The 40,899-nt window shown below is 68.9% G+C and carries 41 protein-coding genes; 27 read left to right on the forward strand and 14 right to left on the reverse strand.

From position 1 onward, the window contains the following. Positions 1-126: 126 nt before the first annotated feature. On the reverse strand, positions 127-801 hold the full coding sequence (locus ACWGID_RS07165; RefSeq protein WP_452195293.1) for a fasciclin domain-containing protein: 675 nt from the start codon (positions 799-801) through the stop codon (positions 127-129). A 166-nt stretch (positions 802-967) separates the two neighbouring features. Here ACWGID_RS07165 and aroQ point away from each other — a divergent pair, with 166 nt between their 5' ends. Beyond that, positions 968-1,567 carry a gamma subclass chorismate mutase AroQ gene (gene aroQ / locus ACWGID_RS07170; protein WP_452195295.1) on the forward strand — a complete coding sequence of 200 codons (600 nt, stop codon included), beginning with the start codon at positions 968-970 and terminating at the stop codon, positions 1,565-1,567. On the opposite strand, the gene ACWGID_RS07175 is transcribed toward aroQ, so the two are convergent. The 3 genes from ACWGID_RS07175 to ACWGID_RS07185 all read right to left on the reverse strand — a co-directional run bounded on the left by ACWGID_RS07175 (position 1,568) and on the right by ACWGID_RS07185 (position 5,680). Continuing rightward, entirely contained in the window at positions 1,568-2,563 is a 996-nt protein-coding gene (locus ACWGID_RS07175; protein WP_452195297.1) for a hydroxyacid dehydrogenase, read from the reverse strand. 9 nt (positions 2,564-2,572) lie between these two features. Beyond that, positions 2,573-3,790: an MFS transporter gene (locus ACWGID_RS07180; RefSeq protein WP_452195299.1), complete on the reverse strand. Its 1,218-nt coding sequence runs from the start codon at positions 3,788-3,790 to the stop codon at positions 2,573-2,575. A gap of 93 nt (positions 3,791-3,883) precedes the next feature. Continuing rightward, entirely contained in the window at positions 3,884-5,680 is a 1,797-nt protein-coding gene (locus ACWGID_RS07185) for a sigma-54-dependent Fis family transcriptional regulator (RefSeq protein WP_452195300.1), read from the reverse strand. Between the two features lie 148 nt (positions 5,681-5,828). On the opposite strand from ACWGID_RS07185, the gene ACWGID_RS07190 reads away from it, so the two are divergent. The 9 genes from ACWGID_RS07190 to groL all read left to right on the forward strand — a co-directional run bounded on the left by ACWGID_RS07190 (position 5,829) and on the right by groL (position 14,991). Continuing rightward, positions 5,829-6,071 carry a hypothetical protein gene (locus tag ACWGID_RS07190; RefSeq protein ID WP_452195302.1) on the forward strand — a complete coding sequence of 81 codons (243 nt, stop codon included), beginning with the start codon at positions 5,829-5,831 and terminating at the stop codon, positions 6,069-6,071. Between the two features lie 86 nt (positions 6,072-6,157). Beyond that, positions 6,158-7,810 carry a hypothetical protein gene (locus tag ACWGID_RS07195; protein WP_452195304.1) on the forward strand — a complete coding sequence of 551 codons (1,653 nt, stop codon included), beginning with the start codon at positions 6,158-6,160 and terminating at the stop codon, positions 7,808-7,810. Between the two features lie 22 nt (positions 7,811-7,832). Continuing rightward, positions 7,833-8,897 carry an FAD-binding oxidoreductase gene (locus ACWGID_RS07200; RefSeq protein WP_452195306.1) on the forward strand — a complete coding sequence of 355 codons (1,065 nt, stop codon included), beginning with the start codon at positions 7,833-7,835 and terminating at the stop codon, positions 8,895-8,897. Further along, on the forward strand, positions 8,894-10,084 hold the full coding sequence (locus tag ACWGID_RS07205) for a hypothetical protein (RefSeq protein WP_452195308.1): 1,191 nt from the start codon (positions 8,894-8,896) through the stop codon (positions 10,082-10,084). The genes ACWGID_RS07200 and ACWGID_RS07205 overlap by 4 nt, the downstream gene beginning before the upstream one ends. Continuing rightward, on the forward strand, positions 10,081-10,455 hold the full coding sequence (mimD, locus tag ACWGID_RS07210) for a propane 2-monooxygenase effector subunit MimD (protein WP_452195310.1): 375 nt from the start codon (positions 10,081-10,083) through the stop codon (positions 10,453-10,455). The genes ACWGID_RS07205 and mimD overlap by 4 nt, the downstream gene beginning before the upstream one ends. Before the next feature lie 44 nt (positions 10,456-10,499). Continuing rightward, positions 10,500-11,543, forward strand: coding sequence for an amidohydrolase family protein (locus ACWGID_RS07215; RefSeq protein ID WP_452195311.1), 1,044 nt, complete (start codon positions 10,500-10,502; stop codon positions 11,541-11,543). Then, positions 11,543-12,256 carry an iron-sulfur cluster assembly protein gene (locus ACWGID_RS07220; protein ID WP_452195313.1) on the forward strand — a complete coding sequence of 238 codons (714 nt, stop codon included), beginning with the start codon at positions 11,543-11,545 and terminating at the stop codon, positions 12,254-12,256. The genes ACWGID_RS07215 and ACWGID_RS07220 overlap by 1 nt, the downstream gene beginning before the upstream one ends. Then, positions 12,253-13,278 (forward strand): NAD(P)-dependent alcohol dehydrogenase, encoded by a 1,026-nt coding sequence (locus ACWGID_RS07225; protein WP_452195314.1) that lies wholly within the window; start codon positions 12,253-12,255, stop codon positions 13,276-13,278. The genes ACWGID_RS07220 and ACWGID_RS07225 overlap by 4 nt, the downstream gene beginning before the upstream one ends. Positions 13,279-13,296: 18 nt before the next feature. Continuing rightward, positions 13,297-14,991 carry a chaperonin GroEL gene (gene groL / locus ACWGID_RS07230; protein WP_452195315.1) on the forward strand — a complete coding sequence of 565 codons (1,695 nt, stop codon included), beginning with the start codon at positions 13,297-13,299 and terminating at the stop codon, positions 14,989-14,991. A gap of 186 nt (positions 14,992-15,177) precedes the next feature. On the opposite strand, the gene ACWGID_RS07235 is transcribed toward groL, so the two are convergent. Then, a complete protein-coding gene (locus ACWGID_RS07235; RefSeq protein ID WP_452195317.1) occupies positions 15,178-17,016 on the reverse strand; it encodes a heparinase II/III domain-containing protein in 1,839 nt (612 codons plus the stop codon). 58 nt (positions 17,017-17,074) lie between these two features. Beyond that, positions 17,075-18,046 carry a pyridoxal-phosphate dependent enzyme gene (locus ACWGID_RS07240; RefSeq protein ID WP_452195319.1) on the reverse strand — a complete coding sequence of 324 codons (972 nt, stop codon included), beginning with the start codon at positions 18,044-18,046 and terminating at the stop codon, positions 17,075-17,077. A 146-nt stretch (positions 18,047-18,192) separates the two neighbouring features. Here ACWGID_RS07240 and ACWGID_RS07245 point away from each other — a divergent pair, with 146 nt between their 5' ends. The 5 genes from ACWGID_RS07245 to ACWGID_RS07265 all read left to right on the forward strand — a co-directional run bounded on the left by ACWGID_RS07245 (position 18,193) and on the right by ACWGID_RS07265 (position 22,398). Then, on the forward strand, positions 18,193-18,513 hold the full coding sequence (locus tag ACWGID_RS07245) for an antibiotic biosynthesis monooxygenase family protein (RefSeq protein ID WP_452195321.1): 321 nt from the start codon (positions 18,193-18,195) through the stop codon (positions 18,511-18,513). 56 nt (positions 18,514-18,569) lie between these two features. Further along, a complete protein-coding gene (locus ACWGID_RS07250) occupies positions 18,570-19,703 on the forward strand; it encodes a VanZ family protein (RefSeq protein ID WP_452195322.1) in 1,134 nt (377 codons plus the stop codon). Positions 19,704-19,824: 121 nt separating this feature from the next. Further along, positions 19,825-20,844, forward strand: coding sequence for a solute carrier family 23 protein (locus tag ACWGID_RS07255; RefSeq protein WP_452195324.1), 1,020 nt, complete (start codon positions 19,825-19,827; stop codon positions 20,842-20,844). 20 nt (positions 20,845-20,864) lie between these two features. Then, on the forward strand, positions 20,865-21,032 hold the full coding sequence (locus ACWGID_RS07260; RefSeq protein WP_452195325.1) for a hypothetical protein: 168 nt from the start codon (positions 20,865-20,867) through the stop codon (positions 21,030-21,032). Positions 21,033-21,171: 139 nt separating this feature from the next. Then, a complete protein-coding gene (locus tag ACWGID_RS07265; RefSeq protein WP_452195326.1) occupies positions 21,172-22,398 on the forward strand; it encodes an SGNH/GDSL hydrolase family protein in 1,227 nt (408 codons plus the stop codon). 51 nt (positions 22,399-22,449) lie between these two features. Here the strand turns inward: ACWGID_RS07265 and ACWGID_RS07270 are convergent, their stop codons facing one another. Then, a complete protein-coding gene (locus ACWGID_RS07270; RefSeq protein ID WP_452195328.1) occupies positions 22,450-23,022 on the reverse strand; it encodes a GNAT family N-acetyltransferase in 573 nt (190 codons plus the stop codon). Positions 23,023-23,132: 110 nt separating this feature from the next. Here ACWGID_RS07270 and ACWGID_RS07275 point away from each other — a divergent pair, with 110 nt between their 5' ends. Next, positions 23,133-24,302, forward strand: a complete 1,170-nt coding sequence (locus tag ACWGID_RS07275) for a hypothetical protein (RefSeq protein WP_452195330.1) — start codon at positions 23,133-23,135, stop codon at positions 24,300-24,302. 3 nt (positions 24,303-24,305) lie between these two features. Here ACWGID_RS07275 and ACWGID_RS07280 read toward each other — a convergent pair whose 3' ends face one another. Further along, a complete protein-coding gene (locus tag ACWGID_RS07280; protein ID WP_452195332.1) occupies positions 24,306-25,559 on the reverse strand; it encodes an amidohydrolase in 1,254 nt (417 codons plus the stop codon). A gap of 156 nt (positions 25,560-25,715) precedes the next feature. Between ACWGID_RS07280 and ACWGID_RS07285 the strand changes: the two genes are divergently transcribed. The 3 genes from ACWGID_RS07285 to ACWGID_RS07295 all read left to right on the forward strand — a co-directional run bounded on the left by ACWGID_RS07285 (position 25,716) and on the right by ACWGID_RS07295 (position 27,772). Then, positions 25,716-26,246: a hypothetical protein gene (locus ACWGID_RS07285; RefSeq protein ID WP_452195334.1), complete on the forward strand. Its 531-nt coding sequence runs from the start codon at positions 25,716-25,718 to the stop codon at positions 26,244-26,246. A 76-nt stretch (positions 26,247-26,322) separates the two neighbouring features. Next, entirely contained in the window at positions 26,323-27,201 is an 879-nt protein-coding gene (gene qcrC / locus ACWGID_RS07290; RefSeq protein WP_452195336.1) for a cytochrome bc1 complex diheme cytochrome c subunit, read from the forward strand. Positions 27,202-27,289: 88 nt separating this feature from the next. Beyond that, entirely contained in the window at positions 27,290-27,772 is a 483-nt protein-coding gene (locus ACWGID_RS07295; protein ID WP_452195338.1) for a DUF1269 domain-containing protein, read from the forward strand. 16 nt (positions 27,773-27,788) lie between these two features. On the opposite strand, the gene ACWGID_RS07300 is transcribed toward ACWGID_RS07295, so the two are convergent. Continuing rightward, on the reverse strand, positions 27,789-28,910 hold the full coding sequence (locus ACWGID_RS07300) for a S1C family serine protease (protein ID WP_452195339.1): 1,122 nt from the start codon (positions 28,908-28,910) through the stop codon (positions 27,789-27,791). Positions 28,911-29,055: 145 nt separating this feature from the next. Between ACWGID_RS07300 and ACWGID_RS07305 the strand changes: the two genes are divergently transcribed. The 5 genes from ACWGID_RS07305 to ACWGID_RS07325 all read left to right on the forward strand — a co-directional run bounded on the left by ACWGID_RS07305 (position 29,056) and on the right by ACWGID_RS07325 (position 36,392). Beyond that, the gene (locus tag ACWGID_RS07305; protein WP_452195341.1) at positions 29,056-30,708 is read left to right on the forward strand and encodes a DUF4091 domain-containing protein; all 1,653 of its coding nucleotides are present in this window, start codon (positions 29,056-29,058) and stop codon (positions 30,706-30,708) included. 311 nt (positions 30,709-31,019) lie between these two features. Continuing rightward, complete coding sequence (locus ACWGID_RS07310) at positions 31,020-31,430, forward strand: DUF7144 family membrane protein (protein WP_452195343.1); 411 nt, start codon at positions 31,020-31,022, stop codon at positions 31,428-31,430. A 134-nt stretch (positions 31,431-31,564) separates the two neighbouring features. After that, entirely contained in the window at positions 31,565-34,180 is a 2,616-nt protein-coding gene (locus ACWGID_RS07315; RefSeq protein ID WP_452195345.1) for a LuxR C-terminal-related transcriptional regulator, read from the forward strand. A gap of 93 nt (positions 34,181-34,273) precedes the next feature. Beyond that, a complete protein-coding gene (locus ACWGID_RS07320; RefSeq protein WP_452195346.1) occupies positions 34,274-35,368 on the forward strand; it encodes an AI-2E family transporter in 1,095 nt (364 codons plus the stop codon). Between the two features lie 88 nt (positions 35,369-35,456). After that, a complete protein-coding gene (locus ACWGID_RS07325; RefSeq protein WP_452195348.1) occupies positions 35,457-36,392 on the forward strand; it encodes a formylglycine-generating enzyme family protein in 936 nt (311 codons plus the stop codon). Positions 36,393-36,402: 10 nt separating this feature from the next. Here the strand turns inward: ACWGID_RS07325 and ACWGID_RS07330 are convergent, their stop codons facing one another. Next, positions 36,403-36,714, reverse strand: coding sequence for an EthD family reductase (locus tag ACWGID_RS07330; RefSeq protein ID WP_452195350.1), 312 nt, complete (start codon positions 36,712-36,714; stop codon positions 36,403-36,405). A 93-nt stretch (positions 36,715-36,807) separates the two neighbouring features. Between ACWGID_RS07330 and ACWGID_RS07335 the strand changes: the two genes are divergently transcribed. Further along, positions 36,808-37,161, forward strand: a complete 354-nt coding sequence (locus ACWGID_RS07335) for a winged helix-turn-helix transcriptional regulator (RefSeq protein WP_452195352.1) — start codon at positions 36,808-36,810, stop codon at positions 37,159-37,161. On the opposite strand, the gene ACWGID_RS07340 is transcribed toward ACWGID_RS07335, so the two are convergent. After that, complete coding sequence (locus tag ACWGID_RS07340; protein WP_452195354.1) at positions 37,158-38,039, reverse strand: YhjD/YihY/BrkB family envelope integrity protein; 882 nt, start codon at positions 38,037-38,039, stop codon at positions 37,158-37,160. The genes ACWGID_RS07335 and ACWGID_RS07340 overlap by 4 nt on opposite strands. Positions 38,040-38,163: 124 nt before the next feature. On the opposite strand from ACWGID_RS07340, the gene ACWGID_RS07345 reads away from it, so the two are divergent. Next, on the forward strand, positions 38,164-38,688 hold the full coding sequence (locus ACWGID_RS07345) for a potassium channel family protein (RefSeq protein WP_452195356.1): 525 nt from the start codon (positions 38,164-38,166) through the stop codon (positions 38,686-38,688). Here ACWGID_RS07345 and ACWGID_RS07350 read toward each other — a convergent pair whose 3' ends face one another. Then, positions 38,689-39,192 carry a hypothetical protein gene (locus tag ACWGID_RS07350; protein ID WP_452195358.1) on the reverse strand — a complete coding sequence of 168 codons (504 nt, stop codon included), beginning with the start codon at positions 39,190-39,192 and terminating at the stop codon, positions 38,689-38,691. A gap of 164 nt (positions 39,193-39,356) precedes the next feature. Between ACWGID_RS07350 and ACWGID_RS07355 the strand changes: the two genes are divergently transcribed. Continuing rightward, the gene (locus ACWGID_RS07355; protein WP_452195359.1) at positions 39,357-39,575 is read left to right on the forward strand and encodes a hypothetical protein; all 219 of its coding nucleotides are present in this window, start codon (positions 39,357-39,359) and stop codon (positions 39,573-39,575) included. A gap of 27 nt (positions 39,576-39,602) precedes the next feature. Here ACWGID_RS07355 and ACWGID_RS07360 read toward each other — a convergent pair whose 3' ends face one another. Continuing rightward, positions 39,603-40,067, reverse strand: a complete 465-nt coding sequence (locus tag ACWGID_RS07360; protein WP_452195361.1) for an RDD family protein — start codon at positions 40,065-40,067, stop codon at positions 39,603-39,605. 23 nt (positions 40,068-40,090) lie between these two features. Beyond that, positions 40,091-40,732: a hypothetical protein gene (locus ACWGID_RS07365; RefSeq protein WP_452195363.1), complete on the reverse strand. Its 642-nt coding sequence runs from the start codon at positions 40,730-40,732 to the stop codon at positions 40,091-40,093. Positions 40,733-40,899: the final 167 nt, after the last annotated feature.

A 40,899-nucleotide genomic window follows, 5' to 3' on the forward strand; every position in this document is an offset into this window, starting at 1 on the left:
GATCGGGCTCCCTGCGGCGGGCCCCACCCCCGGCCCCACCCCCCCCCCCTCGCGCGCCCCCCCCGCCGGGGCGCTCCGGGTGCGCCCCCCCCCCGGGCCAGGGAAGCGCAGTGGGTTCGTTCACGGTCAGCTTGCCGGAGGCATCAGAACGGAGTCGATGAGGTACACCGTAGCGTTCGCCGTCTTCACGCCGCCGCAGATCACGTTGGCGCCGTTGACCTTGAGAGCGTCGCCGGAACCGGTGACGGTGACCTGCTGCTTCTCGACTGTTGCGTGCTTGCCGACCACGGCGGTCGGGTCGAGCTGGCCGGCGACCACGTGGTAGGTGAGGACCTTGGTCAGCAGGGCGTCGTTGGTCTTCAGCGTGGCGACGGTGGCCGCGGGGACCTTCGCGAACGCGGCGTCGACGGGCGCGAAGACGGTGAATTCGCCGCCGTTCAGGGTGGGGACCAGGTTGACCTTCGGGTTGAGCTTGCCGGACACGGCCGCGACGAGCGTCTTCAGTAGCGGGTTGCCGGAGGCGGCGGTGGCGACCGGGGCAGCGGCCATGCCGTCGATGGAGCCGGCGCCGGACGGGTTCGCCTTCGCGTAGTCGGCGCAGCCCGGTCCGACCATCCCCGAGGCGGCCGGGTCCATCGAGGACTCGCTCGCGGACGGTGAACTCATCGACGGGGAGCTGCTGGCCGACGTACTGGAGGATCCGCTCGAGCTGTTGTTGTCGCTGCCACCACAGGCGGATGCGGTCAGTGCGAGAGCCAGTGCGGTGGCGGCGAGACCGGCGCGGGTGAGGTGCTTGGACATGACGTGATCTCTTTCCCGGAGGAGGTGCGGACACGGGTACTTCGGCGCGGGCCGGCGACCGGATGGGTCCGGAACGGGATTGATTTCTGGGAGTGAGCGTTCGTGCACCCGTTGCGGCGTACAGTCGCGTGCCGTCCAGGAGTTGTCAGGGGAGAGGGTGGACCACGTGCTTCGGAAGTTGATCACCGCAACCATCGCGGCCGGGACTGTCGGCGCGTCCGCGCTGTTCGTCCTACCGGCCGAGGCCGCGCCGGTTCCCGTGGAGGTCGCGGCGCCGGCGGCGCGAGTGTCCACGTTCGACGGGCTGACCGAGTTGATGATCCAGCGGATCGTGATCGGTGACGACGTGGCGGCCTCGAAGTACTTCAGTGGGAAGCCGGTCGACGATCCGGTGCGCGAGCAGCAGATCCTGGAGTCGGTGCGCCAGTCCGCCGTACAGCTCGGGATCGATCCGGAGTCGACCGCGCAGTTCTTCCAGGCCCAGATCGACGCCAGCAAGGTCGTCCAGCGCGGTCTGCTCGCCTACTGGGCCGCTCACCCGGACAAGGCGCCGACCACCGGTCCCGACCTCACTGTGATCCGCGAGAAGCTCGACGCTCTCACCGCGCAGCTCCTCGCCGAGCTGGTCCGTGTCGACCACCTCCGCCAGACGGGTCCGCGGTGCACGATCAGCCTGTTCGTCTCGACCACGTCGGCGGACATCCGGCACCACCTCGACCAGTTGCACCGCCAGGCCGTCCGTACGGCGTCGACGACCGTCTGCTGATCAGCCCATGCGGGCGAGCGCGGCCTCGGTCAGCTCGTGCTCGAGGGGCCGTCCGGCCGCGTAGTGCTCGATCTCGGCGGCGGTGATGGTGCCCATCTCGAGGTAGCACTCGACGGTCGCGGCGGCCTGGTGGGGCATCAGCAGGACGTTCGGCAGCGAACGGAACGGGCTGTCGGCCGGCAGCGGCTCCTCGTCGAAGACATCCAGCGCGGCGTCAAGCCGGCCGGACTTCAGCTCGGCCAGTAGGGCAGCGGTGTCGACGAGCCAGGACCGCGCGGTGTTGACGAGCGACGTACCGTCGGCCATCAGCGCGAGCTCCCGGGCACCGATCAGGTGATGGGTCTCCGGGAGAGTGGGTGCGTGCAGCGCGACGACCCGGCTGGTGCGGAGCAGGTCGTCCAGGGGGAGCCGGTCGACGCCGAGTTCGGCGGCGCGTTCATCGGTGAGGTAGGGGTCGTGGACGACGACCTCCGCTCCCAGCGCGACCAGCATCTTGATGTACTCGAGCCCGGTCCGGGACGCCCCGACCACCCCGATCCGCGACGCCGGGAGACCGTGCTGCGGCGGTTCCTCCTCGCGCCAGGCGCCACGGTGCATCGCGTGGTCGAACCGGTGGATGCGGTGCAGCATGCTCAGCGTGAACGCCAGCGACACCTCGGCCACCGGGCGCGCCATCGCCTGCCCCGCCTGCGTGATCCGGATATCGCGCCGGAACATCTCGTCGGTCACGAAGTGCTTCACCGACGACGCGCTGTGGGCGATCAGCCGCAGCCGGTCCGCGTGATCCAGCACCGCGGCCGTCAGCGGGGCCGCACCCCACGACGTGATCAGTACGTCGGTCCCGGGCAGTGCCGCCGTCAACGCCTCGGCGTCCCGCGGATCGTCCAGAACGACGACCTCCCCGAGCGCCTCCAGGCGCGCCACACTCGACGGCGCGAACACCATCTCACGGAAGACGGGCGTCGCGGCGAGCACAATGCGCAGCTTTTCGGTCATGACCGAATCCTAACGAACGAGCCGATCGGCGGGCCGGGACGCGCGGACGACGAGTAGGTGCAGCCCGACGGTGATCGCCAGGACGGTGGCCGAGACGCCGAGCAGTCCGTTGGCCGATGAGCCCGCGGTCAGGGCGACACCGCCGAGCCCGCTGCCGAGCGCCGATCCGAGCGAGATCGCGCTGCCGTTCAGCGCCATCACGATCGCCGCCGAGTCCGGTGCGAGCGACGCCAGCCGCGCCTGCTGCGGTACGGCGGCACCGCCGTTCCCGACCCCGGCGCTGAAGAACCAGACCAGGCCCCACACGGCAGCCACCACGGCCGGGGCGAGCATCAACGCGATCATGCCGAGCACCGCGTTCAGCAGCAGCCCGATCAGGACGATCGTCAGCACCCGGATCGCGCTGAACTTGTCGACCAGCCGTCCGGTCACCGCATTGCCGGCCATACTCGCGACGCCGTACCCGAACATGATCACGATGATCGCCCAGTCGGCGTGGAAGTGCGGCCCGAGGATCAGCGTCGCGTAGGTGAAGCAGGCGTAGCTGCTGCACAGGATGCCGGTGGTGACGAACAGCCCGGCGACGAGCCGCGGCTGGCCGAGTGGCCGGAGCCGTTCGACGAGCGTCCCGCCGGCCAGGTGCAGCCGGGGTAGTCCGAGCAGGATGCCGATCAGCGCGATCGTGCCGACCACCGCGACCAGGATCATCGGGAACCGCCAGCTCGACTGTCCGAGCAGCAGACCGACCGGTACGCCGAGCGCGGTCGCCGTCATCCAGCCACCGAGCACGAACGACAGCGCCTTCCCGTGGTGCTCGACCGGCGTCAGTGCGATCACGTACCCGGTGACGGCCGCGTTCAACAGGCTGCCGCCAAGCGCGGCGATGACCCGGCCGCTGAGCGCGATCGGGTAGTTGGTGGCGATCCCCACCACCAGGTTGCCGAGCACGAACACGCTCAGTGCGAGCGCGATCGTCGTCCGGCGCTCCCACCGGGAGGTCAGGGTGCCGAGCACGGGGCCGGCCAGCGCCGCGGTGAACGCGAACACCGACATCAGTTGCCCGGCGGCGGCCGCGGTGACGTCGAGGTCGCCGGCGATCTGGGGAAGCAGCCCGGCCAGTACGTAGCCGTCGATCCCCATCGAGAACGTCGCGACGGCCAGCCAGATCAACGGGCGATAGGAGAAACTCCCGCCCTCCACCGCCCCAGCGGCGTGCGTCTGCGTCATTCGCCCATCTCACCCCGAGCGACGCGCCCGCGGCAAGGGCAAATTGATCAAATATGTCGAAAGTAGCGAACCGAGGTGCAGCTCCGATCAGCTTTACGGAGGCTGGATTCCGTAGTCGTGGATCTTGCGGTAGATGGTTGCGCGGGACATCCCGAGTGACTTGGCGGCGCGGCCCTTGTGGCCGTCGTTGGCGACCAGGCTGCGGATGATCGCGTCCCGTTCGAGCGCCTCCAGCTGGCTCAGGCTGCGCCGGCTGATCGCCTGCGCCCGGGCCGGCAGGTCCGCGGGGGTCATCACCCCGGTACGCCGGCGGCGTGCGACGACCTGCTTCAGGACCTGGCGCAACTCCGCGGTGTTTCCCGGCCACGCGGACCGGAGCAACTGCTGCATGGTGTCCGGCGCGCAGGCCAGGTCGCCGTGGCTCAACTGGTTCAGGAACTGCGGCACCAGCTCACGGACGTCCTCGATGTGGTGGCGCAGCGGCGGTACCTCGATCGTCAGCGGGAAGAGCGAGAGCAGCTCACCGAGATCCGGCGGTTCGGTGTCGTCGGCGGTGAGGGTGACAGCGATCCACGGCGGGTCGGCGGGGCGGTGCTCGAGGACGTCGTACAAGGCCTCGAGTGTGGCCACGACGCCGCCCTTGTCGAGGCACTCGACGTGCCGGATCACCAGCGCCTGCACAGAGTCGTCGGCCAGCTCTGCCACGAGTTCGGCGGCGAAACCGGCGCCCAGCCGTGCGGCGTCGACGATGTGGAACAGCCCTGCTGGGTTGTTCTGCTGGTGTGCGGCGCGTGCGAGCGCGACCTTGCCGACGCCCCGCTCGCCGGTCAGCACCACCCATTGGCCGGCACGGCAGGCGTTGTCGACCTCACGGCCGCTGACCAGCCACGGCGCGCTTCGGCCGACCAGACCCGGCAGGACCGGACGCGGTGGCGGACGATGCCCCGAGGCCGGCGTACTGAGGCCGGTGGCGGATGAATGCGGGCTGACCTGGATGATCCCGGCGCCCGGGCCACCGGTGACCGGCCGGCACATGATGCGCACCCGCGCGCCGGTGGGCAGCTCGGTCGTCACCGACTCGGTCGTCCCGCGGGCGAGAATCACGGCCGCCTGATCGAGCACAGCGCGCTGGTCCGCGGCATCGAGCAACTGCCGCGCCTGCGCGTTCATCAACAGCAGGTCGTCGTCGATCGCGAGCACCATGTCACCGAGGCGGCGCGAGCTCTGCAGGTACGCCTCCAGCAGCGAGAGCTCGCGCGCGGAGCTGTCCTTCAGCAACGCGGCGCGGATATTCGCGGCCGTCGTCTTCGCCAGCGCCATCAGCAGCGAGCCCGCGTCCTTGCGCCAGCACGTCAGGTCGATCGCGCCGACCGTCTTGCCGTTCACCGGATGCTTGATCGGTACGCCGGCACACGCCAGGTCCTCGAGATCCTCGGCGTAGTGCTCGTGACCGAACACGTGCATCGGCCCGCCACCCTCGAGCGCGGTCCCGATGCCGTTGGTGCCGGCGAACTGCTCGGCATAGCTGAATCCCGGCGCCAGGAAGACCTTGTCGAGGTGCCGGGCCAGCTGAGCGTCCGCTGTGAGGCGCTGCAGGACCAGACCCGTGCGGTCTGTGAGGATCACGCTGATCGGCTGACCGTCGAGGTTCTCGTGCAGTTGCCGCAACACCCCGCTCGCGCTGCGGGTCAGCGGGACGTCCAGATCCGGATCCGCGACGTACGGCAGCGTGATCCGGTCGGCGGGCAGGTTCCAGCGCCGCGATCGCGCCCACGAGGCGAGGATCGGCGGCCGCACGTCCTGCGGCTTGACCGGATCGAGGGTCAGGAAGTTCAACCGGGCCGAGGCAGTCCGCCGGTTGTCCTCCAGTGACGGTGCGAGTTCGTCCACGGGCCCTCCCCCTGCCAGGCGGGTGCCGCGAACCACGGGACCCCACCCGGTTCCCTTCGAGAGTAGTGCAGCCGGCCGCGCAAGCACCGTCTCAGAATGAGACAACCATCCGGGCGCGGTGGGTTTGTGATGCGGGGAGGAGGTTTCGATGACTGATTCGCAGCCCGAAGAGTCGTACAACCCTTGGACAGTCGTTCATTTCGTCTTCGAGCACCTGACCGACGCCGGCCTGCATCCCGTCCTCGGCGCGACCGGGCACCCGGGCGAGCCGGCCGCGGAACTCCTGCGCTGCTTGGGTATCCGGCCCGATCCGCAGGGTGACCAACGACTGGCCGAACAGACCGAAGCACGCCTCGCAGAACTCCGGGAGGCCTTCTTCGAGGAGCCGTGACCGGCATCTCAATTTGAGACCTCAGCCCACTCGTGACGGCGATGTACTGCAAGAACAAAGCCGGCCACATGAGCGGGAGGAGTGCCATGAGTCGCCAGAGCGTGGCTAAGGCCCACCAGAAGATCCAGGAATTGTCATGGGAACCGGCGTATCACGAGCCGGTATCCCAGTACGGAACGGACTACACGTTCCGTAAGGCACAGAAGAAGGACCCGCTGAAGCAGGTGCTGCGGTCGTACTTCCCGATGCAGGAGGAGAAGGACCACCGGGTCTACGGCGCCTCCGACGGCGCGATCCGCGGCAACATGTTCCGCCAGGTGCAGGAACGCTGGCTGGAGTGGCAGAAGCTGTTCCTGAGCATCATCCCGCTGCCGGAGATCTCCGCCGCGCGGGCGATGCCGCTGCTGTTCCGCACCGTGCCGAACCCCGAACTGCACAACGGGCAGGCCATTCAGATGATCGACGAGGTCAGGCACTCGACGATCCAGCAGAACCTCAAACGCCTGTACATGAACAACTACATCGACCCGGCGGGCTTCAACTCCAGCCTGCGGGACTTCCAGAGCGACTACTGCGGCACCATCGGCCGGCAGTTCGCCGAGGGGTTCATCACCGGTGACGCGATCACCGCGGCCAGCATCTACCTGACGATCGTGGCCGAGACCGCGTTCACCAACACGCTGTTCGTCGCGATGCCCGCCGAGGCCGCCGCGAACGGCGACTACCTGCTGCCGACGGTCTTCCACTCCGTGCAGTCCGACGAGTCCCGGCACATCAGCAACGGGTACGCCACGCTGCTGATGGCGCTGTCCGACGAGGACAACCACCAGCTGCTGGCCCGCGACCTGCGCTACGCGTGGTGGAACAACCACCGCGTCGTCGACGCCGCGATCGGCACCTTCATCGAGTACGGCACGAAGGACCGCCGCAAGGATCGCGAGTCGTACGCCGAGATGTGGCGCCGGTGGATCTACGACGACTATTACCGCAGCTACCTGGTGCCGCTGGAGAAGTACGGCCTGGAGATCCCGCACGACCTGATCGAGGAGGCGTGGAACCAGATCTGGAACAAGGGCTACGTGCACGAGGTCGCGCAGTTCTTCGCCACCGGCTGGCTCGCCAACTACTGGCGGATCGACCCGATGACCGACAAGGACTTCGAGTGGTTCGAGTACAAGTACCCGGGCTGGTACGACAAGTACGGCGCCTGGTGGGAGAACTACAACCGGCTGTCGAGGCCGAACGGGCACAAGCCGATCGTCTTCGAGGACGTGGACTACGAGTACCCGCACCGCTGCTGGACGTGCATGGTGCCGTGTCTGGTCCGTGAGGACATGGTGATGGCGAAGGTCGACGGCCAGTGGCGGACGTACTGCCACGAGATGTGCAAGTGGACCGACGAGACCGCGTTCCGCCCGACGTACATGGGCCGGAACACGCCGAACATGGGCAAGCTGATCGGCCACCGCGAGTGGGAGACCCTGTACCACGGCTGGAACTGGGCCGACGTGGTCTCGGACATGGGCTTCGTCCGCGACGACGGCAAGACCATGGTCGCGCAGCCGCACCTCGACCTGGACCCGAGCAAGATGTGGACCCTCGACCACCTGCGCAAGTGCCCGCCGCTGGCGAGCCCGAACGTACTGCTGAACGAGATGTCCGACGACGAGCGGACCGCCTTCGCGGCGCGCTACGTCAAGGGCGGCCCGGCCGGACGCTTCGCTCCTGCCGACACCTGATCCCATGGGAGACAAGCACGTCGTGAGGTTCGAGCCCGTCGGCATCGAGATCGAGGTCGACGAGGACCAGACGATTCTCCGCGCCGCGGCCGAGCAGGGCGTGATGCTGATGCACGGCTGCAAGGAGGGACAGTGCGCGTCCTGCAAGTCGTTCGTCCTCGACGGTGAGGACATCGACCTCGACCGGTACTCGACCTTCGCGCTGCCGGAGTACGAACTGGACGAGGGCTACACCCTGCTCTGCCGGGCGCACGCCTTCGAGGACCTCACGATCGAGCTGCTCAACTACGACGAGGAGATGATCCGCTCCGGGCTGCCGATCCAGGAACGCACCGCCGAGGTCGTCGCGATCACCCCGGTGACGCACGACCTCCGGCACCTGGTGCTGAAGCTCGCCGGGCCCGGCGAGCTGAAGTTCTTTCCCGGCCAGTACGTCGACATCACCGTCCCGGGCGCCGGCACCGGCGAGGCCGCCAGCCGGTCGTTCTCGATGGCGAACACGTCCAGCCGGGAGATTGGGCAGCTGGAGTTCGTGATCAAGGTGTACCCGGGCGGTCTGTTCTCGGAATTCCTGGACCGACGGCTCCAGGTCGGCGACCGCCTGGACCTGACCGGGCCGTTCGGGGTGTTCACCCTCCGGGACAACCCGGACGCCCGGCTGGTCTTCGTCGGTGGCGGCGCCGGGATGGCGCCGATCCTGGCGCTGCTGCGGTCGATGGCCGAGCGCGGGATCGACCGGCCGACGACGTTCTACTACGGATCCCGGACGGAGCTCGACCTGTGTTTCTCCGACGAGCTGCACGAGCTGGAGCAGCGGCTGCCGCGGTTCCGGTACGTGCCCGCGCTGTCCGATTCGCCGGGGGCGGAGTGGGGCGGCGAGAGCGGGCTGATCACCGACGTGGTCCGGCGGCTCGAGCCGGACCTGTCCGGAGCCGACGCGTACGTGTGCGGACCGCCGCCGATGGTCGAGGCGGCGATCCCGCTGCTCGAACGCCTCGGTGTCGCGACGAAGCACATCTACTACGACAAGTTCACCACGACCGGCGACGCCGGTGACTCGAAGGTGCTGGAGGCAGAGAGCCGATGACGACCACAGAAGACCAACCGATCAAGGTCGAACGCAGCGTTCCGAAGCCGGTCTTCACCGACGCCGAGGCGGGCGCCCGTGAGTTCCCCGACTCGAACTTGCGGCGTTACAACTACTACAAGCCGCAGAAGCGCAAGCAGAGCCACTACGAGGACGTCACGGTCGACGTCCAGCCGGATCCGCGGCACTACCTCACCCAGGGGTGGCTGTACGGCTTCGCGGACGGCCGCGGCGGGTACCCGCTGGACTGGACCGCGCTGAAGGCCTGGGGTTCGGACAAGCCCGAACCGCAGCGGGGCCCGGGAACCGGCGGGCTGGTTGTGAAGGAGTGGCCGGCGACCGGCTGGCACGAGTTCCGGGACCCGAACGAGGAGTGGGAGCTCACGCTCTACCGCTACAACTCCAACGTCGTCCGCCAGGTCACCCAGAATGTCGAGGCGGCCCGGCAGTCCAAGGCCTTCGAGCAGTGGAACACGAACTGGGTTCGCTTCGTCGAGCACCACATCGGCGCCTGGATGCACGTCGACCACGGACTCGGCCTGTACCTGTTCGCGAACGCCAACCGGCGCGCACCGACCAACATGCACAACAACGCGATCTCGGTGAACAGCATGCACCGGATCCGGGCCGCCCAGGACCTCGCGCTGTACAACCTCACGCTCTCCGAGGAGATCGAGGGGTTCGACGGCAGCGCGCACCTGGCGACGTGGAACTCTGATCCGGTCTGGCAGGGCGTCCGCGAGGTCGCCGAGGAGCTGACCGCGATCGACGACTGGTGCGAGGCGATCTTCGCCGCGAACGTCGTCTTCGAGCCGCTCGTCGGCGAGCTGTTCCGCAGCCAGCTGGTACAGCAGGCGTCGCCGCGTAACGGCGACTTCGTCACCCCGACGGTGGTCGGCGCGGCGGAGTACGACTTTGCCGAGCGCGATCTGCGCTACACCACCGCGATGTTCGAGCTGCTCACGAACGACCGGGAGTTCGAGGAGCACAACAAGGCGATCCTGGCGGACTGGCTGGGGTCCTGGACCGCGAAGGCGCTCGCCGCGGCCCGGACGATGCAGCCGTTGTGGTCGCAGCCGGACGCCAAACCGCCGCGGTTCGAGGACGGCCTCGATCGCGCGAAGAGCCGGTTCAGCGGAATCCTCGCCTCGCTGGGCCTCGAGGACCCGAAGGAGTTGGCACTGTGACTACGCTCAAGGCAGTCCACGAGAGCCCGTTCAAGTCCGACAGCACCGCGTCCAACAAGGCCGGCTTCACGCTGATGAACAACCAGGTCGGCGCAGTGGTCGCCGAGGTGATGGACAGCAAGGACAACGTCACCGTGACGCACCTTCCCTCGATGATCCGGGTCGACGCGGTCGGCAAGATGGAGGTCGTCTACGACGAGATCTCCGAGGCCCTCGGTGAGGAGCCCGGCTACTTCGACCAGGCCGAGTTCGAGGAGAACATGTCCACCCACTACGGGCGGATGGTGCACCTCGACGACCGGACCATCCTGTTCGCCAACCCCGAGGACGCCGCCGAGTACATCGGGTTCGATCTGACCGCATCCAGCTGACGTACATCCGGCTGACACCATCCGGCTGAAACAAGGGGGTTCTCGTGTACGAGAAGAACGGTGAGAAGTACTTCGTGGTCGACAGCCACATGCATTTCTGGAACGCGGCACCCGACAACTGGGTGCCGGGGCAGGAACAGTACGCGAAGGGGTGGATCGAGTGCTTCCACGCGTACATGAGCCTGGCTCCGCAGAACACGCACTGGCCGATCGAGAAGTTCATGCGCTACAGCGAGGACGACCTGATGAAGGACGTCTTCGAGGACGGTCACGTGGACGTCGCGATCTTCCAGCCGACGTACCTGAAGGAGTGGTACAAGGAAGGCTTCAACACGACCGAGCAGAACGCGAACCTGGGCGAGAAACACCCCGGGATGTTCGTCCTCAACACCCGCTTCGACCCGCGTGACGGTGACGTCGGGCTGGAGGAGCTCGCGCACAACGTCGAGCGGTACGGCTGCAAGGGCGTCAAGCTCTACACCGCCGAGTGGAACGCGGGGTCGAGGGGCTACAAGCTCACCGACACCGCGGCGTACCGCTATCTGGAGAAGGCGCAGGAGCTCGGGATCAAGAACATCCACGTCCACAAGGGCCCGACGATCTGGCCGCTGGACAAGGACGCGTTCGACGTCTCCGACGTCGACCACGCCGCGACCGACTTCCCGGAGCTCAACTTCATCGTCGAGCACGTCGGCCTGCCGCGGATCGAGGACTTCTGCTTCATGGCCACCCAGGAACCCAACGTGTACGCCGGTCTGTCGGTCGTGATCGGCGGTCTGATGCACGCGCGGCCGCAGTTCTTCGCCAAGGTGATGGGCGAGCTGCTGTTCTGGGTCGGCGAGGACAAGATGACCTTCGGCAGCGACTACGGCATCTGGGAGCCGAAGTGGCAGGTCGAGGGCTTCGTCGACTGGGAGATGCCCGACCAGCCGGAGTTCGCGGACTACCCGCGGCTCGGCGTCGAGGGCAAGAAGAAGATCCTCGGGCTGAACGCCGCGAAGCTCTACGACCTCAAGGTGCCCGAAGAGCTCCAACTGAAGGAGGCGACGCCGGCCGCGCAGGACGACTCGAAGCTGGTCGCGTCCTGATGACGGCGGTAGCGACCGAGCGGGACCGGGTCCTGGACGCACTGGGTGCGGTCCGGGACCCGGAGCTCGACGAGCCGATCACGACGCTGGGTTTCGTGTCCACCTGCGTGGTGTCGGCCGCCGGTGACGTGGTCGTCCGGCTCCGGCTGCCGACGTACTTCTGTGCGCCGAACTTCGCGTTCCTGATGGTCGCCGACGCGTACGACGTGGTGGCCGCGCTCCCCGCCGTGCGCGGCGTCGACGTCGCGCTGGAGGATCACTTCGCAGCCGCGCAGATCAATGCCGGAGTCGCGGCGCGGGCGGGTTTCGTCGCCTCGTTCGACGGCGAGGCGGCGGCGGAGCTCGACGAGCTGCGCCGGACGTTCGTCGCGAAGGCGGTACTGGCCGGGACCGATCAGGTCTGCCGGCCTTTTGTTGCTTCTGGCATGGATCCGGAACAGGTCGCGCGGCTGACGATCGCCGATGTGCCGTCGTCGGCCGAGCTGGACCGGCTGCTCCGGCGGCGGGCCGAGATCGGGCTGCCGATCGGCCCGGACGCGGCGCTGCTCGTCGACGTCGGCACCGGCGCGCCGATCGCCGCGGCCGCGGCGGCGCGGCACCTCGGGCTGGCCCGGCTGACCCGGACCGGGATCGAGGCCAACACCGGTATCTGCAGAGGAATGCTGAAGCACCGGTACACCGAGTCCGGTGCGGGCGAGGAGGAGCAGGGATGAAGGCCGTTCGACTGCACGGGTACCACCAGCAACCAGTGGTCGACGACGTACCGGAACCGGTCGTCAGCGGCCCGTTGGACGTCGTCGTCAAGATCGGCGGTGCCGGTGTGTGCCGCACCGATCTGCACATCATCGAGGGGCAGTGGGACGCGGCGATGCACCCGACGCTGCCCTACACGATCGGCCACGAGAACGCCGGCTGGGTGCACGAGGTCGGCTCCGCGGTCACCAACGTGCAGGTCGGCGACACGGTGATCCTGCACCCGACGCCGACCTGCGGGCTGTGTCACGCCTGTCGCGCCGGGGACGACATGCACTGCGAGAACAGCACGTTCCCGGGGCTCGACAGCGACGGGGGAATGGCGGAGTATCTCCTCACTTCCGCGCGTGCCTGCGTGAAGCTGGACCCGAGTACGCGGCCGCAGGACGTGGCCGCATTGGCCGACGCCGGAATCACGGCGTACCACGCGGTGCGCAAGGCGATCCCGTTGCTGCCACCGGGGACGACCTGCGTGGTGATCGGCGCGGGCGGGCTCGGGCACATCGGCGTCCAGTGCCTGGCGGCGCTGACCGCGGCCCGGATCATCGTCGTCGACCGCAACCCGGACGCGCTGAAGCTGGCCGAGCAGCTCGGTGCGGACCAGACGGTTGTTGCTGACGGCAAACAGGTGGAGAAGGTGCTGGAGCTGACCGACGGTGCCGGCGCGCACGTCGTGCTGGACTTCGTCGCCGAGCAGGGCGCGGAGAACGACGGCTTCGCGATGACCGGCCGGGCCGGGTCCTACTTCGTCATCGGGTACGGCGGCGTGGTGCAGATCCCGACCCTGGACATCATCTCGACCGAGCGGAACATCGTCGGCAACATCGTCGGCACGTTCAACGAGCTGGCCGAGCTGATGGCGCTCGCGCAGGCCGGCAAGGTCACGCTGCACACCCGGACCTACCCGCTCGACGCGGCCGTCGAAGCGGTCGCCGATCTCGACGCCGGCCGGGTCCGTGGCCGCGCGATCCTCGTTCCGTAAGACCATTTCCGGAGGGTTTTGATGGCCAAGGAACTGCGATTCGGTGAGACTGCTCGCGACCTGCTGCTGGCCGGTGTCGACCAGCTGGCAGACGCCGTGAAGTCGACCCTCGGCCCGAAGGGCCGCAACGTGATCCTGGAGAAGATCACCGGGTCGCCCGTCGTCACCAACGACGGCGTGACGATTGCCCGGGAGATCCATCTGAAGAACCAGTTCGAGAACATGGGCGCCCAGCTGGTCAAGGAAGCCGCGATCAAGACCAACGACATCGTCGGCGACGGTACGACGACCGCGACCGTGCTGGCCCAGGCGATCATCCGCGAGGGGATGACCGCGATCGGTGCGGGCGGAAACCCGGTGCTGGTGAAACGCGGGATCGACCTGGCCGTCGCGAAACTGGTCGACCGGCTGCGGGAGGTCGCGCACCCGGTGATCACCGAGCAGGATTACGCGCGGGTCGCGGCGATCTCCGCGAACGACGACGACATGGTCGGCGCGGTGATCGCGAAGGCGCTGCACACCGTCGGTGATGGCGGGATCGTGACGGTGGAGGAGTCGTCGAGCAACGGCATGGGGGTGGACTTCGTCGAGGGGTTCGAGTTCGACAACGGCTACCTGTCGCCGTACATGGTGACCGATCCGGGCAGCCTGCAGGCGGTGCTGGACGACCCGTACATCCTGTTGTGCAGCGAGAAGATTACCAAGGTCCAGGAGGTGATGCCGCTGCTGGACAAGATCATGCGCGCGCCGCGGCCGCTGGTGATCATCGCCGAGAGCCTCGAGGGTACGGCGCTCAGCATGCTGGTGCACAACCACGTCAACGGCCTGTTCCAGTGTGTCGCGGTGAAGGCACCCGGCTTCGGCGACCGGCGGCTGCACAAGCTGGAGGACATCGCGGCGATCACCGGGGGAGCCGTGTACAGCCGGCACTCGGGCTTCAGCCTCGAGACGATGACGCTCGAGCAGTTGGGCCGGGCGGACCAGGTCCGGGTGAACGCCGACCGGACCGCGATCGTGGCCGGTACGGGTCACGACAAGGACGTCGCGTTCCGGATCGCGCAGCTGCGAGCCGAACTCGAGCGCGCGACGTTCGGGGTGGACGAGGACGTCCTGACCGAGCGGATCGGCGCGTTGTCGGGCAAGGTCGCGGTGATCCACGTCGGCGCACCGACCCCGGCGGAGCTGAAGGAGCTGCAGCACCGGGTCGAGGACGCGTTGTCGGCGACCAGGGCCGCGATGGCGGAGGGGATCGTCGCCGGTGGCGGCATGGCCCTCCTGCACGCCGCGACGGCGCTCGACGGTCTGGATGTCCAGGGTGACTACCAGGCCGGTGTCGAGATCGTCCGGCGGTCGCTGCGCGAACCGGCGTACCTGATCGCGGCGAATGCGGGGTACTCCGGTGCGGAGGTGCTGGAGCGGACCTCGAAGATGGACGTCGACGACGGCTTCGACGCGCTCGCGGGGCAGTACGGCAATATGCTTGCCATGGGCATCATCGACCCGCTCCGGGTCGCCCGATCGGCACTGCAGAACGGCGCGTCGGTCGCCGGCCTGCTGCTCACCACGAACACCCTGATCGCCGAGGAGCAGACCCCCTGGGGTGGCAGTCCGTCCTTGATGACGGAGTACGGCGCCTTGGACGAAGGCCTGCACCAGCCGTCGCCCGACTCCAGTACGCCGCAGTCGCTCGGCCTCGGGCCGTCCGTTGGGTGACCGTCTCGCGCGATGAGACAACAACTGCAATGTCTATCTGATCAGTAGACTTTGAGTGTGACCCCGTCCGTACCCGGCGGGGTCACACCAATGGCAGGACCACGTCCTCCCGGCACGGTTGCCATCGGCCCCGTTCACCAGGCGGGACCGCGGGCACTACGGTGCCAGCGAGGGCGTGGTCCTGCCTCAGATGCCAAACGTGACGGCGGTGCGGCCGGTGGGTGTCAGGAGGGATGGCTGAGCGGTGATGACCAGGCGGGTGACTTCCTCGCCCCAGATGGTGCTCAGCTTGGGATCGGGGAGGGGGAGTGGCTCCGCGGTGAGCGCCAGCTGCTCGGTGTCGTAGGAGATCGTCAACGCGCGGTCGCCGGCGAGCCGGACGAGTCCGTCTTCCAGGGTGACCGGACCGTTGATGATGAGGTGCCAGAGCAACGATCGCGGGGTGTCCTCCAGCTCCCAGGTGTCGGTCAGCTCGATCCGCTCGCCTGGGCGGTCCATCACGAGCTCTCGACGCCAGGAGCGAATGCCTGCGTCGGCCGGGTAGGCGCTCGCCAGTTCGACCTGACACCGTGCCGAGGCGTCGTCGAGCTCGGCCGACATCCCGGCCGCGCGGAACTCCCGACCGGGCGGCTGCGCGAACCCGTTGATCTGCGGCAGGTTGTGGTAGTCGCTCTGCATCGTGAAGATCTGGTAGCGATCCTCCGAGAACGTCTGCCGGGTGTAGGTGCCGACACCGAGATCGATGACCCGGGGTACGCCGTCGACGGCGATGATCAGCGAACCGACGTCGTTATGGTTGTGCGACTCGGCGTTGTGCCCGCCCTTCAGCGCGACCAGCAGGCCCTTCGAGCGCGCGACCAGTACTTCGGTGTCCGGCAGCCAGGCGTCCCGCGTCGGCTCCGCGCTCTCTTCGTCGGTACGCAGACCCTCCTCGAGCAGCGTGCCGATCACCCGCAGCATCGAGGGGATCCGCGCCACGAGCGGGTCGTCACGACGCTTGACCGCCCGGGCGTGCCGACGGGCGGCGGGCTCGTCGGTGTGCACGCCGAGCCGGTAGAGTGGGTAGGCGACCGACGGATCGGCCAGCTGGGCGGGACAGTCCGCGAAGTTGACGTACCACCGGTCCTGGATGTGCATCGCCGGCAGGTACGACGTGATCGGCCGCAGCTTGGGATGACCGAAACCGTCCAGCTTCCCCGCGGTCGCGTCGTACAGCATCACCAGGTTGTCCGCGACCGCGCCGCCGGCCCGCGTCCAGTACGACGCTCCCTCGTCGCAGCCGCCGTCGTCGGGGTACGAGTCGAGGAAGCGGTCCAGGCCTTCGACGACGAGTGACACGACCGCGGCCCGGCGTACCGGATCACGCTCGAGCAGCAGTGCGCAGATCGTCAGGTTGGAGTGGATCCACGGGTTCCAGTTGTTGGTGAACTCGGTGAGCCAGTGCCAGTCGCGGACCTCGAGGAACGGGGTGAGCACGCGGCGGTCGACCTCGGTGCCGATGCGGATCCGGGTGGACGCGTCCAGCGCCGGACCCAGCAGATGGTCGACCCACGCGAGCAGCCCGCCGGTCTCGGCACAGAACAGATCGAGGTCGCGATCCGTGGGTCGCGGCAGCGCCTCGTTGCGGCCTCTCGCCGAACTCGCATGTGCCGGCACCGTCCAGGTCGCCTCGTCGCAGACCAGCCAGATGCCGTCCACCACGTCGGCCACCCACCGCGACTCGCCGGTCAGCAGCGCCGCCAGCGTGCTGGTCACGATCCGTCGCCGCCGCTCGAAGTACGCCGTCTCGTACCGCTCGCGATCACCCTCGCGATGGAACCGGGCGTAGTCACTCGCCAGTACCACCGGCCACGACCTGGCGAGCTGCTCCTCGGCGTCGGCGAGCAGCGCCGTACGGTCCTGGGCGGGTACGGCGTCCCACGCCGGCCGGTCGTCGATATCCGGCGAAACACCCGCGAAATCGACAGTCGCGAGCGCTTCGGTGAGAAGGGATTCGGGCAGCAGATCACGCACTGTGTGAGCCATCGATTTCCACCCTATCGACGGTAGGGCGGCCAGTCGTGGGTGTTCGCATGACGGGACGTCAGTGGAGACCTGCTTGGTTTGCGGCGGTGCCTTCGGTGCTGATGAGTACGGCGCTTGTGGATGCGGGGAGCTGGAGTTGGGTGGCGGCCTGGAGGCCGGCTAGGGCGGCGGCTCCGCACGGGCCTGCGTGGATGCCGTGACTGTGCAACGTGTGTTGGGCGGCGGTGGCTTCGGCGTCGGTGACTGCGATGGCGGCGTCGAGGCCGTGCTGGATGGCGGGCCAGGCGGTTGACGAGATCGTGCCGCAGTTGAGGCCGGCCATGATCGTCGGCGCCGACGCGTCGACGGCGGTCGGCTGGCCCGCGTGGAGTGACGCGGTGACGCAGGCCGCCGTCATCGGTTCGACCGCGAGGATCGTCGTACGGCGGCTTCGTCCTGGCGACCGGTAGTGCTCGATGGCGGACTGCAGTAGCGAGCCGACGCCGGTCGGGACGACGACGAGATCGGGCTCGCCCGGGTGCTGTTCGTCGATCTCGGTGAAGAGGGTGGAGTAGCCGGCGACGATCGAGCGTGGCACTTCCTCGTAGCCGTCCCAGGCCGTGTCCTGGATCAGCAATTCGCCATCCCGAATGCTCGCCGCCGCGATCCGCACGGCCGCGTCGTAGTCGCGATCGGTGTCGAGTACCGATGCTCCTTCATCGCGGATCGCTTGCACCGTACTCTCCGGCAGACCAGCGGGTACGTAGATGCGGGACCGCAGTCCAAGGAGCCGAGCCATGTGCGCGAGCGCTCGGCCGTGATTGCCGTCCGTCGCTGTGACCAACGTCAGCCCGCTCCCCGCAACCCGGTCGGCCAGCTCGGCGAAAGTCCGCGCACCGATCGCCCGGCTCACCGCCCAGGAAGCGCCGAGCACCTTGAACGCCGGCAGCCCGAACCGGTGCGACTCGTCCTTCACCCACACCCTGCCAAGCCCCAACCCGTCAGCCAGCGCAGGCAGCTCGACCAACGGCGTCGGCGCGTAACCAGGCATGCTCCGGTGAAACTCGGCCGCACTCTGCCCGCGTGCCGCAGCGACCCACGAACCCGCGCCAGCATTCGTCGCCCACAGCCGTTTCATCGCGCCTCGCAGCTCGTCATGCGCCCAAAGATCAACGCCGCCCGGAGTACGTTGGGCAGATGATCGCACGCATGTGGAGGGGCTCGGTGCCGACCGAGAAAGCCGTGGAGTACGCCGACATCGTCGAGCGCACCGGGATGGCGGGCTACCGCCGAACGCCGGGGAACCACGGCGCGCAACTGCTCACCCGGGATCTCGGGGACGGGCGGACCGAGATCGTCACGCTGAGCTGGTGGACCGATCTCGAGCACATTCGCGCCTTCGCGGGCGCTGACATCGAGCGGGCGAAGTACTACCCGGAGGACGACGCGTATCTGCTCGACCGCGAGGAGACGGTCACCCACTTCGAGGTCGCGCCACCGGCTGACGGCGAATCCTGAGCTCCGCAGTGTGTTCCTGTCGTCACTGGGAGTGATTGACGCGCTAGGGTTCCTGCGTGGAGCGGGTGTTGCCGGCGGTGCTGGCTGTGGTTGGTGGTGTGTTCCTGGCGTTCTTGTTGCTGACGCCGTTCGTGTATCGCAGTTATCGGCGACGTGGTGAGCTCGGGTTCGGCGCGATGCTGCTGGCCTTCGGGTCGCTGGTCTACGGGCTGGCCTTGGTGGCCTATGTGCTGTTCCCGGTGCCGACGATCGACGACGCCTGGTGCGCGGCGCACAAGGCGCTCACGCACCCGCAGTTGAACCCGTTCCAGTTCGTCCACGATGTCGCGAGGGAACGAGCGCGCGGCGCCGGCGGGCTGCTGCTGAATCCCGCCGTACAGCAGGCGGTTTTCAACGTCTTCCTGTTCGTCCCCCTCGGCGCCTACCTGCGGCCCTACACCCGACGCAACCCGGTGCTCATCGTGCTGGCCGGCTTCGGCGTCTCACTCCTGATCGAGACCACTCAGTTGACCGGCAACTGGTTCCTCTTCGACTGCCCGTACCGCCTGTTCGACGTCGACGATCTGCTCACCAACACCGTGGGTACGGCGATCGGCGTACTGCTCGCGCCCGCACTCCGGCTGTTCGACCGGCCGCGGACCGGGGTCGGCGTGGATACTCCGCGTCCGGTGACGACGCGCCGCCGGTGGCTCGGAATGCTGATCGACTTCGTGTCGGTGACCGCGTTCGGTGGCGCGCTGGGCGTGCTCGCGAACCTGATCGCGAACACGGCGTACGACGTCTGGCTGAACGATTCGGCGGGCGGACGCTTCCTGCTGATGGTGCTGACGACGTGGTTGCCGGCCGTCGTACTGCTCGCGCTCCCGGCGCTCAGTCGGCGACAGGCGACGATCGGTCAGCTGTCGGTCCGGCTTCGGCGGGTCGCTCCAAACGGCTGGCCGGCCGGTCGGCGGATGCTGCTCGCGCTGCTCACCGGGACCTTCGGCTACTACCTGTTCTCCGGACTGGCGACGTACGTCGAGGCGTTCGACGGGCTCGGTGGTCTCTTGCAGGTCGCCTCGATCGTCTTCGCCTGGCGACCGAAGACGCACCCCGGCCTGTCCGGCCTGGTCAGCGGGCTGCAACTGATCGACGACCGGACGACGGTCAGCCCCACCGAGCCGCTGACGGAGCCGACCCGCTCGACCTGACCAGTCGCTTTCTGTTGCGCTGGGCAACTACAAACTTCGTCTTCAACAAACCGTTGACGTTGCTGAAACGCTGTGCCACTCTGTCGCTGTTCGGAATCTTCTTTCCGGAAGGCGGAAAAGCATGGCAGAAGACCTGGCCTCCACCACGCCTGCTGCGGCCCGCCCCGAGGAGGTGACCGGGACGATCATCACCGTCATCGGGGTGTCGCTGCTGCCGGTCAGTTTCGACTGGGCGCTCGGTGGCGTCGGGTCCAAGACCTACGGTGACCCCAGCAACATCGCGCTCGCCGTCATCACGCTGCTGATCGTCCTGGTGATCAGCCGGGTCTTCCAGGGCTTCGTGTCCCGGCTGTCGATCCTGATCGGCATGGTCGCCGGCACCCTGATCGCGATCCCGTGGGGCAAGGCCGACTTCTCCGCGGTCGGCCACGGAGAGGTCGTGTCGTTCCCACCGGTCTTCGGTCTCGGTATGCCGGTCTTCGACGCCGGCGCGATCGTGGCGATGACCGTCGTGGTGCTGGTGATCATGACCGAGACGATGGCCGACATCATCGCGATCGGGCAGATCGTGGAGACCCCGGTCGACCACAAGCGGGTCGCCAACGGGCTGCGCGCCGACATGGTGTCGAGCACCGTCGCCCCGGTCTTCGGTGCGTTCCCGGCCAGTGCGTTCGCGCAGAACGTCGGGCTGGTCGCGATCACCGGGATCACGTCCCGCTTCACGGTCGCGGTCGGTGGCGGCGTCCTGGTGATGCTCGGGCTGGTGCCGCTGTTCGGCCGGGTCGTCGCCGCCATCCCGGCACCGGTGCTCGGCGGCGCGGTCGTCGTGTTGTTCGGTTCGGTTGCTGCGAGTGGGATCCGGACGCTGTCGCGGGTCGAGTACGGCGACAACCTCAACCTGGTCGTCGTCGCGGTATCGCTGGCGATGGGCCTGGTCTCGATCGTCCGGCCGCACTTCTGGGACGAGTTCCCGTCCGGCGTCGGCGTCGTCCTCGACTCGGGGATCAGTGCCGCGGCGGTTACCGCGGTACTGCTGAATCTGTTCTTCAACCAGTGGCGGGCGCTGGTCAGATCGAAGCCGTCGGTGTTCGCGGCCGCGCCCGACGAACGCGGTACGGCCCTGCCTGGCACGGAGGCCTGACAGCCCAGTAGCTTCCTGCGGTGGGAAGAAAGCGCAAGCGTCTCAGGGGATCACCGGTAGCTGCGAGGCCTGCGGTCGCTCCCGCGGTTCGTCGTACGGCGCCGCCGATGCCGTGGGCCGTGTTCTGGCTGGCGGTGATGATGCTCGCGGGCATGCCGCACAACGTCCGCATCACCACGATCGCCTAGCAGCTCTGTGACCGTTCGCAGCACGGAACCGGCCGTTGGGCTCTGGTGCGCGTGACGGCGCTTGCTGCTGTGCGTGCTCTGGGGAGAAGGTCGGGCTCGGTCTCGAGCCTCGGAGGTTTGTGTGCGTTGCTTTCGTGGAGTGGTTCGGCGGGCGGTTGCCGGCGGGTTGTGTGTGCTGCTCGCGCTGCCAGCCGCGGCGGCAGCCGAGAGCCGGCCGGGGTTGGGACAGCACTGGACGGCGACCTGGACGGCCAGTCCGACTGCGGCGATGGGCTCGGGGCTGTCGCACAACGGGCTGACCGATCAGACGATTCGCAACGTCGTGTACCCCAGCGTCGGTGGCTCGACGCTGCGGGTGCGACTCACGAACCGGTACGGCACGCGACCGGTCACCTTCGACGCGGCAACGCTCGGCAAGGCGGACGGATCGAGCGCCGCCGAGGTCACCCCGCTCACCTTCGCGGGGGCGTCGTCGGTGACGATCCCGGTCGGTGGCGACGTGGCCAGCGATCCGGTGCAGTTGTCCGTCGGGCAGCGCGAAGCCCTGGCGGTGAGTCTGTACAGCGCGACCGCGACCGGGCCGGCGACGTATCACAACGCCGCGCACACCACGTCGTACCTGGCCGCCGGGAATCACGCCGCCGACGCCGGCGGTACTGCGTTCACCGGCAACACGACGTCCTGGCTCTTCGTGGACGGGGTCGACGTGATCGCCGCGCCGCATGTCGGGACGATCGTGGCGCTCGGCGACTCGATCACCGACGGCACGGGTACGGCGGACAACTCGAACGCCCGGTGGAGTGACGCATTGTTCGCCCGGATCGCCGCCGGTCCGCCCGGGCACCTCGAGGCCGTGGCGAACTCGGGGATCGGCGGCAACGAGGTGACGATCGACCGCCAACCGCCGTACTTCGGTGTCAGTGCGCAGCATCGTCTCGACGCCGATGTACTCGACCAGCCGGGCGTGTCCCTCGTACTGGTTGCCGAAGGCATCAACGACCTGACGGCCGCCAACGTCGCGGCCGCCGACGTGATCACCGGGCTGAAGACCATCGCCGACCGGGTGCACGCGGCGGGCCTGAAGATCGTTGGCCTCACCATCACACCGTGCGGCGGGTACGGCGTCTGCGGCGCGGGCCCACTGGCGCAGCGAGCGATCGTCAACGAGTGGATCCGAAGCTCCGGCACGTTCGACGCGGTCGTCGACTTCGACGCCGTGGTCCGCGACCCGGCCGCGCCGGACCACCTGCTCCCCGCCTACGACAGCGGCGACCACCTGCACCCGAACGCCGCCGCCTACCACCAGCTGGGCGAAACCATCGACCTCACGCAACTGTCAGCGCTCGCAATCCGCCACCCACGCTGACTCCGGGGAGGATTATTGGCCGATTCGGGACGGTAATCCTCCCCAATCCATTCAGGTCGGTGTGACGGTGCGCGTGACTACCCAGCGGTGCGGAGAGATCGGGCGGGTCCGGCTGAAGCCGTGCCTCTCGAACGCGGCCATCGGACCGGTGTGCAGGAACGACCCGGACACCTTGCGATCGTCGGTCTCCTCGGGATAGCCCTCGACAACACCCCCACCGAGGCGACCGATCTCGAGGAGCGCACCGCCCAGCGCCGCGTCGGCGACTCCCTTCCCGCGCAGGCCTTTCCCGGTGAAGAAGCAGGTGATCCGCCAGTCCGGCAGCGTGGTGAGCTCCTTCTCGTAACGGCGCCGGCTCTTGACCTCCGGCAGCTCGTCCGGCGACCCGAACTGGCACCACCCCAGACACCGCTCACCGTCGAGCACCAGCGCCGCGTGAGTCGTGCCGTCGCGCACCCGCTGCTCCTTCTCGGCCCGGTTCTGCGCCGGCGTCCGATCCTTCAGCTTGAGGTGGAAACCCACACACCAGCAGCCGCCCCACACGCCGTTGTTCGCCTCGACCAACGCGGCGAACGCCGGCCAGGTGTGCTCGTCCAGCGGTCGCACGGAATAGGAATCGTTCACGTCGAGTCATCTCCTCCGCCACGGGAGATCCACCGTAAACGACCGCGCCGACAAGACCCCGCACGCTGCGACAATCGGCAACCCTGCTGGCAACCCCGAGGAGTGCCCGAGTGCTCGACAGCATCGAACGGATCGCGGCCGATCCCGACCTGACGGTCCGCGACCGCGACGAGCGCATCACCGCGTTGTTGGCTCCGCACGGTCCCGGCGTGGCCGCCGACTGTCTGGAGGGCACCGAGGACCGAGCGATCGCCGAGTACGTCGCGGCGTACCTCGAGCGGATCCCTGGCGCCGCGGAGGAGAAGCTCCGCGCGGCGCGACGACTGCTGAGCGTTCCCGAGCTCGCACCCGCCGCCGCGCGACTGGTTCCGTGGCTGCCCGCGGACGTGCTGGACGGGATCATCCGGAACCACCACGCCGAGCTCGGCGCGCGGACGCCGTACTCCTCGGTCCTGTTCGCGATCGCGACGTACTTCCCGGAACGGCTCCGGTCCTTCGCCGACGGGATCGACAATCCGTTCATCGCGCAGGCGACGCTGTCCGGCGCCGCTGACGACGTGGCTGACGCGTTGCTGGACCGGTGGAAGAACGAGCGGGATCTCGACCACCTGTGGAAGCTGGCGCTGATCCGCACCGAGCACGCCGCGGACCTGATCGCCTCCGTCCGGGACGACGTCGACAACCCCGAGGACTGGGAGTGGCTGATGCCGCTGGCCGGGCGGATGCCGGACAGCGACCGCCCGTCGGGCATCCGGCCGGCCTACCTGGGTTTCCTCGCGGACAAGGGCGTCGGCAGCCACGTGGTCGGTGGTGCCTTTCCAGGTGACGTCCCTTTGTGCGCCGACTGCGGTACGCCGGCCGCTCGGGTCCTCACCCTGTCCGCGGCCGACCTGCCCTACGAGCTGAGTCGGGACCCGTCGTTCTTCTGGTTCACCTGTGAATGCGATGAGGTCGACGTCATCGTCGTACGCCTCAGCGACGAAGGAACGAAGGTCTTCTTCAATCCGCAAGGCCCGTCCGTCCCCAGCGCCGAACGCTCGATGGTGCTGGCGGTGCATCCGAACCAGACCGGCGTGACGATGCCCGCGGTACCGACAGCGGACCATCACCAGATCGGCGGACTGCCGCGTTGGCAGACGCCGGAGACCCATCCGATCTGTCCGGACTGCGGTCGCTTCATGCCGTTCCTGGCCGCGACCACGGTCGGCCGGGAGCGGGTCCTCGTCTTCGGGTTCTGGTGTGATCCGTGCGGACTGTCCACGACCCGGCTCCAGGGCTGAGGTTCAGGAGTCGAGCCAGGCCAGGGCGGCGACGGTCAGGGCTTCGACGCCGGTGCTGAGGGTCGGTTCGATGACGGGGGCGAAGTAGGGGGAGTGGTTGCTGGGGAGGTCGTCCTCGCGCCCCTCGGTGAAGGCGGGTACGGCGATCGCGGGATCGAGGCCACCCCAGAACCAGAAGACGGTGGGGGCGCTCAGGACCTCGCCGAACACTCCGACGTCCTCGCTGGCGTTCACGACCGGGATCGGCTGGATGCGTTGCGGGCCGAAGTGTTCGGTGACGGCGGCCATCGTCGTCCTGGTGGCTTCCGGGTCGCTGATCAGGACCGGCGCGCTGGCGAACCACTCGATGTCGGGTTCGCGCGGCGCGGCGCTGGCCTGGCACTCGGCGCGGACGATGCGCTCGACGGCCGCCCGAACCAGGTCGCGGCTCTCCGCCGAGTAGGTGCGGATGTTGATCCCGAGCTCGGCGGTCTCGGGGATGATGTTGTCCTTGGTGCCGGCCTGCAGGCGGCCGACGGTCACCACGGCGGACTGCGCCGGCGGTACTTCGCGGGCGACGATGCTCTGGAGCCGGGTCACGACATGCGCGGCCATCAGCACCGGGTCGATCGCGGCCTCGGGCCGGGAACCGTGCGAACCACGCCCGTACAGCGTGACGTTGGCCGAGTCCGCCGCCGCCATCACCGGGCCGGTGCCGTATCCGATCATCCCGGCCGGCAGCGGCCCGACGTGCTGCCCCAACACGATCTGCGGCTTCGGGAACCGCTCGAACAGGCCGTCGTCCACCATGTTCCGGGCACCCACGGCGAGCTCCTCGGCGGGCTGGAACACCACCAGCACCGTCCCGCGCCACGACTCCCGGGACCGGACCAGCAGATTCGCGGCGCCGACCAGGCAGGCGGCATGCATGTCGTGCCCACAGGCATGCATGACCGGTACGTCGTTCCCGTCGCGATCCACCGCTCGGGCCGAACTCGCGTACGGCAGCCCGGTCTTCTCCAGCACCGGCAACGCGTCGAAGTCCGCCCGCAGCATCACCACCGGGCCGTCGCCGTTGGGAATCACGCCGACCACGCCCGTGCCGCCGACCTGCTCGACGACCTCGTCGACCCCGGCGTCCCGGAGTTGCTGCGCGAGCAATCGGGCGGTCCGCGTCTCCTGCAGGGACAGTTCGGGGGTGCGGTGCAGTTCCTTGTACAACTCGGCGAGTTCGTCGCGGATGGCCGCCAGGCCGTCGGTCAACCCATCGGTCGTCATCTTCTCAGGGTGTTCCTCCGGACACCGTTCGTGCAACCCTGGTAGCAGTAGTTGCCTTAGCCAACCGTTGCGCCACCTGTTGCGTGCGGGACGTTCCGGCCCTCGACGCCGGTGCGTCGCGCACGTAGTCTGCGAGAGGACGAGTAGGAGACTGCGATGAACCAAGGTTTGCTGAACTCGTTGACGGACACCGAGCGGCTCCTGGTGGCCGAGACCGAGCGAGACGCGCTGAAGGGGCTGGACGAGGACCAGCTGCTGGCGCTGCACGACCGGGTGCGGCGGGCGCGGACGAAGTACCTGAAGAACTATCGGCGGGCCGCGAGCGCCGCGGTCGGGCCGGCGGGTGGGCGCGGGATGTCGTACCCCGTGAACCAGCGGTCCCGGGACAAGGCTGAGCTGTTCGAGTCGGCGCTGGCGAAAGTGAGCCGCGAGGTCGCGGCGGCCGCCAGACGGTCGTCGATGGAGCTGCGCAGCGAGCGGCTCGAGGCGGCGCGGCAGGCCAAGGCCGGCGGGCCCGAGATGCGGGTGGCCGAGCCGGAGACGCCGGCCCAGGCGGAGACGAGTGCGCGGATGACCAGGCCGCGGACGGTCAAGACGACCGGTGGGCTGAAGAAGGACGCGTCCACGCGGGCGATGGGCGCCCGCCGGCAGACGAAACGCGACACGCGTCGAGCCGGCGCCAAGTGATCTCACCCGATTCGGGGGATCACAAACGCTCTGAGACGGGGTTGGCTGGTCCGGCGGCAGCCGGGGAGGTGCGGAGATGGGGGACACGGGCAACAGGGCCGCTCGGCCGTGGCGCCGGGCGTCGCTCGGCCGGGTCATCGCGATCGGCGCGGCCCTGGTCGCGGTCGGCCTGGGGTACACCGCTCTGGTGCCGCGCGGCACGGCGGGTGCGGCCGGCCCGAACTCGGAGCAGATCGAGAAGGGCAGGCTGCTGTTCGCGGTCGGATGCGCGAGCTGTCACGGTGCTTTCGCGCAGGGTGGCACCAACGGTGCCGGAGACCTGACCGGTCCCTCGCTGATCGGTGTCGGCGCGGCCGCGGTCGACTTCCAGGTCGGTACCGGGCGGATGCCCGCCACGCAGCCCGGGGCCCAGATCCCGCAGAAGCCCCCGGTGTACACCAACGAGGAGATCGCAGCGCTGGCGGCGTACGTCGCCTCGCTCGGACCGGGCCCCGCGATTCCAGCCCCGGAGGAGTACGACGTCAGCAAGGTCACCGACGAGGGGATCGCCCGGGGCGGTGAGCTGTTCCGCACCAACTGCACGGCCTGTCACAACTTCGCCGGACGCGGCGGCGCCCTCCCGAACGGGAAGTACGCCCCCTCGCTGATGCAGACCTCTCCGAAGCACATGTACGAGGCGATGCTGACCGGTCCACAGCAGATGCCGGTCTTCTCCGACCCGGTCCTGACCCCCGGCGACAAGCGGGACATCATCGCCTACGTCGTCTCCCTGCAGCAGCAGAAGGACTCGGGCGGACTCGGGCTCGGCCGGCTCGGCCCGGTCTCCGAGGGCCTGTGGGGCTGGTTCATCGGCATCGGGCTGCTGGTCGTGGTCGCCGTCTGGATCGGCGCGAAGGTACCCCGTGTGCACCACTCGAAGGAATCCGGTACCGATCCTCCGGAGGAGTCACCCTAATCGGAGGAAGCCGGTGCCCGGTCCGGGTTGATGGGATGAGGCGTCCAGCGCGGCAACTGGGCCGCGCCCTGGCCTCGAGGAGTTCGACATGACCCATCTGGTGGTGCTCGGAGTGGACAGCCGCGAGGACGCCGAACGCGTTCTCCAGGTGACCGAGGATCTGGCGAAGCAGCAGCTCTTGCAGCGCGACGACGCGGCGTACGCGTACAAGGACGACAAGGGCAAGGTGCGGATTCACCAGACGATGAACATGACCGCCACCGGGGCGGCCGGCGGTGCGCTCTGGGGGACCCTGATCGGTCTGATCTTCCTCAACCCGCTCGCCGGTCTGGCGGTCGGCGCGGCCACCGGTGCGGTGGCAGGCAAGCTCACCGATGTCGGCATCAGCGACGACATGATCAAGCAGGTGGGTCGCGAGCTGCAGGTCGGTCACGCGGCGGTGTTCCTGCTCGCACGGTCGGCGACGGTGGACCGGGTCATCGACGCGCTCAAGCCGTTCAACCCGACCATCATCCAGACCAACCTCACGAAGGAACGCGAGGAAGAACTCGTCGAGGCCTTGCGAAGCTGATTGGGCTACTGGCCGACTATTGGGCGGCCAGGGTGAGCGTGGTGGTCTTCGAGGCCCCGTTCCGGACATAGGTGAGATCGAGGGTGTCACCGGCCTTGCGCGTCAGCGTCGCGACCACGATCTGTTCGCTGCTGGTGGCCGGTTTCCCGTCGATCTCGGTGATCACGTCGCCGGTCCGGAGCCCGGCCTGCGCTCCGGGCCCGGTCGCGGCGAGCACGAACAGCCCGGTCGGGGCGCCCGATGCCTGCGCCACCGCGGGCGGGATCTCCTGAACCTGCAGGCCGGTGGTCGGGTGGCCCGGTTTGCCGGTCCGGATCAGTTCGTCGGCGATCGGGCCGGCGAGATCGACCGGGATGGCGAACCCGAGCCCCACGCTGCCACCGCCACCGACGCCGGCGGAGTTCGGCACGGTCGCGATCGCGGCGTTGACCCCGACCAGTTTCCCGGCGCAGTCGACCAGCGCGCCGCCGCTGTTGCCGGGGTTGATCGCCGCATCGGTCTGGATGGCGCCGATCAGGTGGTGCGTGACGCCCTCGCCCGGGACCGGCACGTACCGGTCGAGCGCGCTGACGATGCCCGAGGTGACGGTGCTCGCCAGCCCGAGTGGCGCGCCCAGTGCGACCACCGGCTGGCCGACCTGCAGAGCGGCCGACGAGCCGACGCCAATCACCGGGTAGTCCTTCGACTCGTCGGAAGCCTTGAGTACGGCGAGATCGGTGCCCGGGTCGCGCCCGACGATGGTCGCGTCGACGCTGTGCCCGTCGCTGTACCGGACGAACACCTTGCCGCCGGACGCCGCCGGTGAGATCACGTGGTCGTTGGTGAGGATGTAGCCGCCGTCGCGGAAGATCTGGCCCGAGCCGGTACCGGCCTGCGCGCCGCTGCTCGCCGAGATGGTGACGATCGAGGGCAGCACTTGCTGCGCGACCGGGATCGCGGCGCACATCGCCGTACTGGCGTCGGTGCTGCTGGTTCCCGAGGCCGCGGAGGCTGGGTTCCGGTTGTTGCGGACGGCGACCACGATCAGCGCGATGACGAGCCCGGCGACGATCGCCCCTTCCGCGATGGCAACGATCAGGAGCCGGCTCGGGCCGGACCTGACCGGGGTCTCGTGCGGTCCGCCGTCGGTCTGGGACATCGCGACCTCCCGTCGCGAGCCTAGGGTCGCGCGCGAGCCGCCTGCTCACCCACCGCGGGTGAGACGGCTCGTTGTGTATTGCTGCACGAATCTGCATGATTGACGCCAACATCACGCAGCCCGGCGGTGGAAGGAGTGGTCCTCGGTGACCGCGACATGGGAGTTCGTTCTCTGCGACGCACTGGTGAAGGTGCACCCGGTCCGGGACCCGCGGCCGGCGTCCGCGCAGACCCGGTTCCAGGCTTTCCTCGGGGAGCCGGTGTCCTTCCAGCTCGCGTACCGCCCGCCGCTCGACCCGGCCTTCCGGGACCCGCGCCCGCTCCGCGCGACCCTCGAGGGTACGGCGGCCGACCTCGTCACCGTGTCGAGCGTGGACCTCGTGCCGTGCGCTTTCGTCGCGCTGCCGGGACATGACGACGGCTACGAGTTCGACGAGCCCGGGCTGTACCCGGACCTGTTGCGCCCGGTGCCGGACGGCGAGGCGCCGGTGCGGTTCGGCAGTTGGGGAGCGCTGTGGTTCGACGTCGCCACGACCGACCCCGCCCGGGCCGGCGTCCACGAGCTCACAGTCGTGATCACCTCGCCCGACGGCGACGAGCTGCACCGCGCGCCGGTCACCGTCGAGATCTCTGGGATCGAGCTGCCGCCGCTCGACATCGTGTCGAGTCACTGGATGCACCTGGACGCGCTCGCGGATCACTACGGCGTCGAGGTGTTCAGCGAGGAGCACTGGACGATCGTCGAGCGCTTCATGGCTTCGGCGGCCGGCATGGGTGCGACGTCGCTGCTCGCGCCGGTCTGGACGCCGCCGCTCGACACGGCGATCGATTCGTACCGGACCGTCGTACAGCTGGTCGACATCACGGCGACCGATGCGGGGTACCGGTTCGGGTTCGACAGGCTGCGGCGCTGGCTCGAGCTGTGCCGCCGTACCGGGATCACCGGCGTGGAGGTCGCGCATCTGTTCACCCAGTGGGGAGCGCGGGCCACGCCTGGCATCGTCGTGAACGGCGAGCGGGCCTTCGGGTGGGACGTGTCGGCGACCGATACCCGGTACCGCGCTCTGATGGAGGCGCTGCTGCCCGCGCTGCAGGCGGTGCTCGATGAGGAGTGGGACCGCGAGCACGTGGTCTTCCACATCTCCGACGAGCCGTCCGGGGAGGACGGACTGGCGAGTTATCTCGCCGCCAAAGCGGTCGTCACCGATCTGCTGAAGGGCTGGACGATCGTCGATGCTCTCAGCGAGCACTCGTTCTACACCTCAGGCGCCGTACCCCTGCCTGTCGTCGCGACCAATCACGTGGAGCCGTTTCTCGCGGAGCGTCCGGAGCGCCTGTGGGTGTACTACTGCGTCAGTCAGGACCGCGACGTGGCGAACCGCTTCATCGGGATGCCTTCGGCGCGTAACCGTGCGATCGGGCACCAGCTCTTCGCGTCCGGTGTGGACGGGTTCCTGCACTGGGGCTTCAACTTCTGGTACACCTGGCACGCGATCCGGCGGGTGGACCCGTTCACCGACACCTCGGCCGGTGGCGCGTTCCCGGCCGGCGACCCCTTCGCCGTCTACCCCGGTCCGGACGGGACTCCGTGGCCGTCGATCCGGTACCGCGTGTTCGCGCAGGCGATGTGGGACCACCGGGCGTTGCAGGCCGTCCGCGCCGCCCACGGGGATGCCGCGGCACTGGACATCGTCGATCCCGACCGGACGTTGCGTTTCGACCGGCCGGTGCTCGAGCCGGAGCACTATTACACGGCCCGCCGGCGCATGACCGAGGCACTGTCGGACAGCGCCGGCTGACCGCATGGTGCCGTGCGGCGGACACCGCACGGCACCTGCGGTGGAAGACGTGCGCCCCTGTACGCGATCCCCCACCGCAAGATGCCGAGCCCGCGGCCGTTGCCGGCGGCAGATTTCGGCGGTCACCGACCCTCCTGGCATCGGTCTTCCCCCTGGACTTCAGGCCGTCCCGGGCACTACGGGGGCCGTCCCGTCCACACCCTTGATCCGACCACTCCGCGTGATCCCGCGCATCATCCGTCGAGGGTGAGTCGGCCGGATGCGGAGCGTTCTAACGTCTGCTCAGATGCGACACATTTGAGGGGGACGCAATGAGCCAGGACACCGAGGGGACGCGAGAGTCCGTCTCCGGCTGGGCGATCGGTGGTATGACGTTCGCCGCGACGATGCTACTGATCATCGGTATCTTCCACGTCATCACCGGGCTGGTGGCGGTCATCAACGACGAGTTCTTCGTGGTCGTCCGCGGCTACACGTTCAACCTCGACACCACGGCGTGGGGCTGGATCCATCTGATCCTGGGGGTGCTGCTGATCCTGGTCGCGGTCGGGGTGTACCGGCGGACCACCTGGGCCGGGATCGCGGCCCTGTTCCTGGTGGTGCTGAGCGCGGTGGAGAACTTCTTCTTCATCCCGTACTACCCGTTCTGGTCGCTCGTCCTGATCGCACTCGACATCTGGGTGATCTGGGCGCTGACCCGGCCGGGCGCGATCCGTACCTGAGCGGGCGGCGACGCCCCCTCCCTGCGCCGACCCCTCCCGGGAAAATCTCCGACGGTCTAGTCTCGAAGGCAACGCGGGGAGGCGGAGCAGGCCGTTCGGGTGGCGGCGCCTCCCCTGGGGAAGGCGGACGGGCGATGACCCCGCAGCCTGGGGAGAAACTTGACGGAGCGGTAGCTGCCGGCCTCGGACAGAGTCCGCAGCCACCGCTCAGTCTCGTGACGCGCCGGCGGCTGCACACCGCCCTCGACCACGGATCGCGGCTGCCGCTGACGATGCTGGTCGCGCCGGCCGGCACCGGCAAGACCGTCCTGCTGGCCGATTGGGCCGCCCGCCAGGAACGGTCCGTTGCCTGGGTCACCGGTCATGACACCGGCCACCTGGCCGCCCTGCTCGGGACGGACCCCGCGCCGAGCCCCGATCTGGTCATCATCGACGACGCGCACCTGTTGCCGCCGGCCGTGATCTTGCGGTTGGCGGAGCTGCTGTCGACCACGCCGTACGACGTCCGGCTGCTGATAGCGAGCCGGTACGACCTGCCGCTCCCGATCTCCGAGCTCGAGTTGCGCGGACTCGGGTCGATCCTGCGGTCCCGCGACCTCAGGTTCACCGACGACGAGGCGGCGGCGCTGGTGCACGCGCACGCCGACGGGGTCAGCGAGGACGACATCCGAGTGCTGCAGGAGACCACCTCGGGCTGGGCGGCGGCGCTGGTGCTGGCCGCCCGGGCGTTCGCCGTCTCCGGGGACAGCCCGCCGCCGGCGCTGACCGAGCGGCCGGTGCTGGATCTCCTTCTCGGTGAAACGTTCGACACTCTTGACGAACGCGTGCAAGGAGTCCTGCTCAGCACGTTCGAGCAGCATGAGGTGACCGCGCAGCTCGCGGCGGCGCTCAGCGGGGATCCGAACGCGGGCGCGATTCTCGCCGATCTCTGCGTCCAGGGTCTGCTGGTCACCGCGTACTCGGACGGGTTCGGGAGTGAGCCGACGTACGACTATCACCCGTTGCTCGTCGAGCTGCTCAGGCGGCGGGCGGTCGGCAACGATCACGACGGTCAGCGAGTCGTCGCGGCGCATCGCCGGGCGGCGGCGTACTACGCGCATCACGGTGATGCGACCGCCGCGCTGGCCAATGCGCTCGGTGCGAGCGATCCGGGGGTGGTTGCCGAGCTGCTCCTGGCGCACGGTCCGGCGTTGCTTGCCGCCGGCGACATTGCGTTGGTCGCGAGCGGTTTCGACGTACTGCCGGACAACTACGTCGAGACACACCTGCAGCTGGCCGGTGTCCGCGGTCTGTTGCGGCGCTTCACCGGTGACCTCACGGGCGCCGTCATGGACGCGGCAGCCGCTGCCGAAGTGACGGACGGATCGGGCCCGAGCAGTGATGCGCTCGAAGCCGATGTCGCCGTACTGCGCCTGTGGGAGTCGCGCTACGGCTGGTACGACGTCGACGACGCGATCCGGCGCGCGACACTGCTCGTCGAGCGGGCCGCGAGTCCTGGCGAGCACCGGGCGATTCTCGGGCTGGAGCGGTTGGCCTGGGTGCTCCTGGAGCTCGCGGCGGCGGAGACGACGGCGGATCGACTCAATGACGCACTCGGCCATCTCGACGAGGTCGCCGTGACCGCGCGCATGGCCGGGCACCGGCAGCTCCTGGCGGCCGGTCAGGCGCATCGCGCGGTCGTGCAACTCGTGCGCGGTCAAGTCCAGAGTGCCGCCCGCTCGGCCGAGGCGGCGCTCGACAGCGCGGCGAAGTACGGTCTCGCGGAGGAGCACGTCGTACGGGCGCAGGTGGTTCTCGGACTCGCTGCGCTCAGCAGGCTCGACCTCGACGACGCTCGGGACTGGAGCCGGACCGTGACGGAGGCCGACGTGCCCGGTTCCGACCCGGTCGTCACGGCGCTGCGGGACATGATGCGCACGGTCAACGTCATCGAGGACGGCCGTCTCGACGAGGCACGCCTCGCGCTGGCTTCCGATCCGCCGGCGGCCGGGCAGTTGCCGTCCTTCGTGGTGCGTGATCTGGCGCTGCTGCGGTTGTGGGTCGCGCTGCTGGTCGACGACCGTCCCGCGGCCGAGTCGCAGGTCGGCATCCTCGAAGAGTCCGGAAACCTCGCGGAGGCGGCACTGCTGCGCGCGGTCGGCTCCCTGGTGACGGACGACCCGCAAGGCACCCTGGAGGCCATCGACGCCGCGTTGGCCGATCCGTGTCTGCATCCCACACTGGCCGCGGCGGCCAAGGCGTTCCGGGTCATCCTGCTGATCCGCGTCGGCGACACGGCCGCGGCTGAACAGGCCTTGAGCGTTCTGCTGACGGACATCGCGCCGCAGCACCTGCTGCAACCGCTGGCGATGGCCGGTCTCGAACCGACGTTCATGGATCTGCTGCGCCGGTGCGCCGAGAGCCCCCGCGCGCATCCGTTCGCGTCGGTTGCCCTGGACAAGTTGTCGCGGCACCGAGCGACCTGGAACACCGGCGCCATCGCTCTGATGACCCGGCCCACGGACCAGGCCCCGGCCGCACCGCCCCGGCGCCTCGAGGCGGTGATCAACGGTGCGACCATCCGCCTGACCGCGCGCGAGGCCGACGTACTCGATCAGCTGGCGCTGGGGAGCTCGTACACCGAGATCGCCCAGGCGCTCTTCATCACCGAGAACACGGTGAAGACGCACCTCATGTCGCTCTACCGGAAGCTCGGCGTGGAGAAACGCTCCGTGGCGCTGCGGGTCGCGCGCACGGTCGGCCTGCTCTAGACGATGCGTCACCGGTTCATCCGTGGTGGGTGAATCGAGGAGTCCGCCCGCGGCCAACACTGTGGCAAAGGTCGCCGGACTCGGAGGATCTCGATGGCGCGCTCGGTCGACGCTCGCCCAGGGTTTCCGCGCGGCCTCATCGTGCTCGGGACCTTCGCCGCCGCCGTGGTGGTGATCGGCGGGCTCCGGACCGCGGCGGGGTTCGTCGGCCCGATCTTCCTCGCGCTGGTGCTGACCATCGTCGTCCATCCGGTACGCCGGTGGCTCGAACGGTTGCACCTGCCGGGGTGGGCCGCCTCGACGATCTGCGTCGTCGCGGTCTACGGCCTGTTGCTCGCGCTGAGTCTCTCGCTCGTGATCGCGACAGCGCGGTTCGCGACCCTGTTGCCGACGTACGCCGACGAGTTCGACGACCGCGTCGCCGCCCTCGCGTCGAAGCTCGCCGACGCCGGCATCGGCTCCGGGCAGGTGCACGACCTCCTTGGCGCCCTCGACTTCGGGAAGGTCGCCAATCTGGTGCAGGCGTTGCTCGGCACGGTCCTCGACACCGTGTCGAGTCTGGCGTTCATCCTCACCCTGGTCTTGTTCCTGACGATGGATGCCGGGACGTTCCCGGCGTTGTTGTCCCGGGTCCGCGCCTCGAAGCCGACGCTGGTCGACGGGCTGCTCTCGTTCGCCCACGGGACTCGCCGGTACCTCGTCGTGTCGACCGTCTTCGGACTGATCGTCGCGGTCGTGGACACCATTGCCTTGTGGTTGCTGGGCATTCCGGTGCCGGTGCTGTGGGGACTGCTCGCGTTCATCACGAACTACATCCCGAACATCGGCTTCGTCATCGGCCTGATCCCACCGGCGGTACTCGGGTTGCTCGCCGGCGGCTGGTCGCTGGCACTCGCGGTGATCGTGGTCTACTGCCTCGCTAACCTGGTCATCCAGACCATCATGCAACCGAAGTTCGTCGGCGATGCGGTCGGTCTCTCGACCACCCTGACGTTCCTGTCGCTGGTCTTCTGGGCCTGGGTGCTCGGTGCGCTCGGCGCGCTGCTCGCGATCCCGCTCAGCCTGCTGGTCAGGTCCTTGCTCGTCGACGTCGATCCGCGCGCGGACTGGCTCGGCCCGCTGCTGTCGAACCGCCCGGAGGAGCCGCCGCCGGCCGAACTCCCCACCGGCGAATCCGCCACCGGTTGAACGTGCACCTTTCTCACCCTTGGCGGGTGATCCCCGAGCCGCCCGGCCGTCGCGAAAGTTGTCACAGACGCTCGGGGAGGAGCCGGACATGGCGGCAGCGACCAAGCCCACCATCCAGGCGTGGGTCGCCATCCCGGGTGGCACGTTCGCCCTGGGTTCCGACCAGCACCACCCCGAGGAGCGTCCGGTCCGTCGCGTCGACGTCGTACCGTTCTGGATCGCCGCCTACGCGGTGACGAACCGCCAGTACGCCGCCTTCGTCGCGGACACCCGCTACGTCACGGTCGCCGAGCGGCCGCTGAACCCGGCCGACTTCCCGGGAGCTCCACAGGAGAACCTGAAGCCGGGCTCCCTGGTCTTCACGCGCACCCCCGGACAGGTCGACCTCCGCCGGCTGAGCCAGTGGTGGACGTGGACACCCGGTGCCTGCTGGCGGCGTCCGGAAGGCCCCGACTCGGGCATCGCCGACCGCGCCGACCATCCCGTCGTCCACATCGCGTACGACGACGCTCTCGCGTACTGCGACTGGGCCGGCGCCGAGCTCCCGACCGAAGCGCAATGGGAGGCTGCCGCGCGGGGCGGGCTCGACGGAGCGACGTACGTGTGGGGTGATGTGCCGGAGCGACCGGGGCAGCGGCTCGCGAACTTCTGGCACGGCGAGCTGCCCTGGCGGTCGAACCCGGGCTACGGGTACACCGCGCCGGTCGGCTCGTTCCCGGCGAACGGGTACGGCCTGTACGACATGGCCGGCAACGTCTGGGAGTGGACCCGGGACTGGTACGAATCCGAACCGGAGAACGGGCCGGTCTGTTGTTCACCGGACGGCGCGATGGCCAGCATGGCCGGTATGGACGCCGCGCAGCCGCAGTTCCGGATCCCGCGCCGGGTGATCAAGGGCGGCTCGTTCCTGTGCGCGGACAGCTATTGCCGGCGCTACCGGCCGGCGGCCCGCCGCCCACAGATGGTCGACACCGCGATGAGCCACATCGGTTTCCGCTGCGCCCGCGCCGAGCCGCCCATCTGACATCGGGCGCTCAGCAGGTGCCGTTCTGGACCGGATAGTGCATGACGACCACACCACCGGTGGCGTAGTTGGCGACATCGGCAGCCACCTGCCGGCCCTGCGGAGACTCCCGCGACTCAGCCATTGCCGCAGCGTCAGCGAACTCGGCCTCGAAGACCGCGAAGTACGGCGTCTCTCCCTGCGTCGCTGCCACGTCGAAGCTGTAGCGCCACGCAAGCAGGCCCGGCATGCGCGCGACCAGCGGGAGGTGCTTGCTGACGTAGTAGTCGCGGAAGTGGTCAGGATCGGTGGGTTCGGGATACAGAACCATCAACTTGTGCACGAGTGTCCCCTCTCAAAGTGCTTCGGAAATCGAAGCGGTGAGACCTACGCTAGTGTTTCGGATATCGAAGCGGCAAGAGGGACGGAGCGACAGATGGCGGCACCCAGACCGGGACGGGCGGTCCGCGGTTCGAGCACCGGCCGGCCACTGATGGCCGCCCTCGACCTGTTCGGCCGGAAGTGGAACCTGCGGATCGTCTGGGAACTGCAAAACGGGCCGGTCGGGTTCCGTGCGTTGCAGGAGCGCTGCGACAACATGTCCTCCAGCGTGCTGCGGCAACGGCTGACCGAACTGCTCGACGCCGCCATCGTCGAGCAGGATCCGGACACCACCTACGCCCTCACCGAGCTGGGTCACGGCGTCTACCGCGCGCTGCGCCCGCTCGGCCGATGGTCCGCGGAGTGGGCCGCGACCCTCACCGCCGCCGACCCCGAAGACGCCCGCTAGGTGGTGGTGTTGTCGTCGTCGTCGTCGTCCGTATCGGTCGGTGTCGCTGCCTTCCGGGCCTCGTCGCGCTGGGCGAGGGTGGCGCCGAACTCCGCCCCGATCACCGCCGAGGCGACGATCAGCAACGCGAGGATCACCAGCCAGGTGATGAGCGCGATCGCGACACCGATGACGCCGTACCGCTCGGCGTTCTGGTTGATCAGCCGCGGCACGTAGTACGCGCCCGCTTGGCCGACCAGCACCTGGCCGAGCGCGCTCGCGATGGCGCCCGGCAACAAGAGCCGCCACGTGATCCGTCGGGTCAACATCAGCCAGCTGGCCAGCCACCAACCGGGGAACGCGACACAGGTCTCCGCGACGAGAGTGACAATCACGCCTCCCGGCAGTTTGTCGGCAAGGCTGGCCAGATAGGCGACCGCGGTCAGCAGGCCCAGGACGAGAATGGCGCCCTGGATGCCGTGCAGGGTTCCGCGCACGCCACGCGCGGGGAGGTGCCACGCGATCTCGTACGTCCGCTGCATCGACCGTGCGAAGCTGCTGGCCGACACCAGGACCGTGATGACGCTGAGAATCGTCAGGCCGCCGCCTGTCGACGGGGGCCGGGCGAACAGCGACTTGACGGCGTCGGCGGATGCGCCGGTGAGCCCGAACTTGGTGACGATGAAGTCGGCCAGCGCGAGGGCGCCGGAGCCGCTGAGCAGCGTCGCCAGCACGATGAGCAACGGCACCAGCGCGACGAACGCCTTGCCGGCCAGCGTCAGCGCGCGGTCGTACACCCGGATTTCCAGAGCGGCCGCAACGGTCCGCCCGATCACAGTCTGCTCGGCCCACTGCACGGTTCGCCGTACCAGGTGGTGCTCGGCCCATTGGCGCTTCATCCGCCACCCTTCGCCGCTGCTGCCGGGGCGGATCCCGCGTTTCGACGGTAGGCGGGCGGGCGGCGGACGGACTCATCCGGGCGGGGTGAGGGATCGCCGGTGGGTCGGCACCGATGCTTGAACGGTGACCAAGGGTCAGGTCGGTCAGGGGGTGACCGGCACCTCGAGCGACTGGCGCCGGCCGGTGATCAGCTTCGGCGGATTGCTGGTCGCCTACTACGCGATGCCGACCGACTTCAGCGGAGATGCCCCGTTCGTGGCCGGTCTGGTCGTGACCGTCCTGGCGGTGATCGTGCTGGGCTGGACGATCGCCGTTCAGTTGCGCCGTCAGGTCAGCGGCAATACCGAGGTCAGGCTGCAGACCTTGCTGATCCTGATCGAGATGTCCGCCGTCGTGTTCGCGCTCGGCTTCTACTGGCTCGAGCGGGCCCGGCCCGGTGAGATCTCGGGGCTGCACACCAAAACGGACTCGTTGTACTTCACCGTGACCACGATGACCACCGTCGGGTACGGCGACATCCATGCGGCCGGGCAGATCGCCAGGGTCGTGGTGCTCGTCCAGATCGCCTTCAACGTGGTGTTCGTCGGCTCGCTGGTCCGGATGCTGTCCGGACAGGCCAAGAAGCGCGCGGAACAGCGCCGCCGGTGATCAGTGGATCAGAACTTCGAGTACGACGATCACGACGCCACACGTGGCGTTCAGGGTGCCGGCGGTCACCGCGACCGGCCAGCCCCACCGTTGCCGCCGGGCGAACGCGAGTCCCCAGGTGAACAGCTGCGCGACGCCGACCCACAACGCCACCCGGACCGAGCGCTCGAGGTCGAGGTTGCCGATCGCGGCGATGCTGATCACCACCAGGCACGGCACCGGTCCGGTCAGCAACGGCCACTCCTCGGCCATCGCGGCCCGGATAGCCTTCCACTCCAGTCGCCGCGCCCCGCGCAGGTGGTGCGCCAGCGCATCGGCGTACACGTGGGCCAGCCAGAACACGCCGAGGGTCCCGACCGTGACCGCGAGCAGGCGGTCGGCGGAGAGCTGTTCCGCGCCACCGGCGATGACGGCCATCGCGGCGATCGTGCCGTAGATCGCACCGGCCGTGTCCGAGGCGCGAACCGGCGGCCCGGACGCCTGCTGATCCGCCGTTCCGGCCATCGACACTCCTCCGGCTGAGTCGGCCAGGCTGCTCCCGCACTCGCCATTCTCCAGTCGTCGCCGAGTGGCTCGCTCCCCCGGGAAGGGTGATGCCCGGCGGGTGTCCGGGCAGCAGAGTCGGAGCTGTCGAGCGCGGAAGGTCGAGCGCGGAAGAGGGCAGTCGCATGACTCATTACGTCATCCGGGTGAAGGGCGATCTGTCGCCCGAACTGACCGATGTTTTCCCGTCGCTGTCCGCCGATCCGGAACCCGCGCAGACCGTGTTGCACGGCGAACTCGACGATCAGGCGGCGCTGGCCGGCGTACTCAATCATCTGGACACGCTCGGCGTCACGATCGTCGAGGTGGTCCAGGTGCCGCCGGCGCGACGCACCAGCCGTTGAGTTCACCCGATCCGGGTGACCCGCCTGTCAGTCTGGCGGGGGCATGACCGGACTGTCGCGCTGGGCGCGCCAGTCGTAGACGACACGCGTCCGCAGCAGCATGTCCTGCAACGAACGATGGCGGCGCATCACACACAGCACCAGGCCGATCGGGAACAGCGTGTAGAGAATCGCCCGCACCAGCGCCACCCACACGCGGATGCGCCCACCCGATGAGTTGACCACGCGCAGCCCCATCACCTGGCAGCCGAAGGTCTTGCCGGTGATCGTCCAGGCCGCGGCCAGATACACCGCCAGTACGACGAGACTCGCCGTACGGCTGAACACGGCCGACACCGTGAGCAGGTGGAAGTGCCTCGGGTTGATCACGAACAGCAGGGCGTTGACGGCCAGATAGCCCGCCGTCAGCAGCACGAGCACCACGATCAGGTCGACGACGCCCGCCGCGGTCCGCGTGACGAGTCCGGCGGGCCGACCCTGATGCGGCCACACTTCGGTTGGAATCGGGTCCAGGCTCACGAGTCGGCCGACGTACCGGGCGTGCCCGAGGTGTTCGACGTGCCCGGCGGGTTCAAACCGTTCGACGGGGCCGGGGGTTTCCGGCTGAAGCGCAGGCGGATCCGGCCGACGGCCTCGTCGATGACGTCGTCGCCGGAGATGCCCTGCATCCGCACGCCACGGGCCGTCTCGGAGCTCAGCGAACCGGTCGACTGCCGGATGATCTCGGACAGGTCCACCTCGGCGATCACGCCTTCGGCGAGACCGGCCAGGTCGATGCTGTGGATGATCTCCTGCAGGTCGACCTCCTGGACCAGACCGTTCACGTCGACGTACTTCCGGACCACCTCGTTCAGGTCGATCCGGCTCAGTACCGCGTCGACGACGGCGCGCACCAGATCGTCACCGGCCGTCGACAGGCGGGTCTTCAGTTCGTCCTCCTGCTGCTCGCCCCGGTGGGCCAAGTTCTGCAGCAGGCCGCCGCTCCGGGCCTGCTGCGGAAGCCCGAGGACCACGACCGCGGCCCGCTTGGCGCCGCGCGCGGCGGCCACCGTCGTCGCCAGGGCCAGACTCGACAGCCCGACCGCGACATCGAACACCAGCACCGGGCCGAACCTCGGCCCCTCGTGCTCCTGCCCAGCCTGCTCAGTCGTCTCCACGGCCTCATGATCAGCACCGCACCCCGCCTCGGCATCACCCTCCGCGGGCGATTTCCGCGCCCCACCCGCGCGGACCGGCTGATCCGAGCGGGCTGCTGAAGCCGGGGGGGGGGGGCGCCGCGCCCGCTCCCCTCCGCGCCGGGGCGGCGGGGGGGGGGGCCACCACC

It is taken from the genome of Kribbella sp. NPDC054772 (assembly GCF_053611945.1).

Coding starts and splice junctions, on each gene's coding strand:
- ACWGID_RS07165 (WP_452195293.1), bottom strand. CDS start 801: ATGTCCAAGCACCTCACCCGCGCCGGTCTCGCCGCCACCGCACTGGCT.
- ACWGID_RS07175 (WP_452195297.1), bottom strand. CDS start 2,563: ATGACCGAAAAGCTGCGCATTGTGCTCGCCGCGACGCCCGTCTTCCGT.
- ACWGID_RS07180 (WP_452195299.1), bottom strand. CDS start 3,790: ATGACGCAGACGCACGCCGCTGGGGCGGTGGAGGGCGGGAGTTTCTCC.
- ACWGID_RS07190 (WP_452195302.1), top strand. CDS start 5,829: ATGACTGATTCGCAGCCCGAAGAGTCGTACAACCCTTGGACAGTCGTT.
- ACWGID_RS07195 (WP_452195304.1), top strand. CDS start 6,158: ATGAGTCGCCAGAGCGTGGCTAAGGCCCACCAGAAGATCCAGGAATTG.
- ACWGID_RS07205 (WP_452195308.1), top strand. CDS start 8,894: ATGACGACCACAGAAGACCAACCGATCAAGGTCGAACGCAGCGTTCCG.
- ACWGID_RS07220 (WP_452195313.1), top strand. CDS start 11,543: ATGACGGCGGTAGCGACCGAGCGGGACCGGGTCCTGGACGCACTGGGT.
- ACWGID_RS07225 (WP_452195314.1), top strand. CDS start 12,253: ATGAAGGCCGTTCGACTGCACGGGTACCACCAGCAACCAGTGGTCGAC.
- ACWGID_RS07235 (WP_452195317.1), bottom strand. CDS start 17,016: ATGGCTCACACAGTGCGTGATCTGCTGCCCGAATCCCTTCTCACCGAA.
- ACWGID_RS07240 (WP_452195319.1), bottom strand. CDS start 18,046: ATGCCTGGTTACGCGCCGACGCCGTTGGTCGAGCTGCCTGCGCTGGCT.
- ACWGID_RS07245 (WP_452195321.1), top strand. CDS start 18,193: ATGATCGCACGCATGTGGAGGGGCTCGGTGCCGACCGAGAAAGCCGTG.
- ACWGID_RS07255 (WP_452195324.1), top strand. CDS start 19,825: ATGGCAGAAGACCTGGCCTCCACCACGCCTGCTGCGGCCCGCCCCGAG.
- ACWGID_RS07280 (WP_452195332.1), bottom strand. CDS start 25,559: ATGACGACCGATGGGTTGACCGACGGCCTGGCGGCCATCCGCGACGAA.
- ACWGID_RS07285 (WP_452195334.1), top strand. CDS start 25,716: ATGAACCAAGGTTTGCTGAACTCGTTGACGGACACCGAGCGGCTCCTG.
- qcrC (WP_452195336.1), top strand. CDS start 26,323: ATGGGGGACACGGGCAACAGGGCCGCTCGGCCGTGGCGCCGGGCGTCG.
- ACWGID_RS07295 (WP_452195338.1), top strand. CDS start 27,290: ATGACCCATCTGGTGGTGCTCGGAGTGGACAGCCGCGAGGACGCCGAA.
- ACWGID_RS07300 (WP_452195339.1), bottom strand. CDS start 28,910: ATGTCCCAGACCGACGGCGGACCGCACGAGACCCCGGTCAGGTCCGGC.
- ACWGID_RS07310 (WP_452195343.1), top strand. CDS start 31,020: ATGAGCCAGGACACCGAGGGGACGCGAGAGTCCGTCTCCGGCTGGGCG.
- ACWGID_RS07315 (WP_452195345.1), top strand. CDS start 31,565: ATGACCCCGCAGCCTGGGGAGAAACTTGACGGAGCGGTAGCTGCCGGC.
- ACWGID_RS07320 (WP_452195346.1), top strand. CDS start 34,274: ATGGCGCGCTCGGTCGACGCTCGCCCAGGGTTTCCGCGCGGCCTCATC.
- ACWGID_RS07325 (WP_452195348.1), top strand. CDS start 35,457: ATGGCGGCAGCGACCAAGCCCACCATCCAGGCGTGGGTCGCCATCCCG.
- ACWGID_RS07335 (WP_452195352.1), top strand. CDS start 36,808: ATGGCGGCACCCAGACCGGGACGGGCGGTCCGCGGTTCGAGCACCGGC.
- ACWGID_RS07340 (WP_452195354.1), bottom strand. CDS start 38,039: ATGAAGCGCCAATGGGCCGAGCACCACCTGGTACGGCGAACCGTGCAG.
- ACWGID_RS07350 (WP_452195358.1), bottom strand. CDS start 39,192: ATGGCCGGAACGGCGGATCAGCAGGCGTCCGGGCCGCCGGTTCGCGCC.
- ACWGID_RS07355 (WP_452195359.1), top strand. CDS start 39,357: ATGACTCATTACGTCATCCGGGTGAAGGGCGATCTGTCGCCCGAACTG.